Below are 57671 nucleotides of genomic sequence, written 5' to 3'. Positions count from 1 at the left end.
ACTTGCTACTCAAGGCACTTACGACTCGATTGTGCTTGATTTCCGCGAAGATTTGGGTGCTGCTGAGATTGCGAAAGAAGTAAATGCGATCGCCCAACAGTACCAAGTCGCACCGCAACTCAACAGCGAATTCTCAGCGGGCGACAATGTATATGTAGTTAAGGGCGATCGCACTTTGCTAAACGCCCTGAGAAAATCAAATTTGGCTAAAGATACCGAATACATTGAACCAAACTACGTCTACAGCGCTTTCGAGATTCCCAACGACCCCATGTATACGAAGCAGTGGAATCTCCGCAGCATCAACGTAGAATCTGCCTGGAACGAAACCAAAGGCAGCGGCACAACAGTAGCGATAATTGACACGGGCATTAGTCCCGTCGCTGACTTAAAAGAAACCAAATTTGTACCGGGCTACGACTTTGTAAACGATCGCGCCGAAGCCTACGATGACAACGGCCACGGCACTCACGTCGCCGGTACAGTCGCCCAATCAACTAACAACAATTACGGCGTTGCAGGCATTGCCTACGAAGCAGCTTTAATGCCGCTAAAAGTGTTAGGCGGCAGCGGTGGTGGCACGGTTTCCGACATCGCCGAAGCGATCAAATTTGCTGCTGACAACGGCGCAGATGTCATCAACATGAGTTTAGGTGGCGGTGGCGAAAGTCAGCTAATGGAAGAGGCGATCAACTACGCGCACTCTAAAGGCGTTGTCATCATCGCAGCCGCCGGCAACTCCGGCGACAGTTCCGCTTCCTATCCCGCCCGCTATCCCCACGTCATCGGCGTTTCCGCCCTCGGCCCCGACGACGAAAAAGCCTCTTACTCCAATTTCGGCGCAGGGGTTGACATTGCAGCCCCCGGCGGTTCTGAAATGGGCAAAATCCTGCAAAGTACGATCGACCCGGAAACTGGCGCCGAAGTCTTTGAAGGCTACCAAGGCACTAGCATGGCTTCTCCCCACGTTGCAGCCGTTGCAGCCCTTGTCAAGGCTTCCGGCATCACAGAACCAGACGAAATTCGCAGCGTACTCTTGCAGTCCTCCCGAACTGTCACTGAAGATCCGTTAAACCATTTTGGTTCAGGACACCTAGACGCAGCCGCAGCAGTTCAGCTAGCCCAACGCGGGCAAATTAACTTCCGCGATTTCTTCCGCTGGCTTCGCGATAACGGGTATCTCAACCCCCGCTTTTGGATTGACGGCGGTGCAGTCGCCCTGTTGCCTAAAATTGCAATGGTGCTCGGTTCTTACCTGCTGGCTTTCTTTTTGCGGAATTATTTTCCGTTCCAGTGGACTTGGGGCTTTTCCGGCGGCTTGATGGCTGGTAGTTCTGGGTTCTTTTTCCTGCGGAACTTGTTTGTATTTGACTTACCGCAGTGGCCGATGCGGGTGATGGGCAGTTCTATTCCCGAACTCGGCGGTGCAATCAATGGCAGCAGTATGCTGAATCCCTTTTTTGCTAGCGTTTTGATTCCTGGGATTTTGATTGCTTTGCTGTTGGGACATCAACAGTGGAAGTGGATCGCGATCGCAATTTCGATCGGTTTTGCCAGCAGTTTAGCGGTGAATGCTTTTGTGTCTCCCGCAGTCTGGGGATTGGGCACAGGTTTGGTATCACAAACATTTTTGATTGTCAATGCTTTACTGTGTTTCGGACTGGCGCGTTTAGCAATTAAAACAGAGGTGCGATCGGCATGAGTATTACTGTCAAAGGTGAAATTGAACGCAAAGGATTAGGCCCAGGCACTTGGGCTTTGGTTGGCCAAGATGGGGAAACTTACGAACTTAAGGATGCTCCTTCTGACTTGAAAAAAGCTGGTTTGAAAGTCAGTGTTAAAGGTGAAGTCCGCAAGGATGTGATGACTTTTGCTATGATCGGCCCGGTGCTTGAGGTGCAGTCTTTTGAGGTGTTGTAGATCGATCGGCTAATCCAGCTTTCGAGCAAAAAAAACCCCGGCCAAAATTGGCTGGGGTTTATTAATCAGGGTGCATCTACTAATTTAATCTCCCGCCTCATATCACCTCTTTCAGGACACTTTGGCTGAATTTCCTATAATTTGTGGATCGGCTTGCGATCGCTCAAAAAAAAACCCCAAACCAAAATTGGTCGGGAGTTAATTAATCAGGGTGCATCTACTAATTTAATATCCCGCCTCACAGCACCTCTTTCAGGACAGTGTGGCAGAATTAGCGAGAATTTGTGGATCGGCTTGCGATCGCTCAAAAAAAAACCCAAACCAAAATTGGTCGGGAATTAATTAATCAGGGTGCATCTACCAACTAAGCTTCCTGAGAATTCGAGCGCAATCCGGACACTTAGCTCAAGCTTTTTCAGCATCAGCCTCCAACCGCAAAAAAAAACCCGGCCAAAATTGGTCGGGAGTTAATTAATCAGGGTGCATCTACTAATTTAGTCTCCGGTTCGAGGTGCACCTGTTCCGGACAGTTTGGGAAAATTTTGGAGAATTGGCGGTTTGGGGTGCACTCGGCAAAAAAAACCCGGCCAAAATTGGTCGGGAGTTAATTAATCAGGGTGCATCTACTAATTTAGTCTCCGGTGCGAGGTGCACCTGTTCCGGACAGTTTGGGAAAATTTGCGAAAATTTGTGGTTTGGGGTGCACTCGGCAAAAAAAACCCGGCCAAAATTGGTCGGGAGTTAATTAATCAGGGTGCATCTACCAATTAAGTTTCCTGAGAATTCGAGCGCCATCCGGATAACCTCAAACTTTATTCAGCATCACCGTCGATACCGCAAAAAAAACCCCAAACCAAAATTGGTCGGGAGTTAATTAATCAGGGTGCATCTACCAATTAAGCTTCCTGAGAATTCGAGCGCCATCCGGACAACCTCAAACTTTTTCAACATCACCGTCGATACCGCAAAAAAAAACCCCAAACCAAAATTGGTTGGGAGTTATTTAATCAGGGTGCATCTACTAATTTAGTCTCCCGTCTCACAGCACCTGTTTCAGGATACTTGGGCAGAATTTTGGAGAATTTGTGGCGAGGGCGTGCCAGATCCAAAAAAAACCCGGCCAAAATTGGTCGGGAGTTAATTAATCAGGGTGCATCTACCAATTAAGCTTCCTGAGAATTCGATCGCCATCCGGACACTTACCACTAAAAACTCACAGCTCTTTTCGGTGAACCAGAGTTGCACTAGCTTGGTCTGTCGGAACTAGCAAGACTTCGCTAATATTGACGTGGGGCGATCGCGTCGCGCAAAAATACACGACATCGGCCACATCGTCCGCAGTCAGCGGTGTCAATCCTTGATAGACATTTTTTGCTTTTTCTGAATCGCCGTGAAACCGGACAGTGCTAAACTCTGTTTCGACTAAACCTGGCTCTATTTCTGTCACTCGCACTGCTGTGCCCAAAAGGTCTTGTTTCAACCCTTCAGAAATAGCTCTCACTGCTGCTTTGGAAGCGCAATAAACATTACCTTTCGGATAAGCTTGGCGGCCTGCTATTGAGCCGATATTCACTATGTGGCCCCGTTCTCGGCTTACCATTCCCGGCACGATCGAGCGAGTCATGTAAAGCAAGCCTTTAACATTGGTATCAATCATTTCTTCCCAATCTTGAAAGTTGCCTTCGTGTAGTTTGTCTAAACCACGGCTCAATCCCGCATTGTTAATGAGAATATCGATGTTTTTCCAGGCATCTGGAAGCGCAGCTATCGTCGATTCCACTTGCAGGCGATCGCGCACGTCCAATTCTAGTAAATAAATCTCGTTCGCCGACGCAATCAATTTTGTTTCTACAAGTTCGTTTGCCAGTCGATCGAGCTTTTCAAGACGGCGGGCTGCTAAAATTAGTTTGGCTCCACCTTTGGCGAATATCTTGGCACAGGCTGCTCCAATACCGCTACTGGCACCTGTAATGAAAACAATTTGATTTTGGATAGAAATCATTTTTAATAATAAGGAAGATGTATTAACCGCAGAGGGCGCATAGAGAGGAAAGAAGAGGGAAAAACTAAGTTTTTAGTTGGTATAAAATCAAGTCGGGTCAATTAACAATAATTCTGGTAGGGGCAGGTTTACCCGGTTCTCTCATTTGTATTAGAGATTTTACTTAACCCGCCACTACAGAAATTACCCAAATAACCCATAACACCTATTTTATTACTTGACAACCCGCAATCGCACACTAACTGTTGCAATTCCGCCTTGTCGCATCAAAACTGCTGAAACCCACCGATTTTCTGGCGTAGCCGGAGCTTTACCTACTTTAAAAATTCCCCCGGAATTTAGCAACTCCAGCTCGACTTCTGAGGGATTAAAAAAGGTTTTTTCGGTAATGGGTTCCTCCAAAACAGTCCCTATTAAAATATCATCGCCGATCGGCTCTCTAACAATGGCATCAAAATGGTACTCTTGGCCCACCTTAACTTGATCCGGAAAATTCACTTGAATTGTGGGAGGATTTTGGCCAGAACTAAGCTGAGTTTGTTCTGCTAAAATCTCTTGACTAACTATTTTTTCACCTTCAAAGCGCTGCTGAGAACGGATGGTAGCTTTGAGAGTTAATTCTCTGCCATCCTTTTTTTGAGTGCCGGCAATTGTAGTTATGGTTTCTGCGAGAATCCCGCTACCTTCGGTTTTCCAAGATTTGATCTCGGTACGGTAATTTAAACTAGGATATCGAGCCCAGAGTTGGGTGAGGGCTTTTTCCATGCTTTGGCTGTTTAAGCCGTCAGAATGAGTGAAATTCGGGCTGTAAAATGCCATGACTGCTTTGATATCGCGTCGGTTGGCTGCTGCGTCAATTTCTGTTAGCAGTTTTGTGAGTGGGGCAGGCGCATTTGCAGGGGTTTGGGCGATCGTTTGGGGAGTCGCGGCGATCGCACCGATCGCTGTTGCCGCACTAGGATGCAGCACGCCAGCACTTACCACTGTTAAACATAACAACATTTGAGCGATCGACTGCCCGCAGTTAAAGCCAAAAACGATCGCGCGATCGGCTTTTTCGTCCCGACGGCTGGAATAATACTGAGATGCACTTGGCACTAAATTCAAAAAATTACGCATTAGATGATAATTTGGTTATTTGTCAGGGGTCGTAGCTTGGGCAACTGTTCGCCTGCAACGAAAACTGACAACGGAAGCAGGGACACGGCACAATCTAATTTTAGATGGCTGATTCAAAATTGGCTGAAACTGCCGGAATAATAAGCATAATAATCTAAAACCTCAAATATAAAATTGATCGACCTGTGGAACTTGTACTTGTAAAAAAAGAAACAAATACCTTGACAAAAGCCCCCCTCCGGTTGTTGGTTGCAGCTAGCGGCACTGGTGGACATTTATTTCCCGCGATCGCCACCGCTGGGCAGTTGAACGACTGTCAGATCGAATGGCTAGGAGTCCCAGACCGCATGGAAACCCAGTTAGTTTCATCCCTTTACCCCCTCCACACGATCGCCGTTGAAGGCTTTCAGCAGGGATTTGGGCTCGGTACACTGCGAATTTTGGGCGGACTCGCCGGATCGGTCCTTCACGTGCGGAAGTTGCTCAAAGCGGGAAATTTTCAGGGAGTCTTTACTACCGGCGGTTACATCGCAGCACCGGCAATTCTAGCGGCCCGTTCTTTGGGTTTGCCGGTAATTCTCCACGAATCTAATGCAATTCCCGGGAAGGTGACGCGCTGGTTTAGTCCTTTGTGCACTGCTGTGGCGATCGGATTTGAAGCAGCAGCCAAGCATTTACCCCGCGCGAAAACCGTGGTTGCTGGTACGCCCGTGCGATCGCAATTCCTCGCCCGCCAACCTCTAAATTTGCCAATTCCTGACGGTGTACCTGTAATTTTAGTCATGGGCGGCTCTCAAGGTGCTGTCGCAGTCAATAAGTTAGTGCGCGAGTGTGCTCCGGCTTGGTTTGATGCCGGTGCTTGGGTGGTTCACCTCACCGGAAATAACGACCCGGATGCTGAGAGTTTGAAACATGAGCAATATTTGTCGATGCCATTTTACGACAATGTGGCGAGTTTGTTGCAGCGAGCGAATTTAGCAATTAGTCGATCGGGCGCCAGTGCTCTGACAGAATTAGCAGTGACGGGAGTACCTTCTATTTTAATTCCTTTTCCTCACGCCGCTGACGACCACCAAAGATTTAATGCGGAAGTATTTGCTAAAGCCGGCGCCGCCGTGGTATTCCGTCAAAGCGAACTGACAGCAGATGTGTTGCAAAGCAAAGTGTTGTATTTGTTAAGAGATTCCGAATATTTGGCAAAAATGTCTCAAGCTGCTGCTCAATTAGCGGTGACAGACAGTACAGAACGTTTGGCTAATTTGGTGAGGGAATTGGTGGTGCGGTAGGGAGTGTTAAAGTAAATAGGCGATCAAGAATTTGTAACCAGGAGAAAGTCAAATGGCATACAGTGACTTTAATTTAGGCGCAGTATTGAAAACCTTTGACTTAGCTTATTCTGAAATAGTAGAAATCTTCACCCCTGCACCAGAGTTAGAGTACAGCAGATTACTGACCGAAACTTTGCAAGAAAATCTGCCTGTAGCTCTCGGTAGCAATACAGAAAAATCGCGTTCGGAACTGATTATCGCGCCGATTTTAATGGAAGTGAGAAAACTTTTGCACCATCGCGTGAGCTTATTTTCTGGCATTGATTTTACTGTAGATGCTGAAAGAGGGCTGAATGGGAATTGTGATTTTTTGATAAGTCGATCACCAGAATTGTTGATCGTAAAAGCCCCAGTCATTGCTATTGTAGAGGCTAAAAAGGAAAACATTAATTCTGGATTGGGACAGTGCATAGCTGAAATGCTAGCAGCTAAAATCTTCAACGAGCGCGAAGGTAATGAGATTACCACAATTTATGGGTCTGTCACTACAGGAGATAGGTGGAAATTCTTAAAACTCGAAGGACAAGCGGTTTTTGTTGAGACAACCGAAACTTTGCTTACCAATTTAGGTAAAATTTTAGGAATTTTAGCATTTGGAATGGACGATCGCGCGCTTAATCCCTAATTATCACCAATATTCAACTTAACAAAGTTAACTACCGATTCTAATCCTTCTTTGGTCTTCAAGTTAGTAAAAACAAAAGGTTTGTCGCCGCGCATTTTTTTCGCGTCCCATTCCATTACGCCTAAGTCTGCTCCTACATAAGGTGCGAGGTCTGTTTTATTAATTACCAACATATCAGATTTAGTAATTCCTGGTCCGCCTTTGCGCGGAATTTTATCGCCTGCAGCGACATCGATTACGTAAATTGTTAAATCTACTAACTCCGGGCTAAAAGTTGCCGCCAAGTTATCGCCGCCACTTTCGACAAACACTAAATCTAAATCAGTGAATTTTTGCTCTAACTCTTCTATAGCTACTAAGTTAATGGAAGCATCTTCGCGGATGGCTGTGTGGGGACAGCCTCCCGTTTCTACGCCCAAAATTCGATCGCTGTCTAAAGCTTGACTCCGAACCAAAAACTGTGCATCTTCCTGAGTATAGATATCATTAGTAACAACCGCAATCTGGTACTGCTGCCGCAGCGCCTTGCACAAAGCATCAAGTAAAGCAGTTTTGCCCGAACCAACCGGCCCAGCAATTCCTACACGAAAAGCACCCATAGCGATTTTAGATTTTAGATTTTCTGATTTTCAACTGCGAAACAACCGAGTGTACTGAGTTTCGTGCGCCATGCTAGCCAGTCCTAATCCCCAACTGCAACTGCCAAGGTCATCATCTTCTAATTGTAAAACTTCTTGCGCCGTGCAGCTAATTTGCGATTGCAAATCTAACAGCAACTGTTGACCGGCTGTTTGACCGAGGGGAATCAGTTTCACGCCCGCACTCGCCAAATTTGCAGCCCAACTGTACAAATATCCTAACACGGCCGCTTCCTCTTCAATCTGCCAGTTGGCGGCGGCAATGCCAAAGCTGATCGCAAAATTGCACTGATTGCCGCCAAATTCCACCAAATCTTTTGCACTTGTTGTTAACCCAGAAGCAACGGGCGATTCCCTGCGGGATAGCTTCGCTTCACGCAAATCCAGCAGCAACCTGACCAAAGTCCGCCCCATTTGCCAACTTTGCAAGCGCAACTCTTCTGTTTCCTTAGCAGCAGTCGCCCAAGCATTCCAGTAATTCAAAGCGGTCAAATCCCCTATCTGTGCCGCCCTCAAAGCCCGTACCACCACAGCAGCTTCTACTCGAACAGCCCCGAATTGCAGCGAATTTTCTAACCAATTCCTCAAAGTAATCTCGCTGTCGATCGCACCGGTTTCTACCAGACTTTCGATTCCCTCAGAATAACTATAAGCTCCCACAGGTGCAAAAGCTAGCTGCAACAAAGATAAAAGTTGATTGTTCACTGTTGACTGTTCACTGTTGACTTCTTGCTTCTTGAATGGCCGAAAGCAATTTACTCATAAGCCCTCGGATTCATCAGTGGGAGTAAATCTAAAATCTAAAATCTAAAATCTAAAATCTAATGGCTGTGCCCGTAAGCGCCCATTTCTGGCTGAAACGGCACAACTTCATCTGTTACTTCCAAACCCATTTTTTCGAGCATTCCCTGCAAAACTGAGTCGGGAGAAAGCCTTAAATAATTATCGGCAATTTCTAAAGCTACGTGACGGTTGCCTAAATGATAAGCTGCCCGCATCAGTAGCAGCGGACTTGATGCCCGGGCTGTCAGCACCAGTTCGGGTTTTGCACTTACCAGTACCAAACAGCTACCGTCTTCCGACTGCAATAAATCTCGATCGCGCAGTACCGTACCTCTGGGCAAACTCAGGTGCAGCTTTTCCCCCGTTTCTGTCTCGAATCGGTGGCGGCTGCGACTGCGATCGTCCGCTGTCATTGGTAAAGTAAAGCTGACAATAGCATCGGGATTTGCCGGTAAATGTTTTGTGAATGTTAGCATTTTTCTATTTTATTCCTCAGATCACTTCACTTGACATTAAGTTTTTGAGGAATATCTTTTTTATAGCCGAAGGAATAAGGAAGACACAAGTCCCAATCTTCAGCTCATGTTTCAGAAATTAAAAACGTCTTAATCGTGTTGCCGCTAGCTATATCTCATTGCGATTTACAGCAAGTTGAAAAATATTCATCTTTCTGACCGCTCCCGTTCTGGTCTTATTACCAAATTTATGTTATTTTGTCAAGCATTTAATCACAGACGATCGCTTTTTTTTCAAAAAATTTTGCCTACCGTCTAGGAACTCGAACAATTTAAATCTCCAATATATTGTTGCGGGGAGGTAGCGGTTAGGAATTCTGCCTGCCCTTAACAAGCTTTTATGGAGAAGTCTAATAGAACGGGAGAAGAAGAAAGACTCAAACCCTCCAGCTTATTGATTGCCCGCTTGTTGCAGTCGCAGGAGCTCGGCTTGAATTTGCTGTTTGACTGCCGGATTCGCTTGCTGGAGCAAAGTGAGCTGGTTGAAGCGACTAACTGTCAAACCATTGGTTTCGATAACTTTTTTAGCTTGTTGGCAGTAATTCACTGCGATGCCGCGAACACTTCCAGACAATCTATTAATTTGCTGAGTTTCGTTGCACACGACTCTGGGAACCGAGCCCCCTGCCATTCCTTTTATTTCGTTATAAGCTTCCACCCGTCTCGGTTCTATTGCCAACACAGCACGAGCGTAGCTAGTAATTTCTTCGCTGCTAATTTCTTGAGCTTGGGCTGCGGCTCCGAAAACGAGGTTTGGGGATTGTCCATACAAACCGGGCGCCCATCCGCTAGCTAAAGCTGCTGCTGAAAAGATGCCAAGCAACAGCGATTGTCGCAGCATCCGGTTTATGCCAAATTTAGAGGTGTTTATTGAGGTGTTCATGGTCGTCGGTGATTGATTACGTGTAGATAAAAATGACACAGCGCTTGGAGGCTCAATCTTTTTGAATAATGTGGTGGGTAAAAAGTTCCTGCCGTTGGTGACTATTTTGAATTCGAGCAGGATGGTTGGGGAGTTGCTACGACGATCGACTTTTTAGCAAATTCAATAATTTCCTTCAGTATAACATCTGTCAGAAGTTGACAAAATTCAAACTTTAGATAGTAATTTTAATTACAGAGCGTTCCCGAATTGCCTCTGGCAATAATTCTAAAAGCGCAAATATTAAATAATTCTAAAAGCTATTGACAAATTACTCGCCTTAATTGCCCTCATTAAGGTACGCGGTAGCAAAGCTCTCCCTTTTCCCGTAGGGGTTCCCGTAGGGTAGGGTAGGGAAGCGCCTGGAAGGCTAGGTCAAATTTAGCAGCAATCGCACTCATCAATTGCGGCGATGATTTATTTAATCTTAAGCGGTGGTTCATTTGTCGATCGAGAAAATCCCCCACTGGTTTGGCTGCTGACGAAGCCAGAGGCGGAACAAAAATCATATTTTACTACCCGAAGATAGAGACGGCAGCAGGGAACTAGACATTAAAATCTTGTTATCAAAATGCGCGCTATCTGTTTTCGGCAGTCAACGCCCAGGCCTGCGATTCCAGTTCTCGCTTCCTCCAGTTTGGGGCTGTGAAAACTTGTCTGGGAGTTACCCAGAAACCCGATTTTTCTACGAAATAAAATTGTTACAGCCATCAGCCAGAGTAGACAAACCCGGAAAGCTAGAATTTTTGGCTCTCAGTTTTCTTGTCATATAGATCGCAGATAGCGAACTTTGGCAAGCATGATCGCAGCAATTTAACAATTATTAATTACCCATTGCCCATGAAAAGTCAAAAAGAACTTTGGCGAGTTATTCTCGCAGTAGCTATCAGTATTGTAGGCGTGCTGCACTTTGCAGTACCCGCACCTTTTATCAGAATTGTGCCGCCCCAGCTTCCTTACCCGGAAGCCTTGGTCTATATCAGCGGTTTTTTCGAGATTTTGGGCGGAATTGGGCTGTTACTTCCTCCTGTGAGCAGGGCGGCTGCGTGGGGGTTAATTGCCTTGTTTATTGCCGTGTTTCCAGCTAATATCAATCAAGCCGTCAACAATATTCCGATAGAAGGGATTCCCCACAACCAATTACTGTATTGGTTCAGGCTGCCTTTTCAAGCTGTCTTGATTGCTTGGGCCTGGGTTTATACCCAACCAGACGAAGGTAAACCCCGGGCTTCTATAGTTCCAGATAGAACAGAAAATGCCCGATGAAGCCGTTCGACTACCATGCGGATTTTAAGAACATCGACTTTCGACAGCACCCGGAACTTTATCGGGTAGGGAAAGGAGAACAGGGAGTGCTGTTGGTGGAACCCTACAAAGGAGAAATTCTGCCTTTCTGGAGATTTAAGACTCCTGAAATTGCCAGGGAGTCCAGCAGCAAAATTTACTCCTTGTTTTTAGACTATCTTGATCGCGACGATTTTGTGGGAGCCGACATGGCCCGGAAGTTCTTGCAGATGGGGTATACTCGATCGCGTCGCTACGCCAACCACAAAAGCGGTCGAAAATACCAGCAAAACCCTCAGAAGCTGAAGTCTGTTGCAGAGCAAATCGCAGCTCGAAAAGATATTTTGCCCCTACAAGCAGATCCAGTGAAAGCAGAATCCGCCGCCATTTTTCAAGAGAAATGGATGCTGGCCAAAATCAATGAGAAATATCTCCAGCTTTTAGCCAGACACCAGCAGATGTACGAATCTTATTTAGTCAAGTCTGAGGATTGACATACGATTACAAAAACTCAGAAATCACAATTTAGCCCCCAGGCAGCAGTGCAGTTGTGCGTGACTATCTGGGGGCCGCATCGATCGAGGGTTGTCCTATAACTTACTCATCATCTTCTTCCGTCTGCCACTGTCGCCAAATTTCAAAGGCATTAAAGCCCCTGTATTGCAGGTAATTCAAGACTTTGCCCTTGGTTTTCGGATCTGCTTTACCCCAAGTATCGATCTTGTATTTCCGCATGACTTTGGCTTTTAATTCGGCCAGTTTTTCTGCTTCGGAGTCCTGATTTTCGGCAATTTCTTCTTCCCAGACTTGCTCGAACAAATCGTTGGTAATTCCTTTTTGCAGGCATTTGCGCTTGATGGCCGACTTCCCGTATTTGCCTGCTGCAGAGGCGATCGAGTTTGCCACCAAGCGAGTGTCGGACTGATAGCCGCGGTCTTGAATTTGCGCGATCGCCTCCAATATTTCCTCATTGCCAAAACCTTTCTCTTGCCCCTTTTTGCGAAGTTCAGAGGCACTGTAGTCTTTGCGGGACAAGAGAAAATAGAAATAGTCAAGACAGCTCATCAGTTCAATCGAAGGGTGGCGCGCAAATACTCGTGTAGCGAATGCCAAATCCAGTCGCCTTGCTATCGGCTGACTGCATCGCGATCGCCTCTATTCTTCTGTATCCTCCTCTTCATCATCCAATTCCACATCCGGTCTGTCCACATCGATCTGAATCAAGCGAATGTGCTTGTATCCGAGCTTAATTTCAAACTCGTCTCCCGGCTTTAATCCCATTTCTTGGGTATAATTTGCCCCGATCACGATCGAACCATTCTTGTGAACGCTAGCTCGATAACTCGCTTCTCGCCCGCGTCCGTCTGCTTTAGACTTCTCTAGCTCAATGCCCTTAGCAGCTAGCACTGCATCGTAAAACTCAGCCAGATTAATCCGGGTTTCTCCACTTTTGCTGACCGTGAAGTAGCCGCAAAGCTTTGCAAGTTCTCTGCGCGGCAAATCACTGCCTTTGATTTTTTGAAGCAGACCTTTTCCTGTTAAGGGTGCTGTAGCTGTTTCTGCCATTGACCGTACCTCGCTTATTGGACTTTACTTATATCAATTACAACACATTAGATTAACTTTGTTTCACTGTCAATACTAAGAATTCTGAATATTAAGATTCTGGATAAATTTCTGCAGACTCAAGACCGGGGGTGCAAGTAAGGATGCTCGAAGGGCGATCAATTTGCTGATCGCGGCCCAAATCCTTGCGTAAGCCTCTCTTGCGATCGCGCGGGGAATTATTGTCGCAAATTAAATGCTTTACTTTTTTACAGTAAAGTCTGTTCCCTGCATTCACCAACCCCCGATCGAGTCTGTGGTCAAGGTCAAAATAAGACAGCCATGAATGGAAATACCTAGAACGCAGCCACTGCAAATCTGCTGAAAGCATTTACCGGCGCGGGGTTAACTTTTACCTCAACAAGACGAGGCAGCACTTGTTCTCGATGTCACTGCCAGCTACTTTAAATTCTATTTTTCGGGCTGGAAATCCCATCAAAACCCCAAATACCAACGGGCAATCTTCTATTAAGGTGTTGGGCATATAACTTGCACAGAACGCAGTCTGAGGAAGGCAATCAGGTAAAAATTGCAAGAAATTTCACCGGTTCGTTGAATGGGTTTAAGCTAAAACCCGAATCAATGGGCGCGGCGGCAGAAACATCGGGCAGCCACTAAGACCGGAATAGTTTTGATCGGGTGAGATTGCTTCCCGGCTCTTAACACTTCGCCAGGAATCAGTAGATTTCTAGGGGGAACTCGGGAAAATCTTCCTCCTCCGGCCCCAAGCCAGAGAATTTGAGGTTATTTCCACAGGGGAATTGAAAAATACCCAGTTAAATGCACAACAGCTTAAATGTTTGATGCACTACAAATTAGCAGCGGTTCCCGACAAGGAGTTTGCATGGAAATGTATTGGTTTCCACTCGTGACCTGTAAACTGCCATACTCTCAAAATTTATGCACCAACTGGAGTGGCGCGTCAAACTCACAGCCGCTTCCATAATTAATTATTGTGAAATATAGCAAGCGCGCTGACGGTGAGGACGTTCTTAATGGTTGCAACTCTGGCTTTTATTGTCTTGTGCCGAATGACGAATGCTCCTGCTGCCGAATCAGCCCGCTCAAAAACGCATACAAGCCACCGACTCCTGTCGTGGAGAGGTCAAAATTTTAGACTGTTGTTCCAGTTCCCAGATTTATCTGTGGAGCAAATTTAAAATCTCAAATCCTTTGACTCAGGGATCAAGCCGAAGCCTAAAATATACAATCGACTGATGAATTCTCTATCAATCAGTCCCGGACTTACTCTCTCGACGAGAAACCCGGTTTCTTCCTAGATGCTTGGTTGTGCTGCTGCTGATTTTCGGTAAAAACCGGCTTGATGAACGTAATATCGTTTCCGGTTGTATGGGAATGATAAAGTCAAGGTCAATAATTCCACATTCCCCCACTCCCCACGGACCACTCCTCACTCCCCATCATAAGGAGTGTAACCGGAATTGATATAAGTCCGAGATTCGATCGAGCAGTATACTTTTGATCGCTTTGCCAGCGGCAGCCGATCGCGAATGGCCAGCAAAAACCCCACCCAGTTTGGAGCCAGGCCAAGAGGGTCTAAATTCAGCCTTGCAGTGGGCGATCGCTTTTAGTGACGTTGTTGCAGGTAATTTTGCGACAGGGGAGTCCGTACCGCCGGCAGTAACTCTTCAGGTTTCGTGCCTTGCTGGTGGGAGTACCGCCACCCAAAAAAGCCAGCACTCAAAGCAACGGGCAACAAGCAAAGGATCAGGGTCACAGATTGTTTCAACCCGGGTTTTTTTAACGGTTTCTGAGTCGGTGCAGCGGCGCGAGTTGCTTGGATCACCGAACACTCAGAATTAGGAATAGAGGACGGCGAAGCCGTCGGTGAGTTCGGTGAATTAGTAGCATCGGGTTGATCGTTCTGGTGAACCCAATCCCTACGATCTTTTAATTGCTCGGGAAAATATTCCCAGACTTCGCCGTCAGAATTGTCTGACTCATGCGATCGATTGGCTGGGATTGGGGGGTATTGGGCGATCGCCGAGAGCGAAGGTGGCGCATTCCATTCTGTACCCGCCAAGGCCGGCTGCGTTCCGGACGCGATTATTTGCACCCGAGACCCGGATGCCACGCTGTGGGCTGGGCCGCCGATCAGATAGCCGTCAAAGTCCGGGTGCTGGTAGAGAATCGGCAAAGCCCAGTATAGCTGGTGAGAACCGTAGGCAGAAATTAGCCCAGCTCTGGCCCGGCTCAGGCTGAGATCAACTGGATAGCCTTGATTGAGGTTGCGGTAAAACAGCCGCGTCAGAGTTAGGGCTACATCGTCGGGGATGCTTTCGGCCATTGCTAGCACTGCCGGAATGCCCCGCTTGACTAGAGCTTCGGTTAAGTTGCGTTCCGGACTGTCGTCCGCGAGGTCTGAGGGGTCGCCGTAGGCGCCGCGGCAAGAGTTGAACACGGCCATCTGAATACCGTTGTTAACGAGCAATCCAGCTAAGTCATCGCCACTCAAGGTTTCGGTTAAGCCGGTGCGGCTGCTGACTAAGTAGAGTTCGCCACCTCTGGAACCTAAGTTGCTGTGGCCTGCGTAGTGCAGGACTTGGTAGTGTCCTTGTTCTAGGGCTTGGGTAAGTTGTTCTCGATCGGGCTGTTCGAGAATAGTCAGTTGAATTTCCGGGGAATGCGGGCTGTTTTTAAGAGGATTACCGGTGCGGTTTTGGAGTTCTTGTTGCAAATGGAGCACTTCTCGCTTGAGCTGCAAGCTGTCTCGATCGCTCGGAGAGGCGATCGCCATTAAAATTTTTAGTGGCCCGCTACTAGGCAGTATCCGGGTTTGTTTGAACAAACTTGTACCTGGTTGGTAGCGAGAAAACACGACATCGGTGCCGGTTGCCAAAGGGCGATCGCCCGCGTGCAGCACTTCCCACGGCAGACGCGGCAAGCGCCGGCCTTTGAGGCCGAGCCGCAGTTGCAGCACTTCTCGGCGGTGCTGGGCGATGCCTTGAGCGCAAGTCCAGCTATCGCGCAAGTTTCCTTGAAACAGCCCGCTGTATAATTGTTGTCCGAGCGCTACTAAATTCGGGGCTGAGTTGTGTCCCGAGCGGGAGATCCCGCGACCAGCAAAACTGCTTCCCTGTACTGCTTTTCCTTGGAGCAAGCCCACCAGCGGGTCGTTCATCAGTTGAGCAGACAGTGCAAGCCATTCGTCGATCGGCCAGCGGACTTGTTCTTCGGCTAAGGGTACACCGGGTGCAACCCTTTCTGTCCGCACTAGATATTCGTCGTCCCCAACAGGGGTGACTGAGAGTTGAAATTCCTGGCTCACCGGTTTAGCGCCCTCCCGCCTTAATTCTGAGTTTGCCTGCGTTTTTGCGGCTAGCAATAGCGATCGGCAAAATAATTTTTACTTTTTCAATCAAAGTTTTTGAATGCGCTTCCCCCGATCGGGCGATCGCTGGGGTCATATATATTTGTTCAAACACTTTGAGGATATAAAAGTTGTACTTTAATAACAGTTTATTAGTTTTGATTGCCCTGTGGCTCGGTGAAAGCCGAATTTTCTCCAATCTTGCTATCTTTAACATTTTGCACCTCTACCGCAGACCCCTTTAGATTCGTCGTGAACTTGAGTTTCTCATTGCTGAGTAAAGTTAAATTGGAGGCACTTTACCAGGCGGATCTCTAGTTCTTATTAAAATTACTTCGGCTCTCGCCAACCGGTTTCAGGGTAATATCGCAGGCAAAGTTGAGTATTTTATTTTTTTGGGCGATCGGTCGATCGGTCGTTACCGCTTATCCTCTACCACCAACCCCCCATGTGTAATCTTGATTTTGTGTCAATTAATTAATTGGTCAGCCCTGGGTTCTCATCCGTAAGCCCTCCGCCCTCATCCTTAAGACCTCAGTGGCGATCGGTAATCGATAGTTGACCATCGATAATTGCTAATAACTTATTGCTAATTTACTCCTTTTATGATATAGAAAGCTTTTAATTTAACTCTCTTAATCTAGTTAAAGTTAAGCAGCAAAAATAAACTTAAGCAGCCAAGAACTCTCAACAATACAACGACCATCAAATTATTCCGGTACTCTCAAGCAACCATCATTTTTGGCATTTAGAGAATTACGCCTCATCAGGTCGGTTTCTCGGAGAATTATTGGATTTGGTAGCAAAGGCTCTACAAAACAACAGGGTTTCGCAGCCTCGCCGTGAGTCAATCGATTTTAGATTTTAGATTAAAGAATTGAAGCATTGACCCCACGAATAAATTCGGGGGGCAAGTTTCATCGGATACAGATTTTTTATTTCTACACGGATGAATCCGGGGGCTCCTATCCTGGATGCTTTCGGTCATTCGCGCTCAAAATGCCGATCGAGCTTGCAACTGTCACCAACAACCAATCCTGCCTCGATACTACTTTTAGACCAATATTACAATCTGTCTTGAGATAGATAAATTTTGGCAGGACTCTTAGTATTGATCCGAAAAAATTTTTTTCTCAGTTCGCGAGGTTTCCTCGTATCAAGAGAAAATTGTGCAACTAAAAATTAGAACAAATATTTGCCTGGGCGAATTATCTAAATTTCTAATTAGTCATCGGGAACTAAAATTAGAAGCGTGCAGTCGTTTAGGAAAGAGATTCAAATCCTAAGTCAGGGAAGGATTTGTCAAAGCTGGGAGTGTTACAAAACTTCAATACACCCAGCCTAGGGCGGAAAAAAAGCAAGGGTAAAATTTGGGGGATACAGGTTTTGGGTAGTTATTTAGGAGTTGTCAGTTGCAAGTTTAAATTCAGCTAACTCACTGTAGAAATTACGTAGAGAATCTACAATTAGAGGTCTTTCGGCGCTGCTTACTGTAGAAATTACCGAGAACATCTTAAATGCTCGGAGCTTCGGCGCAGCAATTACAGTGTAGGTTGCGGACTAATTAAGTTGGGTTCGCAATGGCAGAATATAAAACTCGCAACAGAGCGAAAAAAACCTTGCGGTTTAAGTGGCATCTATAATAGTAAAGATCAAGAGACCAGCTCCTGTAGCAGGCGAAAGCATGAAGTTAAAAAATTTTCTTCTGCTGCCTCCTGTTTGCTGATAAATTGATTCTAAGAAGCTTACCTTTTTTTGGGAAATATCAACGATGGCAGAAGAAAACTTGTTAGAAGAAAGCCCGAGAAAACTTTTTCTGGCTCAAGATGAAACACAAAAGCCTGTGGGGGATTTAGGCAAAAACAGCCCCCAAATTTCCGATGAGGAGTTAGCCAAGTTAATTCAGGAAGCGCTCGCCGAAAACACCGACGGCGTTAACACAAAATTTCCGAATCAGTCTAACGGTGCATCCGACACAGGTGCTGCTGATAACAGCTCAATAGCTCAATTTAACGGCATACCCGAAGAAGGTGCGGGCGACGATGATGGCAGTGGCATCGATCGCCGCCGAACCCTCGTCGGTAGCGATGATGATGACGTAATTGTCGCCACCGGCGATCAGGATAAGATATACGGCAAAAAAGGCCGAGACAAAATCAAAGGAAACCGTGGCAAAAAAAATACAATCTACGCGGGTAAAGATGATGATGAGTGCGAGGGCGGCGATGAGGATGATGAAATAAAGGGCGATCGTGGCAACGACACCGTTAAGGGCGGCAAAGGCAACGACACCATTAACGGCGGTAAAGATAACGACACCCTTTTTGGTGGCAGCGGCAACGACATCTGCAAAGGTGATGACGGCGATGACTGGGTGCACGGCAACGAAGGAAATGATGACGTTGACGGCGGCGCCGGCAACGATACCATCTACGGCGGCAAAGGCGACGACAAGTGCGAGGGCGGTGAAGGTAACGATAACGTCCGGGGCGATCAGGGCAAGGATACCGTTAGTGGCGGCGACGGCAACGATACCGTTAATGGCGGCAAAGATAACGATACCGTGCTAGGCGGTGGCGGCAACGACGTTTGCATGGGTGACGACGGCGACGACAGCGTTAGCGGCGGCACCGGCAACGATACCTTGATGGGCGGCGACGGCAACGACGTTTGCATGGGTGACGACGGCGACGACAGCGTTAGCGGCGGCACCGGCGACGATACGCTCATGGGCGGTGACGGCAACGACGCTTGCATGGGTGACGACGGCGACGACAGCGTGATGGGCGGTGCCGGCGACGATACCTTGATGGGCGGCACCGGCAACGATACCCTCGTTACTGGCGACGGCAATGACATGGCAGACGGTGGCGACGGCGACGACAGCGTTGTCGGCGGCGGCGATGGCGAAGATACGCTGATGGGCGGCGACGGCAACGATACGCTGATGGGCGGTACTGGCAACCATACCTGTGTCGGTGGCGCTGGAGATGACGTTTTTGTCATGGGTAAACCTACTACTCCGGGCCGTTCTTCAGTCATCAAGGACTACGAAGATGGCAAGGACAAGTTTAAGCTGATTGGCGACTTGAACTTTAGCGACTTGACGTTTGTACAAGTCGATGACGATACCGAAATTCGGGCCAATAACGTCGCGCTGGCGCGATTGTTGAAGGTCAAGGCAACGCAGATCGATGCTGGCGACTTTTTGGGAGTTAATGGTCAAACTCCAACTCCAACTCCAACTCCAACTCCAACTCCGAACCCGGTTTTTAACCCTCCGAAAGTGGAAGTTAATAAAAGCTTGACTGCTGGTTCCAGCGGCAGCGACCAAACTATTACTTCTGAGTTGTTGCGGTTTGTCGATGCTGAGCAAGGTCCTAGCAACACAGTCTTCAAGCTAACCGAGCTGCCCGATGCTACAACCGGCCAACTATTCTTTAAGGGAGTCGCTGTAACACAAGTCGGTTTTACCTTCACTCAAGCAGACATTAACGCAGGCTTGTTAAGTTTCAAAGCGAAACCAGGTTTTATCGGTCCGGCTGGTTTTGGTTTTGAAGTTAGCAACGGCAAAAACGCTCTCACCAACCAGCGTTTTAGCTTGACTATCGAGCAAAATCTCTTTAAGTTTGGTGGCACTACAGCACCTCAAGTTATTGTCGGTTCTGCGACGCTGGATAACGACATCGAAGGCAGCGATGGTGACGATGACATTACAGCCGGCAAAGGCCAGGACACCATCATCGGGGGCAAAGGCAAGGACACAATTAAAGGTGGCGATGGCAATGACGATATCGACGGCGGCGATGACGATGATTATATCGAAGTTAGCCTAGGCAAAAACAAAATAAAAGGAGGCCAAGGCAACGACACAATTAAAGGTGGCGATGATGATGACGAGATCGAAGGTGGCTTAGGAACCAATATTCTCAGTGGGGGTGCTGGAAAGAATCGCTTTATTTACCGCACTTCCCGCCAACAGATTCAAACAGTTGCAGAAGCTGACTTAATTACTGACTTTAAGGTCGATGACGATGTTTTAGAGCTTTCTACAGCAGCTTTTGTTAATCTCAGCGTTTCTAGCTTGACCCGACTGGATATTACTCCTACTACTCCTCCTGGGTCGATCGGCAGCGCTAATTTGCTCGACTTCACCCTGGATATCAATGTTAACAGCATCGCGACTTTGCAAGCGCGGTTTGCACAGTTGGGTGGCAACCCAGACGCGCCTACTTTCTGTCAGTTTACAGATGCCACTACCGGCCGTACCGTGCTGGTATTTGCTGTTGGGGCGCGCTTTGAAATTGTGGCCAGTTTCTCACTCAACGTTCGCCTGCAAGTCAGTAACTTTGTCTTCACCGGCCCGCCACTAAATATTCCTGTCGGTACTGCCGGCCCTGACAATGTGGATTTCACCACTTCTCCGGCCCCAGTTAATTACGATGGTTTAGCAGGCGATGACAAGATTGTCGGCAGCAATTATAACGATAGCCTCAAGGGCGGCGACGGCAACGACACTATCACCGGCGGCCTCGGTTTGGATGTCATAAGCGGTGGCAGTGGTGCGGATCTGTTTGTTTACAGGACAACTAAAGAAGGCGGCGATAAAATTACCGACTTTACCCCTGGGGTAGACAAATTCGAGTTTAGCGCGAGCGCTTTCGGTAATTTGACTACGACTAACTTTGACGCTGTAAGTGGTTCAAATCCGGACATTACTGGCAAAGAGTTAGTGATTTTCACAGGCGGCAGTTATGCCTCTTTGGAAGCTGCACAAGCTAAAGCCCTGGGCAATTCTACAACTGCTGGTTTCTTCGCCTTTACGAATGCGTCGAACGAGACTGTGTTGTATTTTGACTCGAACGGTACTGTAGCGGGTGGTTCGACACTTATTGCGAATTTGGGTACGGCTGCTAGCAATCTGGGAACGGCGGACTTTGTATTTACAGGTACGATCGCCTCTTCTGATACTGGTACTACTACCAACTCAGGCAGTGTTGCTGATTTAACTGCTGCTGGGAACACTTTCCCGAGCGACTTTAACAATTTCGGTTCTGGTGTTGGCGGTTACAACTTCACTACTCCTGTCTTATTTACCGGAGATGCGACTGCTAACAGCGTCACTGGTACTGAGTTTGCTGACATCTTCAGCGGCGGTTCTGGTGCAGATTTGATCACTGGCGGTTCAGGTGCGGATCTGTTTGTTTACAAAGCAACAGGCGAAGGCGGCGATACAATTACCGACTTTACTGTTGGGGTAGACAAATTCCAGTTTATCAGCGGTGCTTTCGGTAATTTGACGACGACTAACTTTGACGCTGTAAGTGGTTCAAATCCGGACATTACTGGCAAAGAGTTAGTGATTTTCACAGGCGGCAGTTATGCCTCTTTGGAAGCTGCACAAGCTAAAGCCCTGGGCAATTCTACAACTGCTGGTTTCTTCGCATTTACTAATGCGTCGAACGAGACTGTGTTGTATTTTGACTCGAACGGTACTGCAACCGGTGGTTCTACCTTGATTGCGAATCTGGGTACTGCTGCTAGCAATCTGGGAACGGCGGACTTTGTATTTACAGGTACGATCGCCTCTTCTGATACTGGTACTACTACCAACTCAGGCAGCGTTGCTGATTTAACTGCTGCTGGGAACACTTTCCCGAGCGACTTTAACAATTTCGGTTCTGGTGTTGGCGGTTACAACTTCACTACTCCTGTCTTATTTACCGGAGATGCGACTGCTAACAGCGTCACTGGTACTGAGTTTGCTGACATCTTCAGCGGCGGTTCTGGTGCAGATTTGATCACTGGCGGTTCAGGTGCGGATCTGTTTGTTTACAAAGCAGTAGGCGAAGGCGGCGATACAATTACCGACTTTACTGTTGGGGTAGACAAATTCCAGTTTATCAGCGGTGCTTTCGGTAATTTGACGACGACTAACTTTGACGCTGTAAGTGGTTCAAATCCGGACATTACTGGCAAAGAGTTAGTGATTTTCACAGGCGGCAGTTATGCCTCTTTGGAAGATGCACAAGCTAAAGCCCTGGGCAATTCTACAACTGCTGGTTTCTTCGCCTTTACTAATGCGTCGAACGAGACTGTGTTGTATTTTGACTCGAACGGTACTGCAACCGGTGGTTCTACCTTGATTGCGAATCTGGGTACTGCTGCTAGCAATCTGGGAACGGCGGACTTTGTATTTACAGGTACGATCGCCTCTTCTGATACTGGTACTACTACCAACTCAGGCAGCGTTGCTGATTTAACTGCTGCTGGGAACACTTTCCCCGTCACCTTTAACAATTTCGGTTCCGGTGCTGGCGGTTACAACTTCACCACTCCTGTCTTGTTTACCGGAGATGCGAGTGCTAACAGCGTCACTGGTACTGAGTTTGCTGACATCTTCAGCGGCGGCAGCGGTGCAGATATTCTGACTGGCGGTGCTGGTGCGGATCTGTTTGTTTACAAAGCAGTAGGCGAAGGCGGTGATACGATTACTGACTTTACCTCTGGAAGTGACAAATTCCAGTTTACCGCGAGCGCTTTCGGCAATTTGACTACGACTAACTTTGACGCTGTAAGTGGTTCAAATCCTGACATTACTGGCAAAGAGTTAGTGATTTTCACAGGCGGCAGTTATGCCTCTTTGGAAGCTGCACAAGCTAAAGCCCTGGGCAATTCTACAACTGCTGGTTTCTTCGCATTTACTAATGCGTCGAACGAGACTGTGTTGTATTTTGACTCGAACGGTACCGCAGCGGGTGGTTCTACCTTGATTGCGAATCTGGGTACGGCTGCTAGCAATCTGGGAACGGCGGACTTTGTATTTACAGGTACGATCGCACCTTCTGCCAGTGGTACTACTACTAGCTCAGGCAGCGTTGCCGATTTAACTGCGGCTGGGAACACTTTCCCCGTCACCTTTAACAATTTCGGTTCCGGTGCTGGCGGTTACAACTTCACCACTCCTGTCTTGTTTACCGGAGATGCGAGTGCTAACAGCGTCACTGGTACTGAATTTGCTGACATCTTCAGCGGCGGTTCTGGTGCCGACATTTTCGACGGCGGTTTGGGTAACGACAGCATTTCCGGCGACGATGGTAATGACAGCCTCTTCGGCGGTGGCGGTAGCGATACTCTCAACGGCGGCATCGGGAATGACACTTTAATCGGCGGTGTGGGAACCAATGTTCTCAACGGCGGTGCTGGTTTGGATGTGTTTGTGTTCAGCGGAACTACTGCTGGCGGCGGGGATGTAATTACCAATTACAGCACTGCTGACGATCTAATTAACCTCGACAGCACTGGGTTTGCAGCCTTTACCACCGGATCAGGGCCTTTGGGTTCGAGTTTCTACGCTTACAGCAGTACAGTGTCTGATGTAACTGTGTTTGAAGCAACTTTAACCGGGCCATCGATCATGGCTATCTACGACGGTTTGTCTACTAAACTGTATTACGATAGCAACGGTTCTACGGTTGGTGGTAACAGTTTGTTTGCTACTGTCGATGTCAATTTGGGAGTTTCCGGTAATTCTGAATTGTTCTTGTTCTAAACGGCAAGAATCCTAATCGGGATATCGGTACGGTTAGGGACACAGCCATGCTGTGTCCCTACAAGATACGGGTAAGGACACAGCATGGCTGTGTCCTTTTTTTTGGTAATTGTTAAACAATTTAGCCGCTCTTTTTTGGGTACAAAAATGACCTTGCCATGTCCTCTTTTGTCTTGTTGTCGATGGGTGGAGTCGATCGCACTCGCGAGACCAATTTCACCATCCAATCCGGTTTATTTTACCCGTTACCCGAAATCAGGACACGGCGCCGTGCTGTTTTCCGAAAATTAATCGGGCGGTGGTTAAATTTGTATTCATTAATCCCTCTCCTGTGCAAGTACAAACGCCCCTTTACTTTTTGATAGTAAATTGTCATAACTTTGATTTTAGTCAACAGCTTTTTTGACAACTAAGCGCAATATTTAATAATTATTAGCCCCAAAATATCATAAAAATTTATAATTTAATGGTAGAAGTGAAGCGGGCAATCCCCACCCTACAAATAGAGTCCTCGATCGCCCAAATCTAAAATCTATGAGTGCCCAAAATCCCTTGTCAGTCAGTTTTGCGGATGTGGAGGCGGCGGCAAATCGCTTGCAGGGCAAAGCTTTCAAGACGCCGGTGCTGACTTCGGAAACTTTAAACAAACGCACAAATTCTCAGGTATTTTTCAAGTGCGAGAACTTTCAACGCACGGGTTCGTTTAAATTTCGGGGTGCTTGCAATGCTTTGATGCAGCTATCTGAAGCCGAAAAACAGCGGGGAGTGCTGACTTTTTCTTCGGGAAATCACGCGCAGGCGATCGCCCTTGCGGCACGGTTGCTAGAAATTCCTGCTACTGTTGTCATGCCGGCAGATGCGCCAAAAGTCAAGCAAGAGGCGACTCGTGGCTACGGCGCAGAGATTATTTTGTACGATCGCACTCAAGTTGCGCGAGAAGAGCTCGCCGCCAAAATTGCCGAGGAGCGACACTTGACAATTATTCCTCCTTATGATCATGCGTGGGTCATTGCGGGACAAGGTACGGCGGCGCTGGAATTAATCGCAGAAGTTGGGGAGTTGGATTTGCTGCTGGTTTGCTGCGGTGGCGGGGGTTTGCTTTCCGGGTGCGCGATCGCAGCAAAAACTTTGTCTCCGCAGTGTAAAGTAATAGGAGTAGAACCCCAGCAAGCAGACGATGCTGCGCGATCGTTCCGCACGAAAACGCTGCAAACTGTTACTAACCCGGATACGATTGCTGACGGTGCGCGCACGCCATCTTTGGGAAAATTAACCTTTCCTTTGGTTCTGCATTATGTTGATGATATGGCAACAGTTTCAGAAGAGGCAATTCGCAGCACAATGTTTTTTATGTGGGAACGCATGAAGATAGTTGTTGAACCGACAGGAGTGCTAGCGGCGGCGGCTTTGTTGTCAGGTGTGGTGCAGGCTAAAAATGCGAGGATTGGCGTGATTGTTAGCGGCGGAAATGTAGATTTTAATCATTTACCCAACACCAAAGGATCGTGAGATGCTGCCATTAATCTTTGATACCTGCGTGCCCAGAGATGAGATTTTATCGGGAGACTTGTCTCTAGATTTATTTGCAGCAAAATTGCGGCTGGTAGTCGAAGGAACTGCACCTCAAGTTTATCAAGATGCCAATAAATTCTTTGCCAATACCTTCGCAACTGATGGTATCAAAACCCTAATCCGGGAAGTTTTCAGCCGCTTGATGAAGCAAAGCGCCGGGGCGGGGGTGGTTCGTTTGGAAACGAGTTTTGGGGGCGGCAAAACTCACGATGAAATTGCACTCTGGCATATCTGCAAGCAAGGGCGAGAAATTCACGGATTGGAACGCTTTACAGATATTAGCGTTATTCCCGATCGCCCGATCGCCGTTGCAGCGATCGACGGTCGAGATTTAGACCCAGAACAAGGAGTTTATCACTCGGACAGCGGCTTGACAACCTACACTCTTTGGGGCGAAATTGCTTACCAAATTGGCGGGATTTCAGGCTATCAGTTACTGCAAGGCAGCGATAAAAGCGGTGTCAGCCCCGGTACTTCGGTGTTAGAACGGTTGACGGGGGGACAGCCGACTGTGATTATTTTAGATGAAATTGCGCGGTATTTGCGATCGGCAAAAGCGAAACAAATTGGCAGAAGCGATTTAGCCAAACAAGTGGTAGCTTTTCTATTTTCCCTGATGGATTTGGCGGCAGCGTGCGATAATTTAGTATTGGTTTATTCCCTCGCCTCGACAGCAGATACTTTTGCGGAAGAAACCGCAGAATTGCAAGAAACGATGCGCGCTTCCGCAAGACAAGAAAGGGTGTTGAGTCCTTCTACAGATATCGAAATTTACAACATCGTCAAACAGCGCGTGTTTGCCAGAGTTAGCGAGGAAGCAGCGCAAAAAGCGGCATCGGAATATTTGGCTGCTTACCGCAATTGCCGCGTTAATTTGCCCGATGGGTGCAAAGATGCGTCATACTCAAAAGCGATCGCCCAAAGTTATCCGTTTCACCCGGAATTGTTCAATCTTCTTACTAAAAAAATTGCTTCTATTCCCGAATTCCAGAAGACGCGGGGCGCTTTGCGATTGTTCGCGCAAGTGGTGCGGCATTTGTGGGAAAATCGCGACGGTTGGATGCCGATGATTCACACGCATCACATTCCTATAGGGATGGATGGCGAAATTACTAACGATCTGACTTCTCGGTTGCAGCGATCGCCCCTGCGGAATGCGATCGGCGCTGATATCTACAATCCCGATGGTAGGCCGGCTTACGCACAATTGCAAGATGGGGAATGGATAGCAGCGGGAAAACCGCCGTTTTCTACTTGGGTAGCCCGATCGATCTTTTTGCATTCTCTGACTCAGGGAAATTCTTCGGGTATTCGGCTGGCTGAGTTGAATTTGTCGCTGCTGACTCCAGGCGTTGACAGCGGTTTTGTCGATCGGGCTTTAGAAAGATTGACAAAGGTAGCCTGGTATTTAGACTCCGATCCGGTAACATCTTTAGCCCGGTTTAAAGAAGAACCTTCGATCAACAAAATTATCACCGAGGAGAAGGAACAAGTCGGGGTAGTATTGGCGAAAGAAGATTTGCGAACTCGCCGGGATAGCATTTTTTTCAAGAAATTCTTTACCTTAGTTTCTAATATCGAAAGTCCCGGAGATGTAGACGACAACCCGGATGATGTGGCGCTGTGCGCGATCGACTTTGACGAAGCGACGGTGAATGCTTCTACCGACGCAGCCCCGGAATTAATCGAGAGAATTTTCAACAATAGCGGCGAATCGGGGAAGTTTCGCACCTACCGGAATCGGTTGTTATTTTTGGTGGCAAATCGGCTAGAATTAGAAGCGGCGATCGACAATGCCAGAGAATATAAAGCTATTCAAAATATTCTTAAAAGTCAGAATCGGCTGGCAGATTTATCGGGAAGCCAGCAGAAGGAATTGAAGAAACGGGAAGGGGCGAAAAATATGGCTGTGAGAGTATCTTTAACTAATGCTTACCGCCATTTATTTTATCCGTCAAATGACCAAGTAAAAGCACCGAAAGGATTGATGCACTACACTCTTTCTGCCCAGGATGCGAGTATGGTGGAAGGCAAAAACAACCAGCAAGATGTGATTCTCAAAGCCCTCAAAGATTGCGGCAAGATTCGCCCGGAAGAAGCTAAACCTTTCGCCCCGGCTTTTATCCTGCAAAAAGTGTGGCCTGCGGGGTTGGATAGTTGGACGACTAAGGCGCTGCGCGATGCTTTTGCTAAGGATTTGAGTTTGAATATTCTCCTCGATGCGGAAGTTTCGATGCTGCGGGAGACGATTCGCCAAGGTTTGAAAATGGGCAATTGGGATATGAAGGCGGGCGATCGACTATTTATCAAAACCGATGATAGTATGCTGACACTGCCGGAGACGATCGAATTTAGCGATCGCGCCTCCTTATACAAGCGCGGCATTCTCGAACCTCCTGCGCCCAAAGAAGTGGAACTCAGCGCCCAATTGATGCCGAGTACAGAAGCGGCAAAACCCGTGCGCGTCAGGTGGAAAGCGAAAGGAGCACTGACGGTTAGTTTGTATCAAAATGATAGTTTAGTGCCGGGAAATTTCTTCCCTTCCGATGAGTATGACGCCACCATTGTTAATAACAGTATTTTTCGTGTGGTAGCCGATTACGGTAACGGTGAGACAGCAGAAAAAGCAACCAATGTCAATCTAAATCCTCAAGTTCCTAGGGTGGGAGAGATCAGAAATTCTCCTTATGTTGTGGAAACGCTACAGCCGAGTTTGTGGGATGCAAAACCGCCGATTATCGAACTTGACGGCACGATTAATGCGGTATTTGCGGGATTGGGCGATCGCATTAGCGACTACAAAGTTCAAGGCATCGAAGTGCTAGAATTGTCTGTGGATCAAGTAATGGATTATCGTAAATTGGGAACAGCAATTGCCCTATTGCAGCGCTGGCAACCGCAAATCGACCAAACCGCAACTATTCAAACCGGCGACCAATTTGTGCGGTTGGAATATCAAGGGGCGTTGCGGGGATTTCAGAGCTTTTTCTCGACTATCAACAGTTTGTTGAACAGTCCCGACGCGCAAGCAGAGGTTAGTTTGAAAATTACCTTAGAATTCAAGCCAGCTTTGCCAGCAAATGCTTCGGATATTAGCAGTATAAAACAAACGCTCGATCGCAATCCAGTAGAGCGTTTAAATTTAATGGCAAGAGTGATATATTGAAACAGTTCGTATTTATCTGAGTCTAGATCCCCCTAAATCCCCCTTAAGAAGGGGGACTTTGAGAAGACTCTTGTCCCCCCCTTCTTAAGGGGGGCTAGGGGGGATCTAAGTTTAATTCTATTACCAACAATCTGTAACTACCTTTGAACTTAAGTTGACATCAATAAGCAGTGCCACGCCCCTAAAAACCTGGAATATGCTATAATTTCGATTATTTTATGCAAGAATTTCAATTACGAGTTTTACCGATAGATAATAACAACTTCGCCTTGGAACTCTACCAATGTGCTTACAAGAAAGCGGGAGAGAAAAAACGTCCTGCTGCTAAAAAATTGGGGCGACTTAAAGGAAATGCTCTGGTTTTGGCGAGACAGACAATTTATGCAACTCTCAAAGCGAATAATTATGACCCGAAAAGTTTATCTCAGCAGCGACAAACTCCTTATATATTATCAGAAGAATCGGGGGTGAGTTTGGCGATTTTATTTCAATCGCTGCAACCGCTATCGAAAACCGAACGAATTGCTAATATTGCCGAAGGGATTATGGCTATGAGTAATGAAGAGGCACATTATTGGTTTGGTAAAATTGCCAATGGCAATCGGTCAAATGCTTTGAAAGCCTTGCGAATTTTATTGGGAGATTAATCTGATGAAAGTCAATGATTTGTCTAATGAAACTTTAGCCAAGATTAAAACAGTGCGGTGGGATCGAATTATTGAGAAGCACGAAGGGCCGGAGAGATGGGAGTCTGAGTTTAGATACGGCGAACCAGAATTTATCGAAATTGAGGGGCGGTGGGTGTTATTGCCCGTTGAAGCATCTCGTCACCAAAATATCACGATTTTGCGGACAATTTGGAGCGCGGATGGCAACTCGCTGACTCTGTTTCTTAAGGATACAACTTTTGATGATGATATGTTTGTATCGGGATATATGGCTGTGTGCGATCGCCCAACAGGAGAAGAGTTTTTCTTAGCAGTATTGTACCACGAATGGTTTATCATTGAAAAAGCAGAGCTATTTGAAGATTAATCTATAAATTTTTGGGATAATACCAATGCACATTGCAGTTTGGAATTAATCCTTTTAGGGGCTGGCTAGCAGCCACAACCCGGAGATCCCCCCTAGCCCCCCTTAATAAGGGGGGGACAAGATTTCAAGTCAAAGTCCCCCTTATTAAGAGAGATTTAGGGGGATCGAAGAGGGAGCATCTCATATTTGTAAAAACACTTATTATGGCTCCTTCCTTCTTCCTCCTTCCTTCTTCCTTCTTCTTCTTTCCTCCTGACTCCTGACTCCTGACTCCTAATTCCAATTTCGAGCTTTGCTGCAAAAGTGAGATGCTCCCATCGAAGATGGTGGTACTTCACAAATAACAAATAACCAACAACCAACAAATCATGCGCCCTCACCTCTTCATCGAGAAAATTATGCCCGTAAATCTGCTCAACGAGCAGGTTTATTACGAACACGGCGGCAATCCATTTAAAGGATTGCATCGCTGGTATTCGCGCAAACCTTTATCGTTTTCTCGCGCTTCGGTGTTGGGGTCGATTTTACCCGCAGATATCTCTTTAGAAGAGTTTGAATATTTGCTGGGATTGGAACCGGGGAAGGAAATTAAACTCTACAAAACTCCCCCGTCTTCGGTGCGAATTAAAAAGGTTCATGACTATTGTGAGAAGGTGTGGGGGAATCGCACGCCGACGATTTTAGATGCGTTTGCGGGTGGGGGAAGCATTCCCTTTGAGGCGGCGCGGTACGGGTTGAATGTGTTGGCGTCGGATCTCAATCCAGTGGCGGTGGTGACGATGAAGGCGGCGATGGAATATCCGCTGAAATTTGGCCCGGATTTGCAGGAGGATATTGATAAATGGGTGAAATGGGTGGGGGATGAAGCGGAGAAAAGATTAACTGAGTTTTTCCCTTCTTTACCAGGGGAAACTGTGCAGAATTATTTGTGGGCTCATACGGTGGTTTGTCCGAGTTGTCAGTCGGTTGTGCCTTTGAGTCCGAATTGGTGGTTGTATAAGCGGCCGGAAAAGCAGAATTTACATAAATGGTGCGCGGTGAAACCCATTCCTAACTTGGCACAAAAGCGGGTTGATTTTGAGTTGGTGAAGGGGAAGAAAGGCAAGGAATCCACGATTAAAACGGATGCGGGAGAGTACGATCCGAGTGATACAGTTACTCTGAGTCGAGGTGTTGGTAAATGTCCGAATTGTAGCAGTGTGATTGAAGATGAATCAATTAAAGCTTATTCCTCGGTTCATAATTTGGGATATCAAGTTTATGCAGTAGCATATAAAAAAGGAAAATCTAATTTAGAGTTTAGATTGCCTGAAAAAAGTGATTTTCAAGCAATTGAAAAAGCTGAAAAGGCATTAAAAGACAACTATGCCGATTTAACGATTGCTAATCTAATTCCAATTGAACCCACCAGTACAGGATTACATGACTCACCTCGCAATTATGAATATGGTTTGCGAAAATATGAAAACTGTTTTCATCCTCGTCAGCTTTTAACGCTTGTCACTTATGTGGAAATTATCAACGAAGCTAAGGCGCTGCTACAGGCTGAGTATGAATTAGAGAAAGTAGAGGCGATCGCAACTTATTTAGCTGTGGTATTAGATAGATGTGTTGATTTGAATTGTCGGCTTTCTGTATGGAATACAGGGACTGGAACTACTATTAAAGCTTCGATCACCCACTCGCTTAATCTCAATTGGAATTACCCAGAATTCCAAGGATATGAGAAACTTTGGAAGCAAATGTCGGCTTTTGCTGAAGATTATAAAAATTTGTGTATCTATTTAGGAACAAAACCGCACTCAACCGATTTACCCGGTATCCAACAATACGATCCAAAAACCATCCAAATCAATCCCGCCTCCGCCGATAGCCTCTACCACATTCCCGACAATTCAGTCGATGCCATTATCACCGACCCGCCTTACTATGGCACCATCCAATATGCCGAACTTTCCGACTTTTTCTACGTCTGGATGAAGCGCACATTAGGCGATATTTTCCCCGATTTATTCTACTCAGAACTCACCGACAAAGATAGAGAAGCGGTAGCCAACCCGTCGCGCTTCCGCAACATGGGCACATCCCCCGACGAACTCGCCAAACAAGATTACGAAGCAAAAATGGTACTAGCTTTTAGCGAATATTACCGAGTTTTGCGCGATGACGGCGTGATGACAGTCCAATTCAACCATAAAGAATCCGGCGCGTGGGACGTACTCACAAAATCCCTCATCGATGCCGGTTTCGAGATTACCGCATCCTGGGCCGTCAGTACCGAAAACCCGCAAAACTTGCACCAAGCCCAGAAAAACTCGGTTTCTAGTACAGTGCTCCTCGTCTGTCGCAAACGCGATGCTAACGCCGCCCAAGCTTGGTGGGATGATTTGCGCCCGGAAGTCGCCAATCTCGTCGAACAACGCGCCCCAGAATTTGAAGCCAACGACATCAAAGGAATCGACCTTTATTTAAGCGCCTTTGGCCCGGCTTTAAATGTGTTCAGCCGTTCCTATCCCATCCTCGACAGCAGCGGCGAAGAAGTGCGCCCGGAAGTTGCATTTGCTGAAGCCAGAAAAGCCATTGCAAACTATCGCTTCCGCAAACTTGCACAAACCGATACCGCCGGATTTGACGCCCTGACGCAGTGGTATTTCCTCGCGTGGGATGCCTTCGGCGCTGTCGAGTTCCCCTTCGATGAAGCGCGACAACTCGCCCTCGCCGTCGGCGGTTTCAACGTCGTTGATTTAGCAAAAGTCTACAAATTAATTGACTCGACTAGCGGCACTTGCAAACTTTTGACACCGAAACAGCGGCTGAAAAAAGGAGCTTTTTCGGCCAATCCGCAAGATTTTTCGATTACCTATTTAGTGGATGGATTGCACGCGATTATCGGTTTGTATCAGGAGGACGGAGATATTCAAATCGTGCGCGAGTTTATGAAAAAAACGGCTTTGACTGATAACGATAATTTCATGCGGGCGATAGAAGTGGCGCTGAAAGTGATTCCGCGTATTGGGGATGAGAAGAAACGCATCCCGGAGGAGAAGGCTTTGTTAGATTTGTGGTTGGCGATGGATGAGATTAAGGCCAAGGTTGTTTATCAACAGATGGAAATTCAGTTTGAGGGACAGTTGAGTTTAGATTTGAATGTAGGTGGTTGAAAAAATGAGAGAAGAGATCCCCCCTAGCCCCCCTTAAGAAGGGGGGGACAAGAGTTTAATTCAAAGTCCCCCTTCTTAAGGGGGATTTAGGGGAATCGAAGATTGTGGCACATAACCAATAACCCATAAGAAATTACTAATAACAATTATGCCGGATGTTTATGTTATCGGAGGTTGTAACGGTTCGGGAAAGACAACTACGGCGATGCAGTTGTTGCCGCATTTTCTCAATGTGTTTGAGTATGTCAATGCCGATGAAATAGCTGTTGGGCTTTCACCTTTCAATCCCGAATCTGTGGCAATTCAAGCGGGGCGATTGATGCTGCAACGGTTAGACGCCCTATTAAATGCCGCTGCTGATTTTGCTTTTGAGACAACTCTCGCCTCTCGCAATTATGTCCGTTTTTTGCGGAAGTGTAAATTAAAAGGTTATACTATTAATTTAATTTATTTTTGGTTGCAAAGCCCGGAATTAGCTGTTTATCGGGTGCGGCGGCGGGTAGAAAGTGGGGGGCATAATATTCCTGAAGATGTGATTCGTCGCCGCTATGAAAGAGGACGCAAAAATTTATTAGAATTGTACTTACCTTTAAGTGATACTTGTATCGTTTACGATAATTCAACTTCAATCTCTGAAGTGGTGGCTAGTTATAATAGTGCAGCAGCCGATGCAATTGTTTATCGATGGGAAATCTGGAACCAAATTACTGGAGGTATCGATGAATCCTGAACAACCCGCCCTCTCACCGCTGCATCAAAAAATCGATGCTGGTGTTAAAATGGCGATCGCACAGGCGATCGAGAAACACCGCAAACTCGGACAATCAATTAGTATTTGGCAAGATGGAAAAGTGGTGACACTTTCGGCTGAGGAGATTCCACCACAACAAATACCAGAATAAGTTTTGAGGAAGAGATCCCCCCTAACCCCCCTTAAGAAGGGGGGGACAAGAGTTTAATTCCATTCAAAGTCCCCCTTCTTAAGGGGGATTTAGGGGGATCGAAGATTGTGGCACGTCACCAATAACAAACCACAAATAACATGAATTTAACAGATTATCCCTGGCGGATTAGTTATTCTAGCAACGAAAATAACCCGATCGCCGATTTCTACATTCCTGCGCTAGAATGTGCTCTACAGTACGATCGCAAATCCGGCTTTTTCAACAGCGCCATCCTCAGTAAAGTAGCGCAGGGATTGGGCGCCATGCTGCACAATCAAGGGCGGATGCGGTTAATCATGGGCTGTCAATTCAGCCCCCAAGACTTGCAAGCTATCCAACAAGGTTACGCCCTCCGAGATGCAGTTACCATCCGCCTCGATACCGATTTACAGCCGCCCAAAACCTTCGCGCAACTCAAACATTTTGAAATCCTCAGTTGGCTGATTCAAAACAGTTGTCTCGATATTAAAATCGCCGTTCCCCTCAAATCTAACGGCTTACCAATAGATACTGAAAGTTTACTCGATCGGCAGCATATTTTTCACGAAAAAGTCGGCATTTTCACTGACTGTAAGGGCGCACAATTAGCCTTTAGCGGTTCCAATAACGAATCTCTCAGCGGTTGGGAAAGCAACGTTGAATCTTTCCACGTTTATTGTGCTTGGGAAGGCGGCAGAGATGCAGAACGAGTTTCTGAAGAGATTTTTCGGTTTGAACAGTTGTGGAACAATTTATCGCCGAATGTGCGCGTTTTTGAAGTGCCGGAAGCGGTGAAAAATAAGCTGCTAAACTACGCGCCCAAGAGTAAACCAGTCTGGAATCGGGAGTCAGAATTCAGGAGTCAGGAATCCGAAGTCACGAGTCAGGAAGAAAAAGGAATTATTGCGGATTCTCATTCCTTAATTCTCGATTCGGAACTATCCCAAGATTATGCTAAATTTGAACCGCTTCTCAACTTGTACGCTTCACCAACTTGTCTCGATTATTGTTTAAAATCAATTCCGATCAAACCTTGGCCGCATCAAGTTAAAATATTGCGCCGAGTTGCGGCAAATTTTCCGAAAAGTTTCCTAATTGCGGATGAAGTCGGATTGGGAAAAACCATCGAAACAGGGTTAATTCTGCGTTACTTACTCGTCAGCCAAAAAGTTAAGCGCGTGTTAATTTTAGCACCAGCCAGCATTCAGCCGCAATGGCACGAAGAATTACGCGAAAAATTTAATCTGCACTTTTGGAGTTATAGCAAAGGTGAATTAAAAAATGCGTATGGGGAGAGGAGTCTGTCAGGGGAAGAGAATATTTGGAATTCCCAAAATCTAATTTTAGCATCATCTCATTTAGTCCGTCGGAGCGATCGCACAAAACAGCTTTTAGACGCGCAACCGTGGGATTTGGTGATTCTGGATGAAGCGCATCACGCCCGCCGCCAAAGCCCGCAAAACCGCAAGGAAACTCCGAATCGGTTGTTACAGTTAATGCAGCAATTGAAAGAAAAAAGCCGATCGCTATTGTTATTATCCGCCACGCCGATGCAGATTGACGCGATCGAAGTTTTCGATTTATTGCACCTTCTCGGACTCCAAGGACATTGGTCTTATGGTGAGAATTTCTGCAATTATTTTAGCACATTGTCGGAAAAGCCCGATCGCCAAACCTTGAATTTTTGGCAACTGATGTCTGTGGATTACTTCCAGCAAGGGGGTTCGCCCTGTAATCGGTTGCAGCAATATCTCCAAAAGGGCGATCGGCTACTATATTATAAGTTGCGCGATGTCTGGGAAAAAAACCAGCGAGTCAACCCAAAACAAGTTGCTGAAGACACGGATTTTATCGCCGCTTCCCGCCAATATTTGACAGTGAATACTCCCCTCAAAGATTTGATGTTCCGCCACACCCGCGACACCTTGCGCCAATACTATCAGCGGGGATTGTTGGATCGCGATATTCCCCACCGCGCAGTCAGAGACAATGCGATTACTTTAGAAAATAACCGCGAAGTCCCGCTTTATCTCGCCGTCAGCAATTACGTGCGCCACTTTTACAATCTAGCGCAAAAAGACAACCGCAAAGCGTTAGGATTTTTGATGACTCTTTACCGCAAACGCCTGACAAGTTCGTTTTATGCCATCCGCGAATCCTTACAGCGCCGCCTCGAAGGAATTAGCATTACTGAGGATGATTTTCAGGATTTAGATGATGCCGATGATGTGATTCTGGAAGGAATGGAATCTTATTTTGAACCAGCCGATCCTGAAGAAATTAAATATTTAGAAGATTTACTTTATCAATTCGAGAATACAGGCGAAGATAGCAAGCTTTCGCATTTTATCACAATATTGCGTCAAGAACTAATCCAGCGCGAAAGTGCGATCGTCTTCACGCAGTACACCGACACAATGGATTATCTCAGAAGTGCTTTACAACAATTATATGGTGCTCAGATTGCTTGCTATTGCGGGCGCGGCGGAGAATTGTATCAAAATGGCCAATGGCGAATTTTCCCGAAAGAACAAATCAAAACCCAATTCCGAGAAGGAATCATCAAAATTTTACTTTGTACCGAATCCGCATCAGAAGGGCTAAATTTGCAAACTTGCGGTGTTTTAATTAACTACGATATGCCTTGGAATCCCATGCGTGTGGAACAACGCATCGGCAGACTCGATCGCATCGGACAGATTTATGATACCGTAAGAATTCACAATTTTTACTATGACGGAACGGTAGAGGCGAAGGTTTACAAGAAATTGCGCGATCGCATCGATGCTTTTCAAACGGTAGTCGGCAATTTGCAACCGATTCTCGCAACAGTTCCCACTTTCATCGAACAGGCTGTGATGAGTGCAGATCCCGAAGAAGAGGGCGTTTTGTTGGGAGAGTTCGATCGCATTTTAGACGCGCCGCCTCCGGGCCCGGCCCTCGATGAAATGGTAGCGATGGATGTAGAATCAGACTTGCAAGAAATCCGTCAACCTTTGCCGCCGACTTCTCTGTTTCCTGAAACAATCGAAAATTTGTTTGTCAATTCTTTGATTTTAAAGCAGATGGGCGCTATGTTCGATCGCTCGTGCAATCGCACTTGGCATCTTAACTATAAAAGTCGCGATTGTGCTGTAACATTTTACCCGGATATCTTTGACGAAAATGCTTCACTGCAATTGATGAGTTTTGGCAATCCGTTGTTTGAAGAAATGCTAAGTGCGATCGGGAGCATCTCACTTTTGCAGCCAAGCTAGAAATAGGAGTTAGGAGTCAGGAGTCAGGAGCCAGGAGAAAAGAGTCAGAAGGAAGAAGGAAGGAGCCAGAAGAAGTGTTTTTACAAATATGAGATGCTCCCAGTGCGATCGCCCTTATGTCAAACTGTGCTTAATCGAATATGTTTAGCCTGTTTCACGAGTTTACGCTATAGCAACCTTCTCGGCCGTTAAGACATTAATGATTTCTTCCACCCTTAATAGTTAAGCATCCTGAGTCCTGACTGCTGAGTCCTGACTCCTGCTATACTTTCAGCTAATAGTTAAGCATCCTTATCCTGACTCCTGACTCCTGACTCCTGACTCCTGACTCCTCCTATACTTTCAGCAGTGCTAGAGCTTGGTGATCAACTGTGGCGCTTTTAGGACTAAACTACTTTTTATGACGATCGTCCTTTTTATTTAATTTGCACAATGTCTTCAGAAACAAACTCAGCGGCTCAATCTACAACTGGTGCAGATGCGATCGATGTTGCGATCGCCTCTGGAATCGACTTTGACGGTACTCCGATTCCGCAAGCAAAATTAGACCTCTACAAGCAAGTGATGGGATTAGAAGCCGGCAGACAGCGCAGTGGCGTGTCAAATACAATGCGATCGCGCATTGTCCGGATCGGTGTCAAACATCTGCCTCAAAACGAGCTCGATAAAATGCTCGTTGCTGCTGACTTCGCACCGCTGAAAGATAAAGAAGTTGCGTTTTATTACGGTGGAAAGTAAAAATTATCTACCCTTCTAGACAGATGAATAGTCGTCCCCAGATCGGTCAAACTTGGGACAAATCCTAGCAGAGGGTCAGTTTATGAACACTAACGGTAGTACAGTCATCAGCAACCTCGAGTATGATTTGTTAACAGTTTTGCAAAACAAGTCTGAAGCTTTGAAAGCCTACGATAGTTACATGAAAGATGCTCAGGAAATGGGTTCGCAGCCATGTGCTGAGCTGTTTCAAAAATTGCAGCAAGCTGATATGCAGCACGCGCAGGAAATTCGGCAGCACCTTCAAGAGGTAATGCAGAAAGGCAAGATGTAAAGCTGGTGCAACTCGCTCTGCAAGTTATGAGTTAAGTAGTAGCAGCTATGAGTTAAAAAGTTTTGGATTCACAACTGATATTCAATTCCTTAAACTCTCTCTACCGAGCGATAAAAATATCAACATGACCGCTCAACCAATGTCGCTTGCAACTCTTAATTCATAACTAGCAACTCGTGACACCACTTCTTGAAACTTCAGCTATGGGTAGGGACTTAGGCTTTGCTTAAGTCCTTACCTATGTAGCCGTACAAGTTATAAAATCTCCGGTTTCAAAGCTCGTTCCATCAGCGATAAAACAGCTTGTTCAGGAGTAATTTCACCATTTAATAACCGATAAACTTGACGAGAAACAGGCACTTCAATGCCGCGTTGATTAGCCAAATCAATCAATACATTAGTAGTATTGACCCCCTCAGCCGTACTCTGCAATTCGTGCAAAATTTGCTCTAAAGATTTGCCTTCAGCCAATCCGAAACCAACCCGATAATTGCGCGATAAAGGACTGTTGCAAGTAGCGAGCAAATCTCCCAAACCAGACAAACCGTAAAAAGTTTCTGCGCGAGCTCCCAAACGAACTCCCACCCGAATCATTTCCGGCAAAGCGCGAGTCAGCAAAGCAGATTTAGCATTAGTTCCTAATTGTAAACCGTCGCAAACTCCAGCGGCGATCGCAAATACATTTTTCAAAGTTCCACCTAACTCAGTTCCCAGCGGGTCTTCATTCACATAAACTCTAAAAATATCAGAACTGTAAATATTTTGCACTTGCTTGGCCGCCGCTAAATCCAAACTCGCCGCTACCGTTGCAGCCGGCAATCCTTGCTGAATTTCCTCGGAAAGATTAGGGCCCGAAAGTACCACAATTGAATTGTTAGGAAAGGCATTTTGCCAAATTTGAGATGGAGTGCGCGTACTCGCGGGGTCTAAACCTTTGGTGACGGTAACTAGAATTGTACTGGGACTTAACTCTAAAGCCAAAAGTCGATCGACCGTTGCTCCAACTCCTTTCATCGAAACTGCCGAAACAACAACATCCGCACCTGTTATAACTGATTCTAGATTAACAGAACTGCTGCGCGACCACAAATTAACTCGAGATCCTTTTTTGTCTCCCAGATTTGCCAGTGCCGAACCCCAAGCACCTCCGCCTAATATTGTCAAGCTTGGCATAGAATTTAGTTTGATGAATTTAACCGCAGATTAACACAGATAAATCACAGATAAATCATAGAAATCAATCTGTGTTAATCCGCGTGCATCTGCGGTTAAAAAATCCTCACCCTACAACCGCGGACGCAATCCATAATGACGGTAACGCCAATAATCTCGTAAAATGCGATCGTGATCGAAACATAATTGATGGGGAATCTGCCAAGATTCAAAAATCTGTAAATTTTTAGCATCGTCGGCAGCTTGAGGTTCACCCGTTGCGGAAGCCAAGAATACAATACTGATAGTGTGTTTGCGGGCGTCGCGATTTGGGTCAGAATAAACGTAAAATTGCTCGATTAATTCTACATTCAAGCTGGTTTCTTCTAAAGCTTCGCGTTTTGCCGCCGTTTCTACCGCTTCCCCGTAATCCACAAAGCCACCGGGAATTGCCCAGCCGTAGGGAATATTGCGGCGTTCGATGAGTATGATCGGGCGATGGGGTCGATCGGCTAATTCGATGATAATATCAACTGTAGGAGCGGGATTTCGATAAGTCATACCATTTTAGATTAAAGAATGGAAGAATTTAGCATCGTTGCAGTTTAACTGTGGAACGGGCCCCCGAGCCGGTTGCAGTTTAGCTGCAAAATGTGCGATCGACCTCACCTACAGTTCTACAATATACTTGCATATAATGTACGGATTGCGATCGCAGACAAAAAAGAGAGATTGAAAGTATGCCTAAGTGGCTGGGAAAAGTTTTAGGTATCGGTGCGGGTACAATCCTCCTCCTCGGTGCGACTGGATACTGGTATGTTTTTATTGCCGGAGCACCTCAGTTAGATCCTCCGAAAGTAGTAGCTGATGCTGACTTAAATTTTCAAATCAAAACATATAAAAGTGCCGCTATGAATTCAGAGCGCACCTACGGCTTAATTTTGCCACCTGGGTACGCAAAAAATCCTAAACAGCGCTATGCAGTAATTTTTTTGCTGCACGGCGGGCACGGAGACGCGCGCGCTTATCAGGACAAAGCTGCTGTTACTTCTGTGCTTCACGATTTATATAAAAGCAAAAGATTGCCGCCATCAATTGTAATTACTCCTGACGGGAACGACAAGCGGGGTACGAGTCCTTTGTGGGACCCGCAGTATTTTGACGGGCCCAATGGTAAGGTGGGAAGCGCGATCGGCTCCGAGTTAGTGTCCATCGTAAAATCGCGCTACAGAACGCTGGAAGACCCCAAATTCTGGGCAATGGGAGGACAATCTTCGGGGGGTTGGGGAGCTTTTAATATCGGTTTGCGCTACTTGAATAATTTTAATATTCTGTTCAGCCACAGCGGTTATTTTACAGATCAAAGCGGCAAGGCTAACAGTCCTAAATATTTAGTGGACAAACTTTCTGTTAAAGATAAACAGCGGTTGCGCGCTTATTTGGATGCCGGGGAAGCAGACGAAAAATTTCTGATTTCCACTCAACAGTTTCACGAGCAATTAAATAGTTTGGGTATAGCCAACGAGTTTAACAAATTTCCGGGAGGACACGGGATTGTGGGCCCCGATGTCGGTTGGAATTATTGGCACAAGCATTTAACCGATTCTTTGAGCTATGTTGGAAAACAGTTTAAGATATCACTGGCAACACAGAAAAATTAGAAAGGTCAACAGTGTTACCCCAAAAAACTAGGATTGGACTCTGGACTGCATCATTTTTAACCGGATTGGTAGGAGTTATTAACCTGCTGTCTGCTGTAACTCCCAGTTTACCTGCTCGCCGAAATTGGTTGGAGCCGTTTTTCCCTTTTCCCGTGCGTGCGGGCGGCCATTTTTTTGCAGCAGTTATCGGATTTATGCTGCTAACTCTGGCAACTAATTTGTTGCGGCGCAAGCGGATTGCTTGGTTGCTGACGGTGGGATTGTTAATCATTTCTATTGTAATTCATTTAGTCAAGGGATTGGATGTTGAAGAAAGCTTGCTTTCTGGGGTGCTGCTGTTTCAGTTGTTGGTGATGCGGAAGAGGTTTACTGCTAAATCCGATCGCCCTTCCATTGCTCAAGGAATCCGGGTTTTGCTGGGGGCTTTGCTGTTTACGCTGGCTTACGGGACGGCAGGTTTTTATATTTTAGACAGGGGTTTTGAAGTTAACGAACAAGCGGTTAATTTTGATTGGGACACAGCTTTGTTCCAGACTTTTGCCATGTTTTTTACGGCGGACAATGCCGGGTTAGTTCCGAAAACTCGGTTTGCTAACTTTTTTGCGGATTCGATTTATGCTGTAGGTACGGTAACGCTTGGTTACGCACTTTTAATGCTGCTGCGGCCGGTGCTGCTGCGAAATTCGGCAAGTATTTCGGAACGGAATAAAGCTCAAGAAGTTGTAGCAAAATACGGGCGGACAACGCTAGCGAGACTGGCGTTGCTGCCGGATAAATCTTATTATTTTAGTCCTTCGGGAAAAAGTACGATCGCCTATGTGTCGAAAGGTAGAGGTGCGATTGCTTTGGGAGACCCCATCGGGCCTGCAGAAGACCGCAAAGAAGCAATTCTCGGGTTTCAAGAATTTTGCGATCGCAATGATTGGTATCCAGCATTTTATCAAACTTTGCCCCAGGATATAGAAATGTATTCTACTCTCGGTTTTCGAGTGGTGCAAATTGGCGAAGAAGCTATTGTCAATCTCAAAACTTTTACTCTCAAAGGTAAGAGCAATCAAAACTTGAGAACTGCTATCAACAGACTTACAAAAGCCGGCCATCAAATCGAATTTTACCAACCTCCTCTAAGTTCCGAATTGATGCGGCAAATGAAACTCGTGAGCGACGAGTGGCTGCAAATGGTTCAGGGTGCGGAAAAAAAGTTTTCGGTGGGTTGGTTTGACGAGGCATATTTGCGGGAAACTCGCGCCGTAGCCATCCACACTCCCGATGGTAGAATTAGTGCTTTTGCTAATATGATATCGGCGGAAAATGGGGTAGTTGGAGTTGATTTAATGCGGCGCCGCACACAAGTGGAAAATGGCACGATGGAGTGTTTGTTTGCTTCGATGTTGCAGCATTGTCAAGAATTGGGATATGAAGAATTTGATTTGGGTTTGTCGGCTTTGGCGGGAGTCGGAGAAGCTGAGAAATGTGGGCGGTTGGAAAAGGTTTTGATTTATCTTTCGGATCACTTGAGCAAGTTTTATAATTTTAAGGGATTGCACAGTTTTAAAGATAAGTTTGGGCCGCGGTGGGAACCGCGTTATTTTGTTTATCCGAGTTTGGGAAGTTTGCCGGATGTTGTGGTTGGTTTGATTCGGGCCGATTCGGGCGATCGACTTTGGGATTATTTGCGCCCGGGAGGGTAGGCAACGAGCAATGTTGACAGGTTCCCAGGATCTGTCTGGGAACCCATATCTAGAGGCTCTGCCTCAACTGGAAAATGGAGGCAGAGCCTCCGGATCTGCGTTACCATCCAGCCTGGTAACGAGTAAATATCCACGGGTAGAGACACGACTTGCTTTTCGTTACATCCGTTGCCGAACTTCCTCCCTATGCCAACCCCCGAATTAGTACGCGCTGCTTTTGCAAAACCTCTGAGTACAGCTTTTCCAACTCAGTAATATTCTGACTGAGAGTGTACCGCTCCATCGCCCGTTGGCGTGCTTTTTGACCCAGCAGCGATCCGAACTCAGGATGGTCGCAAAACAGCGGCAGCAAGGTTTGCAACTGACTCCGTACCCGCTGAGTGTTCAAAACTATCCCCGCCCCTTCCTCCAAGGCCTCGCCGTCAGCACCGGCATCCGTGGCCAAACAAGCCAAACCGCAGGCCATCGCTTCCAGCAGCGACAGGGACAGTCCCTCCACCAAAGAAGGCAAAATAAATACGTCTGCACCCCGCAGAATTTCGATCCGGCGTTCCTCCTCGGCGACAAATCCGAGCCACACAATGCCCTCATCTTCGCCGTAAGACAGTTGCAGCGACGCGGCTAGGGGCCCGTCGCCTACGATCGCCAACACGTTCCCCCGGCCGAAATTGCACTGTTTCCAGGCCTTGAGCAGGGCCTCGACATTTTTCTCAGGGGCAATGCGGCCTTGGTAAACAAAAATTCGATCGGCCTTTAATTCTGACTTCAACCCCGAAGGCCCTGGAGAATACTTCACCGCGTCTACTCCGTTGGGAATCACGGCCACCCGTTCCTGCGGCACTCCCAACTTCACCAATATATCCCGCTGAATTTGAGAAAAAACGATCGTCGAGTCGTAGTTAGCCAAAAACGGAGCATAAAGTTGATACATCAGGTGTTGGGTTCCCGATGTCAAATTGCGTAATTTGCGATCGAACGGCGGGTGAAAAGTCGCCACCAGAGGCAAATTCAATTCTTGACAAATTTCCGGTAGCAAAAAGTCTAGAGGCGAAAGCGTTAGGGAAGCGTGAACAACATCGGGTTTGAGCCGCCGCAGAGATTTCATCAGCACTGTGCGGGACTTGAGAGTGGGAATCGTATAAATTTGCGATTTGTAATGACAGGGTAAAGAGACTTCGTTGCAACTGGCGGACGAAAGCGAATTGGTATATGAGGTTTGAGCAATTCCCTTTCCCCATGAACCATTTGCCATGTTCCACCCCGTATTGTTCCTGTCGAGTGGACCCGCTTCTTGGGCAAAGTGCAGGAAACTAACCTGGTATCCCCGGTCTAATAGTGCGTTGGTGACTTCTCTGGAGTAAGTGACGTTACCGCAAAAAGGTGATTTTTTTCCTAGCCAAGCGATGTGCATTCCAGTAAATCAGAGTTTGTTATTTTTTAGATTCGATCGACTTTGCTATTAGTGCTACGGGAAATATACCAGGTTAAGACACCCCCAGCGATCGCTAATCCTGCTAAAGCCAAAAATACTGTCGGCAAACCCAGAAATGTTTCCGCTACCCCGGCCAAAGCCAACGGTAAACTCAAAGCGATATTAGTGGCATTGTTTTGCAGCCCGAAGACTTTTCCCCGCATTTCTTCTGGAGTTTCTGCTTGAATTGTAGTCTGCATCGGCACTCCCACCAATGAGGCAAATAAACCCAACAGGGTAATGAACAACACCGAGAGCCACAAATGGTGGGTAAATGCAGAGAGGCCCATCAGAGCAAACGCCATGCCGATCGAGCCGATTAAACTCAGTTGGGAGTGAGAAAATTTGTGGCCGAGATAGCCGACTGTCGTCGCCCCACCAGCCATGCCAACGCCCACCGCAGCCAGCAAAAAGCCAAATTGCGACGCTTTCATACCGGGGAGGATTTCTGCCAGTCGCACCGCTAGAACTGCCAAGGCTGCAAAAATGGAAAATAGAATAATTAGTTGAATTAAAGCATTGCGGACTTTCGGTTGATCGTTGATGTAACGCAGGCCGTCTCGCAAATCTGCTAGGGGGTGTGGCGGTTCGTGTTCGGCATCGTTTTTTTCGCCTGTTTTCATCGACAGCAATAGCACTCCGGCGAAGGCGTAACTTCCGCCTACTACTAATTCTTTGCCGATTCCCAGTCCGCCACCGAGGTTGGAAAATAGGGTGTCGGCTAAAGCTAGTAAGGGTTCTCCGACTGCGAAGCCAATAATCACCGACCCCATCATGGTTGTGGTGTAGAGGGAGTTTGCTGATAGCAGGTGGCGGCGTTCCACAATTAGGGGAATCACTGACTGTTCTGCTGGGGCGAAAAATTGAGTTAGAGTCGAGACTAGGAATGTCACTAGCAGCAGCAAGCAGAATCCGAGTGGCAATTGACCGAGTTCCCACCCGTCAGAGAGCCACAGCAGCACGGGCAATGTTAAAACAAAGCCTCCCCGCAGGAGGTTTGTGGCTACCAGCACTGCTTTTTTCGACCACCGATCGACATACACGCCTGCGGCGGCCCCGAACAGCACTGCGGGAATGGTAAAGGCGATCATGATTGCTGATACCCACCTGCTGATGGTTTGATCTGGCGCTTGAAAGCGGCTGGCCACGAGGGCGATCGTCAGCACGAGATAAACTTTATCTGCTAGTTGGGAGAAAACTTGCCCGCTCCACAATGCTAGAAAATTTCGGTTTTTCAGAACTGGCAGAAATCCTGTTTCTTGTTCTGGAGTTTCGCCTACTGCTTCCGAGAACTCTGCTGCTGGCTCTGGTGTGGGAACCGGCGGGATTGCTTCGGGTTGTGGGCTTTTGCCGTTGCTTGACTCTGTTTCGGGAGTTGTGGGATATTTATCCATTTCTGGGTGTTGGACGTTGCTCCATTGTCGATCGGTCAAGGCGGGTTCCGAGCGAAAATCGGGAAAATTTTCTCGTTCTTCCATTTTGTGGTGGGTCACAGCTAAAACAGATATTGTCAAATCAGAATCGGACAGTCGCATCATAGGATTTGGGGTTGCTCGCCTGGGATGGTGGAGGTTGGGGGGATGGGGATTTCAAATTGAGGTGTTAACCCCTAAGTTTATTAATAATCTCGTAACTTTATCTCTATCTATTATCTGATGTCGCAACAACCTTGAAAATTTACCTGAAAAGGCCGGCAGGTTCGGGTATCCCCCAGGCTGGGGGTGCGATGTACCATCACCCGTTCGCCTATGTAACTAAACACTCAAAATTTAAAACTCAAAACTCTCTAGGTAGGTGTCGATCGAGCTTCCCGAGCGAATCGTGCAACCTAAATGATACTGGGCATATTGTCGCAAAATATTTTCTACTGATACCCAAGTTGTTTGATCGGCAATCCCCTCTTCTAGTTCTGGACTAGCCAACTGTTGCAGCGCTGCTAATTCCTTAGCATTTATCTCGAAATTTGTCAAGTGTTTGCTGCTATTCATTTGGCGGGAACGGGAGGCGGATTTGTGCAAGCTACCGATTTCTGAAGAGAGTTCTGCCTCTAAGTTAGCTAGTTCGGACAAGCTGAAGGTTCCCCCAGAGGGTATACTAAACCCGGTTTGCCAGTTCGGATCGGTGAAATTTGGGATGAGCGGCTGTCTGGTGGCGCAGCAAACTTGGACTTGGGGCGCGAGGCCGGCTAAGGCTAGCAGGTGAAAAATGCCGTGGGTGAGGTGGGCGACAAGCACGGCGGCGGATTGGATTTCTGTGCGATCGGACAAACGCTCCAAACGGCTCAAATGTTCGCCCAGCAACCAAAAGAGGTCTTCTTGGGGTTCATCGGAAAGGGCACTGGCGATCGCCAATTCGGCCAGATATTGCGCCGCTGCGAGTTTCCCGAGGTTGCGGCTCAAACCCGGATGGGATTGTACCGTGTCGGCTTGGGTAATTTTGTCGAGAGATCGACCTTGGGCAATTAGCAATTCGTTGACAACAAATAATTCGCTTCTACCGCCAATGGTCGATCGTTGTTTGCGAACACCCGGTGCTACGGCTCGAATTAAGCCGAATTCCCGCGTCAAAATTGTCAGCACTCGATCGGATTCGCCGATGGGCGCACTCTTGAGATTGATTCCAGTTGCTTTGTAAGTTCGAGTCACTCGATTTTAGATTTGAGATTTTAGATTGACTCCACAGTAGCAACAATTACCTTTTGTCTAAATTATCTCGCTGGCGGATTAATTCCGGGCCGCGGGAAGTCCCCAAACGAGTTGCACCAGCGACGATCAAATCTAAAGCTTGTTCGTGAGTGCGAATTCCGCCGGCGGCTTTAATCCCGATCCTGCCCTTAGTAACTTCCTTCAGCAGTCGCACATCATCAACTGTCGCCGCGCCAAAAAAGCCCGTGTTGGTTTTAATGTAGGCGGCACCCGCCTCCATGCAAATCTCAGCCGCTAATTGTTTTTCGGCATCCGAAAGCAGCGAACTTTCGATAATTGCTTTGATTGTGAGATTGGTTTCTTCGCAAATTTGGGCTAATTCCTGGTGGAATTCGTCGATTTTGCCAGCTTTCAGCAATCCTAAATTAACCGAGACATCTAACTCTACCGCTCCATTATCTGCTGCTTCGAGGGCTTCGTAGATCTTCGCAGTTGAAGTCGAAGCACCGGTGGGAAAACCTATGACAGTACAGACTTTCGGGCGCTTGTCGTGCAGCAGCTCAACTGCTTGTCGGACATAGGCGGGATACACGCAAACTGTGACAAAGCCAAATCTCTCTGCTTGTTGGCAGCAGTTTTCTACTTGCTCTGGCGTGGCGGTGGGGTCAATCAGGCCGTAGTCGATAAAGGGGGCAATATCGATGTCTGGCTGGTTTGCAGCCATTGTTTTTTTCTCTCTGAAATAACTACTTTATTATACAAATAAACGGGATGCGGAAAACTTACGTCCCTTTCCGGCGGGAATTTAAGCGGCTAGGAGGACTTCAGTAAGCGAGTGTTCTTTGATATTCTATTTAAGCAATGCTCTCATAAAACTATTGAGAAAAAACCTATGCTCGTTTTTGGTAAAAAGGAAGTGATGACTTTACAGTTAATTGTCTAGCTTACCAAATTTGTATCACTCATCTACTTCTTTCTCTTGGCTTCATCATGGTTCACATAGAGAATACCGAGTTATCTGAACAAAACTCGCTGAACTAACCGATCGGCGATCGCTTCAGGAGGCAGAACTTCAACCGCTGCATTTAGCTGAACTGCCGCTTTGGGCATTCCATATACAACAGAACTTTTCTCATCCTGAGCGATTGTGTGCCATCCCCGCGATCGCAAAAGGCTCATTCCCTCAGCACCGTCTTGTCCCATCCCAGTCAGTAAAACGGCGGTTGCCTTGTGGTTCCAGTATTGGGCAAGACTCTTAAAGAACACATTTACTGATGGGCGGTAGGGATAATCAATCGGTTCTTTTGTGTAATACAGAGTGAAATCAGAACGAAGACTGAGGTGATCGTTTGTACCTGCAACTAACACAATACCTTTCTCCAGCCGATCGCCAATTTTAGCTACTTTCACTGTCAAGGGTGTTTGTTGATTGAGCCAATCCACCAGCCCCGCCGAAAACTGCAGATCGACATGTTGAATAATCGCAATGGCAGCGCCGAAGTTTGCTGGTAGGCGTGAGAGAATGGTTGCTAGAGCTTTGGGACCACCTGTTGAGGAGCCGATCGCCACTAGGGGAGGGAGTAGGCTCGAAGGTGTGGAGAATGAAGTAAATTTTGAAGTTTGGGATTTTGGAGTTGAGGATTGAGATGATTTACCAATTAACTTACTAAGAGTCGCAATTTTTGTCAGTAGCGGTTGGGCAGACTCTGGACTTCCTGAGATTCCTAAGACAGGAGTATTCACTGCATCACGGGCACCATGCCCCATTGCCTCAAAAACCTTCCCGGCATTCTTTCCGACGCTTGCCGTCACAATCAGAATCACACAGGGAGACTGTTTCATGATCTGGCTGGTGGCTTCCACACCGTCCATGATTGGCATGAATAGATCCATCAAAATTAAGTCGGGGGTGTCTTTAGCGCAGTGGGCAACCGCATCTGCACCATCCCGTGCAATCCATGCCACTTCATAACCTGGAACGGTTAGCAGCACTCGCTTGAGGGCTTCCACTGCCATAGCCATATCGTTGACAATCGCAATTCTCATTCTAACTACAGGCATTATTTGATGGTGGATGTATCCACTGTAAATCTTTCCGTAGGGAAATCATAATTTTTAACTTACCCTTCCTTTTTAGCTAACTCTGGTGAAATGGCTATTGCCCAATAAGATCGACGATCGCGTTGACTAATGTGTCGTCATCGAAGCTGCTTTTGGTGATGTAATAGTCTGCCCCAGCTTCCATGCCCAGAATCCGATCGGATTCGCCATCCCGGTATGACACGATAATCACCGGAAGCAACTTGAATTTGGGATGGTCTTTGATTTGTTTGACCAGTTCAATGCCATTCATTCGAGGCATATCGATGTCGCTCAATACAAGGTCGTAATGATTGCTCCGAATGGCTGTCCAACCATCCATTCCGTTTACGGCAACATCCACATCGTAGCCTCGATTTTGCAGCATTTTCCGGGTCATTTCGCGCACAGTAATGGAATCATCCACAACTAAAATGCGTTGGCGAGCGTTGCTTTTTGGTTTTTTGGCTTTGTTGACATCCACAGGTCTCATCTGACCACTGTTGAGCAGGTTGTCAATGGATTGCACCAAATCAGAAACATCCATAATTAAAACAGGCAAGCCATCATCCATTAGAGCAGAGGCACTAATATCCCGAACTTTACCCAAACGGGGATCGAGTGGACGCACCACTAAATCCCGTTCACCTAAGAACTGGTCTATAACCAAGCCATAAGCGTTGGATTGATCGCTGATTGCAACTACACAGATCGCATCGTCGGAGGATAAAGCGTCGGGTAAATCCAGAATATGGCTCGCTGCAATCAACCCGATATTTTGACCATCTTTAGTGAAATATTGGCGACCTTCCACAACATAAATGTCCGATTTGTCGAGTTTGACAATTTGATCCACTCGTCCCAGGGGAAAGGCATAAGGTTCACCAGAAATCTCGACAATTAGCGTCCTGACAACCGAGAGCGTGAGGGGAAGTTGCAAGTGAAAATTAGTACCCTTTCGGAATTGAGATGTGGCGCGAATCGTTCCACCAACCTCTTGCACCATACTTTTGACAATATCTAATCCCACACCGCGTCCTGAAATTTCAGTCACTTGTTCGGCTGTAGAAAATCCAGGTAGAAACAGAAACTCGATGATTTCAGCTTCGGTAAGTTGAGCAGCCGTTTTGGGTGAAGCTAAATTCCGATCGATAATCTTTTGGCGCATCTGCTCGGGATCAATTCCTCTTCCGTCATCGGAAATTGTAATTACCAGCATACCGCCACGATGAAATGATTCTAGACGCACTGTTCCCTCGATAGGTTTGCCTGCTGCCGATCGCTCGTATGGCGGTTCGATTCCGTGATCGACGGCATTGCGAATCATGTGAGTCAGAGGTGCTTCCAGTTTTTTGAGGATGTCACGATCGACCGGGGTTGACTGACCGACAATCTCTAGCTTGACCTGCTTATTCAATCCTCGTGCTAGATCCCGAACCATGCGAGGAAAGCTTTGTACTCCATCAACAAATGGACGCATATGGGAGGCAATCACTTCCCGGTAAAGGCGATCGCTCAAGTTGGTTGTGCGACGAGCATATAGTTCCAGTTCACCCAAGCGATCGGTGAGAGTTTCCCGACATTCTCGTGCTTTACGTCGAGCTGTATCCAGAACTTGCAGGCTTTCTGAATTAGTTGGACTGTTCGCTAACGCAGTATGGATCGTTTCTAGAAGTCTAGAAAGCTCTAATTGACGAGATTTGAGGGCGGTAAAGGTATCAGCAAAGGGTTGCAGCCAATTTGCCTCAACCAGCGATTCACCCGCCAACCCCATAATCCGGTTCAAATTTTCTGCCGAGACTCGGACCACCCGATCTGTTGGGGTGGCGATCTGATCGACCGTGGCAGTTTCCCCCCGTGCGATTTGGCTCATCAGCGCTGGCTTCAAATTTTCTGCCGAGACTCGCACCACCCGATCCGTTGGGGTGGCGATCTGATCGACCGTGGCACTTTCCCCCCGTGCGATTTGGCTCAACGCTGAGTTTTGCTCGACTGGAACCAGGGAGGTCGATCGACGATCGCTAAAATTTGGAGGTAGCACAGCCGCGATCGCGTCATAACAGCTCTCAAACTCTCCAGTTGTTTGGGCCAACCATTCAACTAGATCGACTTCCATTACCTGACTAAGCGCTTGAAGCAAATCAACGCTTTGCAGTAAAACATCAATCTGGTCTGAACCTAACGTGACGCTCTGGTTCTGGGCTGCCACAAAGCAATCCTCCATGCAGTGCGCCAGATTAGTGACGGCATCTAGAGAAACAATGCGAGCAGCACCTTTAATCGAGTGAGCTCCCCGCATCAGCGCTTCCAGTGTCTCATCAGATTGCGGGTTAGCTTCCAAGATCAGTAGTCCCTGAGTCAGCATCGCAACCTGCGTCTCAACTTCCTGACGAAATAGCTCCAGCATAGAATCATCGCTCATGGTCAAAAAACCTTGTGACTTAGGGTGTAAAAGAATAGTTCAGAGTCCAAAAAGTTGATCTTCTTGCCTTGCCAAGTAACGACCCCTTTGGTGTAAGCTTCCGATGCTTTGGAAATGACAACAGGAGCATCTTTGAACTCATTGAGATGGAAGCGGTAAGTTCCATGAACCTCATCCACTGGAAAGACCCACTTATTTTCATTCTTTCCAGCCACAATCATCCGTTGTGGATTAATCGTATTGGAGAAATCTGCTGATTCGGCGACAGGCTCTAAACCGAGTAAGTCTCTGAGCGAAATACAGAGCAGCGTTTCACCGCGAATGTTGATCAACCCCAAAAATACAGAGTTACTGCGATGAGGGACGGTATGAATGGCATAAGGATGAGTCACTTCTTGCAAGATGTTGACTGGCAATGCTAACCGTTCATTACCGAGACGAAAAATGATTATAGAAAGGGTATCTGTGGCCCGAACTAGCGTCCCTTCTCCCACTCCAGTCTGCTGTGTGGAAGCTTCTGACAATATGTCTGTCCATTCTTTAAGATACTCAGGTGGAGCATTACGCTCTAGCAAGCTGCGTCCAGCCGCCGAATAAACCTTGCAGTTGCGGCAGTGAATAACCGTCTTCAGTTCGCCACAGGTGCGATCGCCCATCACCCCAATCTGATTCCAGCAATCGTTCAGTGTGGGATGGTCAAATTCAGAATCGTCTGGTACATATACCGTATTCAAATAATTTTCCATTGTTTAATTTCTCAATTTTCAATTTCTATGCCATCACTTTGAATCGCGCAATCTCTGTCTTTAAGCTATGAGTAGCTTCGTCAAGTTCTTCTAAGGCGTGATTGGTTTCTCGCAACGAGCCTGCTGTCTGCTGAGATGCTTGGCTTAGGTGCTCCATTGCTTCGCTAATTTGTTGCGCTCCCTGAGATTGTTCATCGACGCTCTGACTCACCTGCTCAAAGCGTGGGGTCAATCCCTGCACCTGCTGAATGACTTGGGCAACTTGTTCGCTAATTTTGCTGACATCCTCAACGCTATCAACAACAGACTTCGTAAACTTCTCCATCTCTGTCACTCCGGTAGAAACTGCCGATTGCATCTCCTTAATCATCTGCTCAATTTCGAGAGTGGCAACAGCAGTCTGATCAGCTAAGCGTCGAATTTCCCGTGCCACAACCGAAAAGCCCGCGCCGTATTCTCCGGCTCTCTCGGCTTCCAGTGCTGCATTGAGCGAAAGCAAGTTGGTTTGATCTGCCACAACGGTGATGGTTGTCACGACTCTGCTGATGTTATTGGCTCGTTTGTCCATGATTTCGAGCTTGGAGGAAATTACCTGAGTAGCTTCTAGCAACTGGCGCATCACAGAATCGATGTGGTTCAGATTGTCTTTACTGTTGCCTGCTGCCACTGTTGTCTGTTCAGCCATTGCAGCAACCTGCTCCATTGTTTTCACCAATTCCCTTGATGTCGCGGCAATTTCATGAGCCGTTGCACTCACTTCATTCGTTGAAGCAACCTGTTCTGTAACCGTTGCTTCCAGGTTTCTTCCAGAAGCCGTAATTTGGTCGGCAGAACTGGTGATTTGATTACCTGATTGTTGAATGCGGTTGACTAGCGCATTCAGGTCTTTATTCATGGTGTAAAAGGCATTCTGCAATTGACCAACTTCATCTTCCTGGTCAGCGAGGGAAATTTGGCTGGTTAAGTCTCCTGCTGAAATCTTTTGGGCAATGTCAACTACCCCTGCAATTTTGGCTCCCAAAGGTTTGGCGATCGTGTTACTAAAGAAAATTCCAAATAAGATGGCAGTTCCCGGACCAATCAGGATTGCCACAAATGCCCAGAATCCGACTTGAGAAACATCTTTCGCCGATACACGTTCTGTTTCCGCTGTCACATCCTCATTCATTTTCAACACCTTCAAAAGTGTATTGGTGGCGTCTGTGAAGGGTTGACGGTTTACCTGAACTTGCTTCTCAAGCTCTTTGTAGCCAGCGATCGCCGAACCAGCATTCCCCCCTGAATTTTCAAATAGATTGAAAACTCCCAGTCTCTCGAACTGGAGATTACGCCTCACGAATTCCTCATGGGCTTTCTTCCACGCATCCCACGTATTCAAAAAGTCTTTATATGCCTTCTGTTCACCGTCTGACTTAGGAGCCGCTTCGTACTGCTGAAACCCTTCCTGAATTTGCTTCCAGGCGTTATCCATGCGATCGATCTCTGCCTGCCGCGCATCTTTGTTTAGATTGATATTCAGCAAGCCGCGTTCTGATGATTCGATCTGGGTTTTTCCTTCGTTAATTTTCCACAAGCCGGAGATGCTGGGCACACTATTGCTGGCTAGGGAGTCGATGTGCTTACTCAAGCGAGAGCTGCCGCTCAGACCTACCAGTGCTACAATCAGCACCAAAATCCCCATGAACATGAACGCGAAAATTAGGCGTGCCTGCATGGATAGATTTTTGAACATATCAGGTTTCCCCTTCTAAGCTTCTGTTTTGAGACGGTGCTGCAAGCGCTGAATTCGCTGCTGAATGATTTTTGCCCCTACTGTATCGCCTTGATTTTCCTTCAATAAGGCGAGGTGAACTAACGCTTCATAAGAGCTTGGCTCCAAGTATATAGCACGTTGAAAACATCGCTCTGCTTGGGCATTCTGCTGATGGGCCTGATACAGCTCTCCCAAGAGAGTGTAGGCAACCGCACTCGTTGGATGATCCACAAGATACGAGTTACAAAGGGTGATTGCTTCTGCATCTCGCCCTTCATCCGCTAACTTTTTCACTGTTTGTAAATCAAGAGACGATGTGGGTTCAGGGCTTAAATCCTTTGAACTTGCAGATGGATCGGATGGTTTGATTTGCTCAGTGTCTGGCGCAGAGTAATTTTTCACCCCTAAAGATTGCTTAAGAATGGTTTGAGGAGTTATTAGTTGAGAGGGCATCTGTCTCAGTTGAGCAATATTGAGGGGTGCCTGTTGTAGAAGCGATGGTTTCGACTTTCGATAAGCAAATGTGAAAGGCTGACGGACAGAGGCGTACTCGTCTGCGACAATTTTTCCAGTGTCAGACGCTCCAACAAACAGTAACCCTCCTGGTATGAGTAGGCGATCGATCGCTGCTAATACCTCTGAGCACGTTTCTGATTGCAGGTATATCAACAAGTTGCGGCAGAAGATGATGTCGTATTTCTTTTGAATCAGCGTAAGGGAGGTCATTACATTCCCTTGCTGAAAATTGACGAGCCCTCTAACAGGCTGGCATAGTTCGTAACCCTCCGCCGTTTGCTGAAAGTAGCGATCTCGCCCTGTCCAAGCATCGCCGCGAAAGGAGTTTTTGGTGTAGACTCCGCGCTTGGCCTTTGCCAGGGATCTATGACTAATGTCAATCGCATCGAGCGCGAACTGTTTCGGAAGCAGACCCGCTTCTAGTAGGGCGATCGCCATTGAGTAAGATTCTTCGCCCGTAGAGGATGGAACACTCAGCAGTTGGAGCGTCTTGCGGTTTGGCGACCGCAGCCATTCCGAGGTAACGTAGGTTTTTAGGTAATCAAACGGTTTGCCATCCCGGAAAAACCAGGTCTCTGGTACGATGAGTAATTCGATCAGCTCCTCTAATTCTAAAGCGGAGGTTTGTAACCGTGCCCAATAGCTCTTGAGGTCAGGCAATTTACAGGCGACTCGACGATTCTCGGCTGCTCTGGCAATCCGGTTGGAGCCAATTGTATCGGGGTCTAAGCCTATAGTTTTGCTCAGTAATGTCGCGATCGCAGATAGTATCATCTGTAAGCCTAAGCGGTTTTAAATCGAGAAATTTCTAATCGTAATCCATTTGCTGCCTCATCAAGCTGCACTACAGCACTGTTCGTCTCCCGTAAAGAGTCCACCGTCTGCTGAGATGCTTGACTCAGGTGCCCCATTGCTTCACTAATCTGTTGTGCTCCCATCGATTGCTCCTCAATGCTCTGGCTCACCTGCTCAAAGCGTGGGGTCAATCCTTGCACCTGCTGAATTACCTGAGCAACCTGATCGCTAATCTTGCTGACATCCGCAACGCTATCAACAACAGATTTATTAAACTTATCCATTTCCATTACGCCAGTAGAAACTGCCGACTGCATCTCCTTAATCATCTGGGCAATTTCCAGAGTGGCGACGGCAGTTTGGTCAGCCAATCGGCGGATCTCGCGGGCGACAACCGCAAACCCTGCACCGTATTCTCCAGCTTTTTCTGCCTCAATTGCGGCATTTAAGGACAGCAGGTTGGTCTGATCGGCAACCTTGTTAATGGTTGTCACAACACTGTTAATGTTGTTTGCCTTTTCATTCATCACCCCAAGTTTAGTGGCAATGGAAGTAGTCGCATTTGAAAGTTGGCGCATTACCGTTTCCATCCGGTTTAAGTCATTTTGACTGGCACCAGCAGCAATTGCTGTAGACTGTGCCATCAGCGCCACCTGCTCCATCACCTTGACTAGCTCTCTAGAAGTGGCGGCAATCTCCTGCGAGGTTGCACTCACTTCATTAGTTGAGGCAAGCTGTTCTGCAACAGTAGCTTCTAACTCTTTACCGGCTGCTGCAATCTCTGTGGCGGAAGTGCTGATGAGCACTCCAGATTTTTGCATCTGGAGAATCAGCGAATTGAGCTTTTTAGACATATAGTGAAATGCTGTCATCAACTTGCCAACTTCGCTACCATCGTTGTTTAGCTCAATTGTTTGCTGTAAATTTCCATCAGCAATCTTCTCTGCTGCTTCCACTACCCTTGGAAGCTCTCGTCGGATTGGCACTGCCAGCGCCGCCACCCATAAGGCGCTCGCTACCGTTGCCGCCATCGTCAGCAGCGTTCCCCACAGGATCGCCATAGTCTCAAACTGCTTGGCTTTCTCGGCTTCCTGTAAATTCGCACTTAGTCGGGCTGCCAGAATTTTATGTAACCGAATGTTTGCTTCATTAAGTCTGGCAACACGGGGAATTGAAATTTGTTGTTTCGCCTCATTTAGCTTATCGGCATCGACTAGGGGATAAACAGTTGCTGCAACGCGATCGTATTCATCGCCAATCTCGATGATGGCCCTGACTGCTTCTGCAGCCTCTGAATCGACAACTTTTGCCAATGTCTCCTTGTTCAGAACCATACTTTCTCGCGCGTTAGTATAAGTCCCACGATAGTACTGATCTTTAGGATAAAGAGCATATCCTCGGATACTGGCGATAATCCTAGTGACATCATAAGTATACGCATCTGTATTACTGATGCTCTCAGCGACTTGCTTTGAGTTTGACTGCAATTTGACTAATTGGTCAATCCCCGACCACAGTATGGAGCCGAGCACAATCATGAACAGGAGCGGCACTGAGAAGCCCAGTATGATGCGGGTAGTGATATTGTTCAACATGTAGTTTGGGGGGTGAGAAATTAATACTGGTACGGTGAACGAATTGGAGCAGATTCGATTAAGGGTTTAATCTTTCTGATTTTTCAGCAGATTTTTTTCAGCACTTTTTTTGATTAAGTTTCTTCACCCATCAGCAAGTAAGTATGTCGCTCATCGCTGAAAAGTTGCTCAAGCTGGACACATTGAATTATCCGTTTTTCATCCACAATCGTGCCGCTTAAGTAGGGTGCTTCCTCAACCCGAATGCTGGAATCCCTAATATCTCTGTTTGATATGCTGAGTGTCTCTGTCACTCGCTCTGCCATCAGTCCTAAGTATTGTACCGATTCGTTCGGGCGGGGATATTTGACGATCATGATGCGGGTACTAAGGTGCGATCGACTCGGTGTACCTTGGATCAAATGGCACAAATCGATCACAGGCAAGACAACTCCCCGGTAGTTAAACAAACCGGCGACGTATTCTGGTACGTGCTGCACCTTTCTGAGATTTACTCGTGGAATTACCTCAACAATGTACGAACTGTCGATCGCGTAGAGGTCATTCCCAGCGTAGAAAAGTAGAATTAGCACTTTTAGCACTTTTAATGGTAAGTTCTCAATAGACATCTCCAAAAATGAACCTCAACCCCTTGCCCTGCCTAAGTCGATCTTTAATTTCTGGAGATGTCTATTGAATACGACAAATAAAAGCTCAGAAAGATGATATGGCGTTCAGCACCGCACCTTCTTTCTGGGTTTTTATTTAAGATCTTTGAGCGCTTGATCTTGCCAATAAAACACCGAGTTGAATGCCAATCATTCCCACGATCGCACTGCCAACAAAATAAATTAACAGCATTGTGATATTGCCCTTATCTAAGAAACCTTTCGATTCCAGTCCATAGGTGGAAAAGGTGGTATACGCCCCACAGAAACCAGTTGTAGTCATCAGGCGCAGTTCAGGCGAGATGCTGCGAATATTTTCGAGAGCTATCGTTAAAATATACGCAATCAGAAAACAGCCCGATACATTAATGAAGAATGTACCGTAAAAACCAAAATCTTTTCCAAAAATAGCTTTTGCACCTTCGGTGACATAGTAACGACTCAATGCCCCAAAGATAGCCCCGATTGCCACAGCTAGGGCATTACGTCCTGTTAAAAGATTCATTGCTCTTTACCATGGTTTTACAGAAAAATTACGCTTTGTATGAAAAGTTAGGATTAGCCGTGCTAAAAATTGCACATTCTAACCCTGTTGACTACTTTTGAAGAAAAAGATTGGCGATAGCCGCTCCTAAGTAGTTAAGCAAAATTAATTACATAATTATCTCCAAATTCTTTAAGAATTCTTTCGACAGATGAAACAAGAGAT

The 57671-nt window shown here is 46.9% G+C and carries 46 protein-coding genes (1 of these 46 running past the window's edge); 20 read left to right on the top strand and 26 right to left on the bottom strand.

The annotated features are described in order from the left end of the window. The 3 genes from QUA04_RS06315 to QUA04_RS06305 all read left to right on the top strand — a co-directional run. Positions 1-1702 carry the 3' portion of a S8 family peptidase gene (locus tag QUA04_RS06315; protein WP_333254876.1) on the top strand. 68 nt of this gene lie to the left of the window's left edge, so only the last 1702 of its 1770 coding nucleotides appear in the window; its start codon lies beyond the left edge, outside the window; the stop codon is at positions 1700-1702. Beyond that, entirely contained in the window at positions 1699-1920 is a 222-nt protein-coding gene (locus QUA04_RS06310; protein ID WP_333085886.1) for a hypothetical protein, read from the top strand. Before QUA04_RS06315 ends, QUA04_RS06310 begins: the two co-directional genes overlap by 4 nt. A 141-nt stretch (positions 1921-2061) precedes the next feature. Next, the gene (locus QUA04_RS06305) at positions 2062-2262 is read left to right on the top strand and encodes a hypothetical protein (protein WP_333254874.1); all 201 of its coding nucleotides are present in this window, start codon (positions 2062-2064) and stop codon (positions 2260-2262) included. Between the two features lie 871 nt (positions 2263-3133). On the opposite strand, the gene QUA04_RS06300 is transcribed toward QUA04_RS06305, so the two are convergent. Both QUA04_RS06300 and QUA04_RS06295 read right to left on the bottom strand, forming a co-directional pair. Next, positions 3134-3922, bottom strand: a complete 789-nt coding sequence (locus QUA04_RS06300) for an SDR family oxidoreductase (RefSeq protein WP_333254872.1) — start codon at positions 3920-3922, stop codon at positions 3134-3136. A gap of 213 nt (positions 3923-4135) precedes the next feature. Next, positions 4136-5041, bottom strand: coding sequence for a nuclear transport factor 2 family protein (locus QUA04_RS06295; protein WP_333254870.1), 906 nt, complete (start codon positions 5039-5041; stop codon positions 4136-4138). A gap of 221 nt (positions 5042-5262) precedes the next feature. Between QUA04_RS06295 and murG the strand changes: the two genes are divergently transcribed. Continuing rightward, complete coding sequence (murG, locus tag QUA04_RS06290) at positions 5263-6327, top strand: undecaprenyldiphospho-muramoylpentapeptide beta-N-acetylglucosaminyltransferase (protein ID WP_333254868.1); 1065 nt, start codon at positions 5263-5265, stop codon at positions 6325-6327. A gap of 52 nt (positions 6328-6379) precedes the next feature. Beyond that, positions 6380-6994 (top strand): hypothetical protein, encoded by a 615-nt coding sequence (locus QUA04_RS06285; RefSeq protein WP_333254866.1) that lies wholly within the window; start codon positions 6380-6382, stop codon positions 6992-6994. Here QUA04_RS06285 and ureG read toward each other — a convergent pair. The 5 genes from ureG to QUA04_RS06260 all read right to left on the bottom strand — a co-directional run bounded on the left by ureG (position 6991) and on the right by QUA04_RS06260 (position 10361). Beyond that, positions 6991-7593 (bottom strand): urease accessory protein UreG, encoded by a 603-nt coding sequence (gene ureG, locus QUA04_RS06280; protein ID WP_333254863.1) that lies wholly within the window; start codon positions 7591-7593, stop codon positions 6991-6993. The genes QUA04_RS06285 and ureG overlap by 4 nt on opposite strands. 30 nt (positions 7594-7623) lie before the next feature. Then, the gene (locus QUA04_RS06275; RefSeq protein ID WP_333254861.1) at positions 7624-8337 is read right to left on the bottom strand and encodes an urease accessory protein UreF; all 714 of its coding nucleotides are present in this window, start codon (positions 8335-8337) and stop codon (positions 7624-7626) included. Between the two features lie 116 nt (positions 8338-8453). Beyond that, the gene (ureE, locus tag QUA04_RS06270) at positions 8454-8891 is read right to left on the bottom strand and encodes an urease accessory protein UreE (RefSeq protein WP_333254859.1); all 438 of its coding nucleotides are present in this window, start codon (positions 8889-8891) and stop codon (positions 8454-8456) included. 430 nt (positions 8892-9321) lie between these two features. Next, the gene (locus QUA04_RS06265; protein WP_333254857.1) at positions 9322-9813 is read right to left on the bottom strand and encodes a DUF4168 domain-containing protein; all 492 of its coding nucleotides are present in this window, start codon (positions 9811-9813) and stop codon (positions 9322-9324) included. A gap of 332 nt (positions 9814-10145) precedes the next feature. Continuing rightward, on the bottom strand, positions 10146-10361 hold the full coding sequence (locus QUA04_RS06260; protein WP_333254855.1) for a hypothetical protein: 216 nt from the start codon (positions 10359-10361) through the stop codon (positions 10146-10148). 331 nt (positions 10362-10692) lie between these two features. Here QUA04_RS06260 and QUA04_RS06255 point away from each other — a divergent pair, with 331 nt between their 5' ends. Together QUA04_RS06255 and QUA04_RS06250 are read left to right on the top strand one after the other, a co-directional pair. Continuing rightward, entirely contained in the window at positions 10693-11118 is a 426-nt protein-coding gene (locus QUA04_RS06255) for a DoxX family protein (protein WP_333254853.1), read from the top strand. Further along, positions 11115-11630 carry a DUF4385 domain-containing protein gene (locus QUA04_RS06250; protein WP_333254851.1) on the top strand — a complete coding sequence of 172 codons (516 nt, stop codon included), beginning with the start codon at positions 11115-11117 and terminating at the stop codon, positions 11628-11630. Before QUA04_RS06255 ends, QUA04_RS06250 begins: the two co-directional genes overlap by 4 nt. Positions 11631-11733: 103 nt before the next feature. On the opposite strand, the gene QUA04_RS06245 is transcribed toward QUA04_RS06250, so the two are convergent. The 5 genes from QUA04_RS06245 to QUA04_RS06225 form a co-directional block, all read right to left on the bottom strand. Next, entirely contained in the window at positions 11734-12249 is a 516-nt protein-coding gene (locus tag QUA04_RS06245; RefSeq protein WP_333254849.1) for a regulatory protein RecX, read from the bottom strand. Positions 12250-12291: 42 nt separating this feature from the next. Next, the gene (locus QUA04_RS06240) at positions 12292-12702 is read right to left on the bottom strand and encodes an AbrB family transcriptional regulator (RefSeq protein WP_015177612.1); all 411 of its coding nucleotides are present in this window, start codon (positions 12700-12702) and stop codon (positions 12292-12294) included. 91 nt (positions 12703-12793) lie between these two features. Further along, a complete protein-coding gene (locus QUA04_RS06235; protein WP_333254847.1) occupies positions 12794-13072 on the bottom strand; it encodes a hypothetical protein in 279 nt (92 codons plus the stop codon). 1257 nt (positions 13073-14329) lie between these two features. Continuing rightward, complete coding sequence (locus QUA04_RS06230; RefSeq protein ID WP_333254845.1) at positions 14330-16030, bottom strand: CHAT domain-containing protein; 1701 nt, start codon at positions 16028-16030, stop codon at positions 14330-14332. 4 nt (positions 16031-16034) lie between these two features. Continuing rightward, positions 16035-16289: a hypothetical protein gene (locus QUA04_RS06225; RefSeq protein ID WP_333254843.1), complete on the bottom strand. Its 255-nt coding sequence runs from the start codon at positions 16287-16289 to the stop codon at positions 16035-16037. Between the two features lie 1554 nt (positions 16290-17843). On the opposite strand from QUA04_RS06225, the gene QUA04_RS06220 reads away from it, so the two are divergent. The 11 genes from QUA04_RS06220 to QUA04_RS06170 all read left to right on the top strand — a co-directional run bounded on the left by QUA04_RS06220 (position 17844) and on the right by QUA04_RS06170 (position 37789). Continuing rightward, a complete protein-coding gene (locus QUA04_RS06220) occupies positions 17844-23624 on the top strand; it encodes a cadherin-like domain-containing protein (protein WP_333254841.1) in 5781 nt (1926 codons plus the stop codon). A gap of 534 nt (positions 23625-24158) precedes the next feature. Further along, the gene (locus QUA04_RS06215; RefSeq protein ID WP_333254839.1) at positions 24159-25133 is read left to right on the top strand and encodes a threo-3-hydroxy-L-aspartate ammonia-lyase; all 975 of its coding nucleotides are present in this window, start codon (positions 24159-24161) and stop codon (positions 25131-25133) included. A gap of 1 nt (position 25134) precedes the next feature. After that, on the top strand, positions 25135-28362 hold the full coding sequence (locus QUA04_RS06210; protein WP_333254837.1) for a DUF499 domain-containing protein: 3228 nt from the start codon (positions 25135-25137) through the stop codon (positions 28360-28362). Between the two features lie 218 nt (positions 28363-28580). Then, a complete protein-coding gene (locus QUA04_RS06205) occupies positions 28581-29009 on the top strand; it encodes a DUF7680 family protein (RefSeq protein WP_333254835.1) in 429 nt (142 codons plus the stop codon). 4 nt (positions 29010-29013) lie between these two features. Beyond that, positions 29014-29397, top strand: a complete 384-nt coding sequence (locus QUA04_RS06200; RefSeq protein WP_333254833.1) for a hypothetical protein — start codon at positions 29014-29016, stop codon at positions 29395-29397. Positions 29398-29795: 398 nt separating this feature from the next. Beyond that, a complete protein-coding gene (locus tag QUA04_RS06195) occupies positions 29796-32558 on the top strand; it encodes a DUF1156 domain-containing protein (protein WP_333254831.1) in 2763 nt (920 codons plus the stop codon). Between the two features lie 148 nt (positions 32559-32706). Next, positions 32707-33288, top strand: coding sequence for a zeta toxin family protein (locus QUA04_RS06190; protein WP_333254829.1), 582 nt, complete (start codon positions 32707-32709; stop codon positions 33286-33288). Continuing rightward, positions 33278-33460 carry a hypothetical protein gene (locus QUA04_RS06185; RefSeq protein ID WP_333254827.1) on the top strand — a complete coding sequence of 61 codons (183 nt, stop codon included), beginning with the start codon at positions 33278-33280 and terminating at the stop codon, positions 33458-33460. The genes QUA04_RS06190 and QUA04_RS06185 overlap by 11 nt, the downstream gene beginning before the upstream one ends. Before the next feature lie 140 nt (positions 33461-33600). Continuing rightward, positions 33601-36738, top strand: coding sequence for an SNF2-related protein (locus QUA04_RS06180; RefSeq protein WP_333254825.1), 3138 nt, complete (start codon positions 33601-33603; stop codon positions 36736-36738). A gap of 432 nt (positions 36739-37170) precedes the next feature. After that, positions 37171-37476, top strand: a complete 306-nt coding sequence (locus QUA04_RS06175) for a small RNA NsiR4-regulated ssr1528 family protein (protein ID WP_006635311.1) — start codon at positions 37171-37173, stop codon at positions 37474-37476. A gap of 82 nt (positions 37477-37558) precedes the next feature. Further along, positions 37559-37789, top strand: coding sequence for a hypothetical protein (locus tag QUA04_RS06170; protein WP_333254823.1), 231 nt, complete (start codon positions 37559-37561; stop codon positions 37787-37789). A gap of 255 nt (positions 37790-38044) precedes the next feature. On the opposite strand, the gene QUA04_RS06165 is transcribed toward QUA04_RS06170, so the two are convergent. Then, entirely contained in the window at positions 38045-38962 is a 918-nt protein-coding gene (locus QUA04_RS06165; protein WP_333254820.1) for an NAD(P)H-dependent glycerol-3-phosphate dehydrogenase, read from the bottom strand. A gap of 111 nt (positions 38963-39073) precedes the next feature. Next, positions 39074-39502: an NUDIX hydrolase gene (locus QUA04_RS06160; RefSeq protein ID WP_333254818.1), complete on the bottom strand. Its 429-nt coding sequence runs from the start codon at positions 39500-39502 to the stop codon at positions 39074-39076. A gap of 179 nt (positions 39503-39681) precedes the next feature. Between QUA04_RS06160 and QUA04_RS06155 the strand changes: the two genes are divergently transcribed. Both QUA04_RS06155 and QUA04_RS06150 read left to right on the top strand, forming a co-directional pair. Then, positions 39682-40602: an alpha/beta hydrolase-fold protein gene (locus QUA04_RS06155; RefSeq protein WP_333254816.1), complete on the top strand. Its 921-nt coding sequence runs from the start codon at positions 39682-39684 to the stop codon at positions 40600-40602. A gap of 11 nt (positions 40603-40613) precedes the next feature. Continuing rightward, positions 40614-42293 carry a phosphatidylglycerol lysyltransferase domain-containing protein gene (locus QUA04_RS06150; RefSeq protein WP_333254814.1) on the top strand — a complete coding sequence of 560 codons (1680 nt, stop codon included), beginning with the start codon at positions 40614-40616 and terminating at the stop codon, positions 42291-42293. 184 nt (positions 42294-42477) lie between these two features. Here the strand turns inward: QUA04_RS06150 and QUA04_RS06145 are convergent, their stop codons facing one another. The 12 genes from QUA04_RS06145 to crcB form a co-directional block, all read right to left on the bottom strand. After that, positions 42478-43704, bottom strand: coding sequence for a glycosyltransferase family 4 protein (locus QUA04_RS06145; RefSeq protein ID WP_333254811.1), 1227 nt, complete (start codon positions 43702-43704; stop codon positions 42478-42480). Between the two features lie 26 nt (positions 43705-43730). Further along, complete coding sequence (locus QUA04_RS06140; RefSeq protein ID WP_333254809.1) at positions 43731-45302, bottom strand: MFS transporter; 1572 nt, start codon at positions 45300-45302, stop codon at positions 43731-43733. A 231-nt stretch (positions 45303-45533) separates the two neighbouring features. Then, a complete protein-coding gene (gene recO, locus QUA04_RS06135; RefSeq protein ID WP_333254807.1) occupies positions 45534-46409 on the bottom strand; it encodes a DNA repair protein RecO in 876 nt (291 codons plus the stop codon). A 46-nt stretch (positions 46410-46455) separates the two neighbouring features. Continuing rightward, on the bottom strand, positions 46456-47133 hold the full coding sequence (deoC, locus tag QUA04_RS06130) for a deoxyribose-phosphate aldolase (RefSeq protein WP_333254805.1): 678 nt from the start codon (positions 47131-47133) through the stop codon (positions 46456-46458). Positions 47134-47423: 290 nt separating this feature from the next. Beyond that, the gene (locus QUA04_RS06125; RefSeq protein ID WP_333254803.1) at positions 47424-48470 is read right to left on the bottom strand and encodes a chemotaxis response regulator protein-glutamate methylesterase; all 1047 of its coding nucleotides are present in this window, start codon (positions 48468-48470) and stop codon (positions 47424-47426) included. A 94-nt stretch (positions 48471-48564) separates the two neighbouring features. Further along, positions 48565-50910, bottom strand: a complete 2346-nt coding sequence (locus QUA04_RS06120) for a hybrid sensor histidine kinase/response regulator (protein WP_333254801.1) — start codon at positions 50908-50910, stop codon at positions 48565-48567. A 2-nt stretch (positions 50911-50912) separates the two neighbouring features. Continuing rightward, positions 50913-51302 carry a chemotaxis protein CheW gene (locus tag QUA04_RS29900; protein ID WP_445242292.1) on the bottom strand — a complete coding sequence of 130 codons (390 nt, stop codon included), beginning with the start codon at positions 51300-51302 and terminating at the stop codon, positions 50913-50915. A 379-nt stretch (positions 51303-51681) separates the two neighbouring features. Then, complete coding sequence (locus QUA04_RS06110) at positions 51682-53388, bottom strand: methyl-accepting chemotaxis protein (protein WP_333254797.1); 1707 nt, start codon at positions 53386-53388, stop codon at positions 51682-51684. A 15-nt stretch (positions 53389-53403) separates the two neighbouring features. Further along, positions 53404-54699, bottom strand: coding sequence for a CheR family methyltransferase (locus QUA04_RS06105; protein WP_333254796.1), 1296 nt, complete (start codon positions 54697-54699; stop codon positions 53404-53406). Between the two features lie 8 nt (positions 54700-54707). Next, the gene (locus QUA04_RS06100; RefSeq protein WP_333254794.1) at positions 54708-56054 is read right to left on the bottom strand and encodes a methyl-accepting chemotaxis protein; all 1347 of its coding nucleotides are present in this window, start codon (positions 56052-56054) and stop codon (positions 54708-54710) included. A gap of 374 nt (positions 56055-56428) precedes the next feature. Further along, complete coding sequence (locus tag QUA04_RS06095) at positions 56429-56887, bottom strand: chemotaxis protein CheW (protein ID WP_333254792.1); 459 nt, start codon at positions 56885-56887, stop codon at positions 56429-56431. A 172-nt stretch (positions 56888-57059) separates the two neighbouring features. After that, the gene (gene crcB / locus QUA04_RS06090) at positions 57060-57467 is read right to left on the bottom strand and encodes a fluoride efflux transporter CrcB (protein ID WP_333254790.1); all 408 of its coding nucleotides are present in this window, start codon (positions 57465-57467) and stop codon (positions 57060-57062) included. Positions 57468-57671 lie beyond the last annotated feature (204 nt).

It is taken from the genome of Microcoleus sp. S13_C5, assembly GCF_036700845.1.
Lineage (GTDB): Bacteria > Cyanobacteriota > Cyanobacteriia > Cyanobacteriales > Microcoleaceae > Microcoleus.
This window is presented reverse-complemented; position numbering and strand designations above follow the sequence as displayed.

Coding starts and splice junctions, on each gene's coding strand:
- crcB (WP_333254790.1), bottom strand. CDS start 57,467: ATGAATCTTTTAACAGGACGTAATGCCCTAGCTGTGGCAATCGGGGCT.
- QUA04_RS06105 (WP_333254796.1), bottom strand. CDS start 54,699: ATGATACTATCTGCGATCGCGACATTACTGAGCAAAACTATAGGCTTA.
- QUA04_RS06240 (WP_015177612.1), bottom strand. CDS start 12,702: ATGGCAGAAACAGCTACAGCACCCTTAACAGGAAAAGGTCTGCTTCAA.
- QUA04_RS06160 (WP_333254818.1), bottom strand. CDS start 39,502: ATGACTTATCGAAATCCCGCTCCTACAGTTGATATTATCATCGAATTA.
- QUA04_RS06285 (WP_333254866.1), top strand. CDS start 6,380: ATGGCATACAGTGACTTTAATTTAGGCGCAGTATTGAAAACCTTTGAC.
- ureG (WP_333254863.1), bottom strand. CDS start 7,593: ATGGGTGCTTTTCGTGTAGGAATTGCTGGGCCGGTTGGTTCGGGCAAA.
- QUA04_RS06215 (WP_333254839.1), top strand. CDS start 24,159: ATGAGTGCCCAAAATCCCTTGTCAGTCAGTTTTGCGGATGTGGAGGCG.
- QUA04_RS06205 (WP_333254835.1), top strand. CDS start 28,581: ATGCAAGAATTTCAATTACGAGTTTTACCGATAGATAATAACAACTTC.
- QUA04_RS06310 (WP_333085886.1), top strand. CDS start 1,699: ATGAGTATTACTGTCAAAGGTGAAATTGAACGCAAAGGATTAGGCCCA.
- QUA04_RS06110 (WP_333254797.1), bottom strand. CDS start 53,388: ATGTTCAAAAATCTATCCATGCAGGCACGCCTAATTTTCGCGTTCATG.
- QUA04_RS06180 (WP_333254825.1), top strand. CDS start 33,601: ATGAATTTAACAGATTATCCCTGGCGGATTAGTTATTCTAGCAACGAA.
- QUA04_RS06265 (WP_333254857.1), bottom strand. CDS start 9,813: ATGAACACCTCAATAAACACCTCTAAATTTGGCATAAACCGGATGCTG.
- QUA04_RS06170 (WP_333254823.1), top strand. CDS start 37,559: ATGAACACTAACGGTAGTACAGTCATCAGCAACCTCGAGTATGATTTG.
- QUA04_RS06165 (WP_333254820.1), bottom strand. CDS start 38,962: ATGCCAAGCTTGACAATATTAGGCGGAGGTGCTTGGGGTTCGGCACTG.
- QUA04_RS06185 (WP_333254827.1), top strand. CDS start 33,278: ATGAATCCTGAACAACCCGCCCTCTCACCGCTGCATCAAAAAATCGAT.
- QUA04_RS06295 (WP_333254870.1), bottom strand. CDS start 5,041: ATGCGTAATTTTTTGAATTTAGTGCCAAGTGCATCTCAGTATTATTCC.
- QUA04_RS06100 (WP_333254794.1), bottom strand. CDS start 56,054: ATGGTTCTGAACAAGGAGACATTGGCAAAAGTTGTCGATTCAGAGGCT.
- QUA04_RS06195 (WP_333254831.1), top strand. CDS start 29,796: ATGCCCGTAAATCTGCTCAACGAGCAGGTTTATTACGAACACGGCGGC.
- QUA04_RS06235 (WP_333254847.1), bottom strand. CDS start 13,072: ATGCTTTCAGCAGATTTGCAGTGGCTGCGTTCTAGGTATTTCCATTCA.
- QUA04_RS06200 (WP_333254833.1), top strand. CDS start 29,014: ATGAAAGTCAATGATTTGTCTAATGAAACTTTAGCCAAGATTAAAACA.
- QUA04_RS06300 (WP_333254872.1), bottom strand. CDS start 3,922: ATGATTTCTATCCAAAATCAAATTGTTTTCATTACAGGTGCCAGTAGC.
- QUA04_RS06260 (WP_333254855.1), bottom strand. CDS start 10,361: ATGATTTTTGTTCCGCCTCTGGCTTCGTCAGCAGCCAAACCAGTGGGG.
- QUA04_RS06155 (WP_333254816.1), top strand. CDS start 39,682: ATGCCTAAGTGGCTGGGAAAAGTTTTAGGTATCGGTGCGGGTACAATC.
- QUA04_RS06125 (WP_333254803.1), bottom strand. CDS start 48,470: ATGCCTGTAGTTAGAATGAGAATTGCGATTGTCAACGATATGGCTATG.
- QUA04_RS06220 (WP_333254841.1), top strand. CDS start 17,844: ATGGCAGAAGAAAACTTGTTAGAAGAAAGCCCGAGAAAACTTTTTCTG.
- QUA04_RS06140 (WP_333254809.1), bottom strand. CDS start 45,302: ATGATGCGACTGTCCGATTCTGATTTGACAATATCTGTTTTAGCTGTG.
- QUA04_RS06145 (WP_333254811.1), bottom strand. CDS start 43,704: ATGCACATCGCTTGGCTAGGAAAAAAATCACCTTTTTGCGGTAACGTC.
- QUA04_RS06210 (WP_333254837.1), top strand. CDS start 25,135: ATGCTGCCATTAATCTTTGATACCTGCGTGCCCAGAGATGAGATTTTA.
- QUA04_RS06175 (WP_006635311.1), top strand. CDS start 37,171: ATGTCTTCAGAAACAAACTCAGCGGCTCAATCTACAACTGGTGCAGAT.
- QUA04_RS06250 (WP_333254851.1), top strand. CDS start 11,115: ATGAAGCCGTTCGACTACCATGCGGATTTTAAGAACATCGACTTTCGA.
- deoC (WP_333254805.1), bottom strand. CDS start 47,133: ATGGCTGCAAACCAGCCAGACATCGATATTGCCCCCTTTATCGACTAC.
- QUA04_RS06190 (WP_333254829.1), top strand. CDS start 32,707: ATGCCGGATGTTTATGTTATCGGAGGTTGTAACGGTTCGGGAAAGACA.
- ureE (WP_333254859.1), bottom strand. CDS start 8,891: ATGCTAACATTCACAAAACATTTACCGGCAAATCCCGATGCTATTGTC.
- QUA04_RS06225 (WP_333254843.1), bottom strand. CDS start 16,289: ATGTTAAAGATAGCAAGATTGGAGAAAATTCGGCTTTCACCGAGCCAC.
- QUA04_RS06120 (WP_333254801.1), bottom strand. CDS start 50,910: ATGAGCGATGATTCTATGCTGGAGCTATTTCGTCAGGAAGTTGAGACG.
- QUA04_RS06255 (WP_333254853.1), top strand. CDS start 10,693: ATGAAAAGTCAAAAAGAACTTTGGCGAGTTATTCTCGCAGTAGCTATC.